At 47.0% G+C, this 57,671-nt stretch carries 44 protein-coding genes, 3 tRNA genes and 2 pseudogenes; 27 read left to right on the top strand and 22 right to left on the bottom strand.

All coding sequences use genetic code 11. The features are described 5' to 3' along the window. Positions 1–5 precede the first annotated feature (5 nt). Complete coding sequence (locus QZW82_RS17775) at positions 6–1,220, bottom strand: class I SAM-dependent methyltransferase (protein WP_293150486.1); 1,215 nt, start codon at positions 1,218–1,220, stop codon at positions 6–8. A gap of 247 nt (positions 1,221–1,467) precedes the next feature. Between QZW82_RS17775 and QZW82_RS17770 the strand changes: the two genes are divergently transcribed. Beyond that, positions 1,468–2,130 carry a hypothetical protein gene (locus tag QZW82_RS17770; protein ID WP_293150483.1) on the top strand — a complete coding sequence of 221 codons (663 nt, stop codon included), beginning with the start codon at positions 1,468–1,470 and terminating at the stop codon, positions 2,128–2,130. Between the two features lie 208 nt (positions 2,131–2,338). Here QZW82_RS17770 and QZW82_RS17765 read toward each other — a convergent pair whose 3' ends face one another. Next, a complete protein-coding gene (locus tag QZW82_RS17765; protein WP_293150480.1) occupies positions 2,339–3,523 on the bottom strand; it encodes an NAD(P)H-quinone oxidoreductase subunit H in 1,185 nt (394 codons plus the stop codon). Positions 3,524–3,581: 58 nt separating this feature from the next. Between QZW82_RS17765 and rsmH the strand changes: the two genes are divergently transcribed. The 4 genes from rsmH (at position 3,582) to QZW82_RS17745 (ending at position 7,708) form a co-directional block, all read left to right on the top strand. Continuing rightward, entirely contained in the window at positions 3,582–4,484 is a 903-nt protein-coding gene (gene rsmH, locus QZW82_RS17760; protein WP_293150477.1) for a 16S rRNA (cytosine(1402)-N(4))-methyltransferase RsmH, read from the top strand. 220 nt (positions 4,485–4,704) lie between these two features. Continuing rightward, entirely contained in the window at positions 4,705–6,378 is a 1,674-nt protein-coding gene (locus QZW82_RS17755) for a SpoIIE family protein phosphatase (protein WP_293150474.1), read from the top strand. Further along, on the top strand, positions 6,344–6,532 hold the full coding sequence (locus QZW82_RS17750) for a hypothetical protein (protein WP_293150471.1): 189 nt from the start codon (positions 6,344–6,346) through the stop codon (positions 6,530–6,532). The genes QZW82_RS17755 and QZW82_RS17750 overlap by 35 nt, the downstream gene beginning before the upstream one ends. Positions 6,533–7,285: 753 nt before the next feature. Further along, the gene (locus tag QZW82_RS17745; RefSeq protein WP_293150468.1) at positions 7,286–7,708 is read left to right on the top strand and encodes an anti-sigma regulatory factor; all 423 of its coding nucleotides are present in this window, start codon (positions 7,286–7,288) and stop codon (positions 7,706–7,708) included. A 731-nt stretch (positions 7,709–8,439) separates the two neighbouring features. Here the strand turns inward: QZW82_RS17745 and QZW82_RS17740 are convergent. Further along, positions 8,440–8,871 (bottom strand): nuclear transport factor 2 family protein, encoded by a 432-nt coding sequence (locus QZW82_RS17740; RefSeq protein WP_293150463.1) that lies wholly within the window; start codon positions 8,869–8,871, stop codon positions 8,440–8,442. A gap of 338 nt (positions 8,872–9,209) precedes the next feature. Then, positions 9,210–10,172: an orange carotenoid protein N-terminal domain-containing protein gene (locus QZW82_RS17735; RefSeq protein ID WP_293150460.1), complete on the bottom strand. Its 963-nt coding sequence runs from the start codon at positions 10,170–10,172 to the stop codon at positions 9,210–9,212. Between the two features lie 218 nt (positions 10,173–10,390). Between QZW82_RS17735 and queG the strand changes: the two genes are divergently transcribed. From queG to QZW82_RS32275, 7 genes and pseudogenes are all read left to right on the top strand, one after another. Then, complete coding sequence (gene queG, locus QZW82_RS17730) at positions 10,391–11,356, top strand: tRNA epoxyqueuosine(34) reductase QueG (protein WP_293150457.1); 966 nt, start codon at positions 10,391–10,393, stop codon at positions 11,354–11,356. A 186-nt stretch (positions 11,357–11,542) separates the two neighbouring features. Continuing rightward, positions 11,543–12,670 carry a pentapeptide repeat-containing protein gene (locus QZW82_RS17725; protein ID WP_293150454.1) on the top strand — a complete coding sequence of 376 codons (1,128 nt, stop codon included), beginning with the start codon at positions 11,543–11,545 and terminating at the stop codon, positions 12,668–12,670. A gap of 36 nt (positions 12,671–12,706) precedes the next feature. Next, entirely contained in the window at positions 12,707–13,882 is a 1,176-nt protein-coding gene (locus QZW82_RS17720; RefSeq protein ID WP_293150451.1) for an SDR family oxidoreductase, read from the top strand. A gap of 330 nt (positions 13,883–14,212) precedes the next feature. Beyond that, positions 14,213–14,288: transfer RNA gene (locus QZW82_RS17715), tRNA-Glu, on the top strand. Next, positions 14,288–14,359: transfer RNA gene (locus QZW82_RS17710), tRNA-OTHER, on the top strand. The genes QZW82_RS17715 and QZW82_RS17710 overlap by 1 nt, the downstream gene beginning before the upstream one ends. Before the next feature lie 76 nt (positions 14,360–14,435). Beyond that, entirely contained in the window at positions 14,436–15,074 is a 639-nt protein-coding gene (locus tag QZW82_RS17705) for an HAD-IA family hydrolase (protein ID WP_293150448.1), read from the top strand. Between the two features lie 270 nt (positions 15,075–15,344). Then, a pseudogene (locus QZW82_RS32275) lies at positions 15,345–15,483 on the top strand (RNA-guided endonuclease TnpB family protein); the annotation flags it as partial. A 250-nt stretch (positions 15,484–15,733) separates the two neighbouring features. On the opposite strand, the gene QZW82_RS17700 reads toward QZW82_RS32275, so the two are convergent. Together QZW82_RS17700 and QZW82_RS17695 are read right to left on the bottom strand one after the other, a co-directional pair. Continuing rightward, entirely contained in the window at positions 15,734–16,561 is an 828-nt protein-coding gene (locus QZW82_RS17700) for an SWIM zinc finger family protein (protein ID WP_293150445.1), read from the bottom strand. A 231-nt stretch (positions 16,562–16,792) separates the two neighbouring features. Next, a complete protein-coding gene (locus tag QZW82_RS17695; RefSeq protein WP_293150443.1) occupies positions 16,793–20,212 on the bottom strand; it encodes a DEAD/DEAH box helicase in 3,420 nt (1,139 codons plus the stop codon). A gap of 263 nt (positions 20,213–20,475) precedes the next feature. Here QZW82_RS17695 and QZW82_RS17690 point away from each other — a divergent pair, with 263 nt between their 5' ends. The 4 genes from QZW82_RS17690 to QZW82_RS17675 all read left to right on the top strand — a co-directional run bounded on the left by QZW82_RS17690 (position 20,476) and on the right by QZW82_RS17675 (position 23,815). Next, positions 20,476–20,643 carry a hypothetical protein gene (locus QZW82_RS17690; RefSeq protein ID WP_293150440.1) on the top strand — a complete coding sequence of 56 codons (168 nt, stop codon included), beginning with the start codon at positions 20,476–20,478 and terminating at the stop codon, positions 20,641–20,643. Further along, positions 20,612–22,765, top strand: a complete 2,154-nt coding sequence (locus tag QZW82_RS17685) for a polyribonucleotide nucleotidyltransferase (RefSeq protein ID WP_293150437.1) — start codon at positions 20,612–20,614, stop codon at positions 22,763–22,765. The genes QZW82_RS17690 and QZW82_RS17685 overlap by 32 nt, the downstream gene beginning before the upstream one ends. Before the next feature lie 452 nt (positions 22,766–23,217). Next, positions 23,218–23,433: a hypothetical protein gene (locus QZW82_RS17680; RefSeq protein WP_293150434.1), complete on the top strand. Its 216-nt coding sequence runs from the start codon at positions 23,218–23,220 to the stop codon at positions 23,431–23,433. A gap of 4 nt (positions 23,434–23,437) precedes the next feature. Next, positions 23,438–23,815, top strand: a complete 378-nt coding sequence (locus QZW82_RS17675) for a hypothetical protein (RefSeq protein WP_293150431.1) — start codon at positions 23,438–23,440, stop codon at positions 23,813–23,815. A 64-nt stretch (positions 23,816–23,879) separates the two neighbouring features. On the opposite strand, the gene QZW82_RS17670 is transcribed toward QZW82_RS17675, so the two are convergent. The 8 genes and pseudogenes from QZW82_RS17670 to QZW82_RS17635 all read right to left on the bottom strand — a co-directional run bounded on the left by QZW82_RS17670 (position 23,880) and on the right by QZW82_RS17635 (position 37,426). Then, the gene (locus QZW82_RS17670; protein ID WP_293150428.1) at positions 23,880–25,103 is read right to left on the bottom strand and encodes a Rid family detoxifying hydrolase; all 1,224 of its coding nucleotides are present in this window, start codon (positions 25,101–25,103) and stop codon (positions 23,880–23,882) included. A 396-nt stretch (positions 25,104–25,499) separates the two neighbouring features. Next, positions 25,500–25,994: a peptide-methionine (R)-S-oxide reductase MsrB gene (gene msrB / locus QZW82_RS17665; RefSeq protein ID WP_366665040.1), complete on the bottom strand. Its 495-nt coding sequence runs from the start codon at positions 25,992–25,994 to the stop codon at positions 25,500–25,502. 376 nt (positions 25,995–26,370) lie between these two features. Beyond that, positions 26,371–31,668, bottom strand: coding sequence for a response regulator (locus tag QZW82_RS17660; protein ID WP_293150425.1), 5,298 nt, complete (start codon positions 31,666–31,668; stop codon positions 26,371–26,373). 51 nt (positions 31,669–31,719) lie between these two features. Continuing rightward, a complete protein-coding gene (locus tag QZW82_RS17655; protein ID WP_293150422.1) occupies positions 31,720–32,538 on the bottom strand; it encodes an HNH endonuclease in 819 nt (272 codons plus the stop codon). 141 nt (positions 32,539–32,679) lie between these two features. After that, positions 32,680–35,760 carry a methyl-accepting chemotaxis protein gene (locus QZW82_RS17650; RefSeq protein ID WP_293150419.1) on the bottom strand — a complete coding sequence of 1,027 codons (3,081 nt, stop codon included), beginning with the start codon at positions 35,758–35,760 and terminating at the stop codon, positions 32,680–32,682. 145 nt (positions 35,761–35,905) lie between these two features. After that, positions 35,906–36,439: a chemotaxis protein CheW gene (locus QZW82_RS17645; RefSeq protein WP_293150599.1), complete on the bottom strand. Its 534-nt coding sequence runs from the start codon at positions 36,437–36,439 to the stop codon at positions 35,906–35,908. 221 nt (positions 36,440–36,660) lie between these two features. Then, positions 36,661–36,822 (bottom strand): annotated as a pseudogene (locus QZW82_RS17640) (transposase); the annotation flags it as partial. A gap of 331 nt (positions 36,823–37,153) precedes the next feature. Beyond that, a complete protein-coding gene (locus tag QZW82_RS17635) occupies positions 37,154–37,426 on the bottom strand; it encodes a hypothetical protein (RefSeq protein ID WP_293150413.1) in 273 nt (90 codons plus the stop codon). Between QZW82_RS17635 and QZW82_RS17630 the strand changes: the two genes are divergently transcribed. Next, on the top strand, positions 37,425–38,636 hold the full coding sequence (locus tag QZW82_RS17630) for a transposase (protein ID WP_293150410.1): 1,212 nt from the start codon (positions 37,425–37,427) through the stop codon (positions 38,634–38,636). The two genes, QZW82_RS17635 and QZW82_RS17630, sit on opposite strands and share 2 nt — an antisense overlap. A gap of 11 nt (positions 38,637–38,647) precedes the next feature. Here QZW82_RS17630 and QZW82_RS17625 read toward each other — a convergent pair whose 3' ends face one another. Together QZW82_RS17625 and iscB are read right to left on the bottom strand one after the other, a co-directional pair. Then, on the bottom strand, positions 38,648–39,874 hold the full coding sequence (locus QZW82_RS17625) for a response regulator (RefSeq protein WP_293150407.1): 1,227 nt from the start codon (positions 39,872–39,874) through the stop codon (positions 38,648–38,650). 150 nt (positions 39,875–40,024) lie between these two features. Then, complete coding sequence (gene iscB, locus QZW82_RS17620; RefSeq protein WP_293150597.1) at positions 40,025–41,296, bottom strand: RNA-guided endonuclease IscB; 1,272 nt, start codon at positions 41,294–41,296, stop codon at positions 40,025–40,027. A 773-nt stretch (positions 41,297–42,069) separates the two neighbouring features. Between iscB and hmpF the strand changes: the two genes are divergently transcribed. Next, positions 42,070–43,875, top strand: coding sequence for a pilus motility taxis protein HmpF (gene hmpF / locus QZW82_RS17615; protein ID WP_366665039.1), 1,806 nt, complete (start codon positions 42,070–42,072; stop codon positions 43,873–43,875). Positions 43,876–43,877: 2 nt separating this feature from the next. Here hmpF and tilS read toward each other — a convergent pair whose 3' ends face one another. The 3 genes from tilS to ccsB form a co-directional block, all read right to left on the bottom strand. Continuing rightward, a complete protein-coding gene (tilS, locus tag QZW82_RS17610) occupies positions 43,878–44,996 on the bottom strand; it encodes a tRNA lysidine(34) synthetase TilS (protein WP_293150404.1) in 1,119 nt (372 codons plus the stop codon). Between the two features lie 313 nt (positions 44,997–45,309). After that, complete coding sequence (locus tag QZW82_RS17605) at positions 45,310–45,741, bottom strand: KGK domain-containing protein (protein WP_293150402.1); 432 nt, start codon at positions 45,739–45,741, stop codon at positions 45,310–45,312. A gap of 358 nt (positions 45,742–46,099) precedes the next feature. After that, positions 46,100–47,170: a c-type cytochrome biogenesis protein CcsB gene (gene ccsB, locus QZW82_RS17600; RefSeq protein ID WP_293150400.1), complete on the bottom strand. Its 1,071-nt coding sequence runs from the start codon at positions 47,168–47,170 to the stop codon at positions 46,100–46,102. A gap of 211 nt (positions 47,171–47,381) precedes the next feature. Between ccsB and QZW82_RS17595 the strand changes: the two genes are divergently transcribed. The 4 genes from QZW82_RS17595 to QZW82_RS17580 all read left to right on the top strand — a co-directional run bounded on the left by QZW82_RS17595 (position 47,382) and on the right by QZW82_RS17580 (position 49,884). Continuing rightward, positions 47,382–47,463 (top strand) — tRNA-Leu (locus QZW82_RS17595). Between the two features lie 74 nt (positions 47,464–47,537). Beyond that, a complete protein-coding gene (locus QZW82_RS17590; RefSeq protein ID WP_293150398.1) occupies positions 47,538–48,314 on the top strand; it encodes an RNA methyltransferase in 777 nt (258 codons plus the stop codon). A 177-nt stretch (positions 48,315–48,491) separates the two neighbouring features. After that, positions 48,492–48,677, top strand: coding sequence for a hypothetical protein (locus tag QZW82_RS17585; RefSeq protein ID WP_293150396.1), 186 nt, complete (start codon positions 48,492–48,494; stop codon positions 48,675–48,677). Between the two features lie 247 nt (positions 48,678–48,924). After that, positions 48,925–49,884, top strand: coding sequence for an RNA polymerase sigma factor, RpoD/SigA family (locus QZW82_RS17580; protein ID WP_293150394.1), 960 nt, complete (start codon positions 48,925–48,927; stop codon positions 49,882–49,884). Positions 49,885–49,948: 64 nt separating this feature from the next. Here the strand turns inward: QZW82_RS17580 and QZW82_RS17575 are convergent, their stop codons facing one another. Next, the gene (locus tag QZW82_RS17575) at positions 49,949–50,191 is read right to left on the bottom strand and encodes a hypothetical protein (RefSeq protein WP_293150392.1); all 243 of its coding nucleotides are present in this window, start codon (positions 50,189–50,191) and stop codon (positions 49,949–49,951) included. Between the two features lie 36 nt (positions 50,192–50,227). On the opposite strand from QZW82_RS17575, the gene QZW82_RS17570 reads away from it, so the two are divergent. Together QZW82_RS17570 and mutT are read left to right on the top strand one after the other, a co-directional pair. Continuing rightward, positions 50,228–50,569 carry a DUF760 domain-containing protein gene (locus tag QZW82_RS17570; RefSeq protein WP_172187001.1) on the top strand — a complete coding sequence of 114 codons (342 nt, stop codon included), beginning with the start codon at positions 50,228–50,230 and terminating at the stop codon, positions 50,567–50,569. A 187-nt stretch (positions 50,570–50,756) separates the two neighbouring features. Then, a complete protein-coding gene (mutT, locus tag QZW82_RS17565) occupies positions 50,757–51,161 on the top strand; it encodes an 8-oxo-dGTP diphosphatase MutT (protein ID WP_293150390.1) in 405 nt (134 codons plus the stop codon). 204 nt (positions 51,162–51,365) lie between these two features. Here mutT and QZW82_RS17560 read toward each other — a convergent pair whose 3' ends face one another. Next, the gene (locus QZW82_RS17560) at positions 51,366–52,604 is read right to left on the bottom strand and encodes a histidine kinase (protein ID WP_293150388.1); all 1,239 of its coding nucleotides are present in this window, start codon (positions 52,602–52,604) and stop codon (positions 51,366–51,368) included. Between the two features lie 89 nt (positions 52,605–52,693). Here QZW82_RS17560 and QZW82_RS17555 point away from each other — a divergent pair, with 89 nt between their 5' ends. Continuing rightward, on the top strand, positions 52,694–54,382 hold the full coding sequence (locus QZW82_RS17555) for a DUF2079 domain-containing protein (protein ID WP_293150386.1): 1,689 nt from the start codon (positions 52,694–52,696) through the stop codon (positions 54,380–54,382). Positions 54,383–54,616: 234 nt separating this feature from the next. Continuing rightward, positions 54,617–55,804 carry a glycosyltransferase family 4 protein gene (locus tag QZW82_RS17550; RefSeq protein ID WP_293150384.1) on the top strand — a complete coding sequence of 396 codons (1,188 nt, stop codon included), beginning with the start codon at positions 54,617–54,619 and terminating at the stop codon, positions 55,802–55,804. On the opposite strand, the gene QZW82_RS17545 is transcribed toward QZW82_RS17550, so the two are convergent. Then, complete coding sequence (locus tag QZW82_RS17545; RefSeq protein ID WP_293150382.1) at positions 55,765–56,025, bottom strand: hypothetical protein; 261 nt, start codon at positions 56,023–56,025, stop codon at positions 55,765–55,767. The genes QZW82_RS17550 and QZW82_RS17545 overlap by 40 nt on opposite strands. A gap of 1 nt (position 56,026) precedes the next feature. On the opposite strand from QZW82_RS17545, the gene QZW82_RS17540 reads away from it, so the two are divergent. Further along, the gene (locus tag QZW82_RS17540; RefSeq protein ID WP_293150380.1) at positions 56,027–57,271 is read left to right on the top strand and encodes an MFS transporter; all 1,245 of its coding nucleotides are present in this window, start codon (positions 56,027–56,029) and stop codon (positions 57,269–57,271) included. Positions 57,272–57,671: the final 400 nt, after the last annotated feature.

Here is a 57,671-nt window from a genome sequence, read left to right as displayed (position 1 = left end):
AATAACTAATCTGGCACTTTCAAGCCTTTAATCTTTTCCCCTTTCTCCTCCTCACTCAGCCCCTTACACTGCACCAAAACCCCAAACCCCCCCAAACCCATCTGATCGATCAATTGATACAGCGCTTCCCGCCTGCGTAAAAATGTTGCCAAATCCAATACTTGTGCATCATTTGCAGATAGAGAAGCAATTCTATCGCCCACACCCAACACCATCAAAAACCAAGCCTGCTGAGTAAAACCCATCATCTCCAAGCCGCACAATTCACCTTGTTTTTCCAGCGCCGTAAAATCAGCATGGGCAGTTAAATCTTGCCACCCCACATTAATATAAGGATTGCTGTGATAGCGGTGGCGATAATAACATTGCAGCGTTCCCTCTGTGCGTCTCGGATTGTAATAGCGGTGCGCCGGATGACCGTAATCAATTGTTAACAAATAACCGCGCTGCAATTTTTCTGCAACTGTTTTTATCCACTCTAAAGCTGCTAAATTAACTTCACTGCGATAACCATCCGCATAGACACTCGCCGATAAATCAATTCCTACTAAATCAAAATATTCGGCAATCTTAGGATTTGAAAGTTCGCCTACTACTTCAATAAACTTAGTCCCAGATTGTTCGTTTTTTTCTTCGTTTGCGGTAACGTAAATTTCCCGAAGTTGCCCTTGTTCGACGATAAATTGATGAACTGGAAAAGCATCTACTAACTCGTTAGAAAAGAAGCAGCCGACAATCGAGTTATTAGCTATTTCATCCCACTTGCACCACTTTACTATTTTGAATTCAGCTAAGTTTTGCTGCTGCACCGCTTGCTGTACAGGAGATATTTCAACAATAATGTATTCTAAAATTTTAAATAAATCGGGATATTGTCGTTGTAGGTATTGCAGTAAATGTGTGGCAAAGGTTCCCCGCCCCGCACCCATTTCTACTATAGTAAAAGGATGAGGTTTGCCGAGAATTTGCCACATTTCCACAAATTGCTCGCCCAAAACTTCAGCAAAATCTGCACTCCAATGAGGGGAGGTGATAAAATCTCCTTGTTTGCCGATGTTCGGGCGATCGCCATTATAATAACCATACTGCGGGTGATATAGTGCCAAATCCATATATTCCGCAAAGGTAATGCGCTGCTGGGGACTTGCGGCAATTCTTTCGCTGATTAAAGCGCAGAGTTCCGGGTTGCTGTCGTTAATATCTAATTGCTGCACTGTCATAGTTTATAGTTGATGTTATTTTATTTATGAAATAAAGATTTTTTTACCGCAGAGGGCGCAGAGGGCGCAGAGGAAGAGAAAAGAGAGAAATTTTGATGTTCATAAATTTGGCATTCATTCTATAACATCTCTGTTTTTCAAAATTTATTATATCATTTTGCAGCCGATCGCAAAATTGAGATTTGAGATTGGCAATTTTCTATCGCTGTGATAAGCTAGCCTTAGCTTTTAAATATAAAACTTCTTTATGATACCACCCGAATCTTGTTTAGAAGAGTTTAAAAAATCGAGCCACTTATTATTGCCGCATTATCTAGGCATCTTTAATTTAGCAGATACAAAAAGACGTGGTATTTACTTAGGTCACAGAGGCGTAGACAAGGATATAATCGCTTTTGATAATTTGTTGAAAAATTGTATTTCTTCACAAAGATGCAAAAGAGTTGACTGGGATCTATGGATCGCTTGTCTTGCTGAACCACAACTCAATAACATTCCAGGTTTGATAGCGAATTACTCACAAGAAGTTCTTCTATTTGCAGGGTGGGAATGTAGGGCGATCGACCCCAACGGAAATCAAATATTTATTGAAGAAAAAAGAAATATTTTAATCAGTCGTGCTGTCCGCTGTGGCTACTTGTGGGTCGAAAATGTTAATGAATTAATTACAAAAGTCAATGAATTAGTCAATCAAGTACATCGTTTACCTGTCAATACATTTACTTCCCTAGAGTCAGAGGTAGCTGTTACTTTACCCAGATGGAAGTGCGTCCCCACTGAAATTTTATCTTTAACTAAGTATTGTCCGTACTGCAAAGGCACAAACTTTGACTGGTCAGGAGGATCTGATGATTGTTCTGAGGGTACTTGCACGCAGTGCGGAACCGAGGTAGATTTTCGTTACTGTTAATATATACAGTCCCAGACTCATGGGTAATCAGAAACCGGGTTTTTACGAAATCTTTCGTTGTAGCCGACAGTTGAAGTAAAAAACCCGGTTTCTTTGGTATTATGCGCCCAGGACTGTATATGATTCAAAAAAAGGGATCTCGCACTTTTTAGCAAATAGCCCAAAAATACGATCCTCTTCGAGGGCTTCGCTAACGCCCTTTTTTCATCTAGCGATCGACAGAACCCATGATAATATCAATACTGCCCAGAATCGCCACCAAGTCCGCAATCTTTACACCGCGCACGATGTGGGGCAAAATCTGCAAATTATTGAAATCCGCAGCGCGAATCTTCCAGCGCCAAGGAAACACGCTGTCATCGCCGATAATATAGATTCCCAACTCACCCTTGCCGCTTTCAACACGCACGTAATGTTCGCCCTTAGGAATCTTGAAAGTTGGCGCTACTTTTTTGCCAATAAACTGATAGTCGAAACTGTTCCACTCAGATTTTGGCCCGCTTTCTAAGCGCTTGGCTTCTAAGTTTTCGTAAGGGCCGCCGGGGAGTGCTTTCAAAGCTTGATAGAGGATTTTAACTGACTCGCGCATCTCACGAATTCGGACTAAGTAGCGGGCTAAACAATCGCCCGCAGCTTCGGTGCAAACTTCCCAGTCGAAGTCGTCGTAACATTCGTAATGGTCAACTTTCCGCAAATCCCAATTTACGCCGGAACCCCGCAACATCGGCCCGGATAGTCCCCAGTTAATCGCTTCGGCGCGGGAAATTGTACCCAGTCCTTCAATCCGGCGGCGGAAGATCGGATTGTTGGTGATTAAGCGTTCGTATTCGTCAATTTTAGGAACGAAGTAATCGCAGAAATCTTCGCACTTGTCTACCCAACCGTAGGGTAAATCTGCTGCGACTCCGCCGATGCGGAAGTAGTTGTTGTTTACCATGCGGTAGCCGGTGGCTGCTTCCCACAAGTCGAGAATTGGTTCGCGATCGCGCATAGTGTAGAAAAAGGGAGTTTGCGCGCCCACGTCTGCCAAAAATGGCCCTACCCACATCAAGTGGTTAGCAATCCGGTTCAACTCCAGCATGATTACCCGAATGTAACTCGCCCGTTTGGGGACAGCTATATTCGCTAACTTTTCCGGTGCATTGACTGTGACTGCTTCGTTAAACATCCCCGCAGCGTAGTCCCAGCGGCTCACGTAGGGGACGTACATCACGTTGGTGCGGTTTTCGGCAATTTTTTCCATGCCGCGGTGTAGATAGCCCAAAACAGGCTCGCAGTCTACTACGTCTTCGCCGTCTAGGGTGACAATTAACCTCAGTACGCCGTGCATGGATGGGTGGTGCGGGCCCATGTTGAGCACCATTGGTTCGGTTCTAGTCTCGATTCTTGACATAATTAAATGACTTAATGATTACTGACTATTGTTGATTTTTGTTTCACTTTTATTGATTATGAAGGATATCGAGCTCTCTGAGAAGGACACCCCTGGATCGGATGTCTGCGCTGACACCTATCACGTTCCAGTTTTAGGTAATGAATTAATTACGGGTTTAGCTGTGCGTGCCGGCGGGCGCTATTTGGATGCGACGCTTGGGGGCGGCGGACACACGAGTTTGATTTTGGCGGCCGCCCCTGATGTGACGGTGGTGGCGATCGATCGCGATGAAGAAGCCATCCGTTTTTGCGGGGCCCGGTTTGCTAACTCGCCCGTCGAGTTTTGGCACGGCAATTTTGCCCAATATCAGTCTTCTGATGCCAAATTTGATGGTATTATAGCAGACTTGGGCGTTAGCTCTGCTCAGTTCGATACACCGGAACGAGGCTTTAGTTTTCGCCACGCCGCTAAATTAGATATGCGTATGAACCAGCAGCAATCTTTGACCGCAGAAGAGATTATCAATCACTGGGAAGAAGTTAAACTAGCAGATATTATTTACAAGTACGGCGAGGAACGACTGTCTCGGCGCATCGCGAGACGGATTGTGCAATCGCGTCCTTTTGAAACGACTACAGAGCTCGCAGGCGCGATCGCGTCTACCTTCCCACCCAAGCAGCGCAACGGTAGAATCCATCCCGCCACCCGCACTTTCCAAGCTTTAAGGATAGCTGTCAACTCCGAACTTGCGTCTTTAGATACTTTCCTCAGCCAAGCGCCTAAATGGTTAAAACCCGGTGGGAGAATGGGAATTATTACTTTTCACAGTCTCGAAGACAGGCCGGTCAAGCACCAGTTGAGAGCAACAGAGTGTTTGCAGGTACTGACAAAAAAGCCGATCGTCCCCCAATCCGACGAACTAGCTAGAAATCCCCGCTCTCGTTCTGCTAAGCTCAGACTGGCAGAAAAATTAACTTGATTCGGCAGTAAGCGGAATAAAGGACGAGCTCTCAAAGGCGGCGAGGTCTGGCAAGGCCGCGACCGGATGCAAGTTCCGAACTTCCTTGTAGTATCACGCGTCATGGCACTGACCTATGAAACCCAAACCCCTCACGCAGATTCGGCTCCGCTGAATCCGCCAAGGGTACTTGACAAGCTAGTTTTAGACCTGATTAATTCGCCCAGGAGTAGGGAATAGCATGAGTCGGGGAGATGGAAGCAAACTGAAACTAATGGTAGTCGATGACGAACCCGACAACTTGGATTTGCTGTACCGGACGTTTCGACGCGATTTTCAGGTTTACAAAGCAGATAGCGCCCTCAGCGCCCTGGAAGTTCTAGACGAACAGGGCGAGATGGCGGTGATTATATCTGACCAGCGGATGCCAGAAATGAATGGTACCGAGTTCTTGGGGAAAACAGTCGAACGTTTTCCGGATACAATTCGGATTCTGCTGACGGGATATACCGATGTTGAAGACTTGGTAGAGGCAATTAATGCAGGTCAAGTTTTCAAATACATCACCAAACCGTGGAATCCTGAAGAACTGAAATCAGTTATCAATCAAGCGTCAGAAACTTACAAATACTACAAGCAGCGCAGCGTTGCACTGCGTCGCGCTTTACGTAAGGAATCTCTGTTTAATGAGGTGATGAGCGTGATTCGCGGGTCGCTAGATTACTCTAGTATGGTACAAACTATTGTTCAAACCGTAGGTCAAACTTTTGAGGCCAACTATTGTATGCTGCGGCCGGTAGAGGTCGATCGACTATTACCCAGTACCTTTCCCTACCAAGCCCAAAACGCCGAACCTAGCAGCTTTTCTTTTGATGAAAATTTGCTGGTTCAAGCCGTAGCCAGCCGCCAAACTCAAGTCAGCGCCAACAGTGGGGCTGACGGTAACTCGGTTGAGATTGCTGTGCCCCTAACTTATCAGCAAGACTTGCTGGCGGTACTAGCCCTGTGTCAGCAAGGTGGCACTAACCCTTGGTCGGGAGAAGAGATAGAGTTAATAGAAGGTGTAGCAGCTCAAGCTGCTCTCGCCCTGTCTCAAGCTAAGCTCTATCAGCGCACTCTGGATTTAGCCAATCAGATGCAAAACGAGTTGGAGGTGGCCCGCCAAATCCAAACAAACTTGTTGCGCCAAAGTTGGCCGGATTTTGAAACTGTCAGGGTGCAAGCTTGTTGCTATCCCGCGCGGGAAGTTGGCGGTGACTTTTTTGAGGTCTACGTCCACTCTCAAGGGGATATTTGGATAGCTGTGGGAGATGTTTCCGGTAAGGGTGTTCCGGCTGCTCTATTTATGGCTAGCGCGATTTCGGTGATGCGGCGCGAACTTTCTCAAGAAGTTTCTCCCGAACCCGAGAGAGTGATGCAGAATATGAACAGCAGTATGGCTGACGATCTGATCGGCAACAACCATTTTATTACCATGGTTGTAGCTCGTTACACTCCGTCAACGGGACACCTGGCTTTTGCTAATGCCGGTCACATTTATCCCATCGTTTGGTCTAACTCAGAGGTGAAAGCTCAAGCAGCTAGCGGTGGAACACCAGCAGAGCCGAATTTCCTCAAAGCTCGCGGTATTCCCTTGGGGATATTGCCAGTCTGGAAAGGTAAAGCTGGTGCGATCGAATTAAAGTCAGGAGATGTATTTCTGCTGACAAGTGACGGGATTACTGAAGCTAGCGTGACCACTAAGGCGGTCGCAGGGGGCGAAGAAACCCGTTCTATGCTACAACAAGAAGGGCTTTGGCAACTTTTGATTCAAGAGCCTGGTTCCTTCAACTTGGACAATTTGTTGGCTTACATCCGAGCTGACAATCCCGTTCAGGAAGATGACCAAACCATACTCTCTCTGGAGGTTCTCTGAATCTGTCAGTCATGCCGACGAAGAGTCGGGGGCTTTGGGTCTCAAAAACTCCAGCCGTCAGTTGAGGGCCTACAGATTAATACAGAGAACGCGGGCGATCGTCTTCGTTGGCGTAGCCCCCGTAGGGGCGGGCTTCGCTAACGGCAAAAGTTAGAGAACTAGCACGTCAGTCGATTTTAGATTTTAGATTTTAGATTTTAGATTTTAGATTTGACTCTCGCATTGAATCTGGGAGCTTGAACTTTCCTCTAAAATTTGGATCTCTCCACGACTGAAGTAGGTGGCACGGTATCCGTTTTTGGGCGGGTCAATGCCTAACTTTTAACTGATGCTTTGCGATCGACGCTTTCAAAAAAGTCTATTGCATCGATCGCCCGCTATTGAGTATCCTCTATGTAGTGGCAAATATTAACGCCAGATAAATTTGGTGCGTCATGTTTCATAAAACTAATACGGGATGCGGGAAACTCAGAGACTTTAGTCCTTCCTAGGAAAGCGACGCGGAGGACTTTAGTCCCCGTGTTCTTCGTAGTATGATACAATTTAGATTGTGAGTAAGAACAAAAACATCTACGTGTTGAAACATCCTAGTATCGGAGAAATCCCTGCAACTTAGTACGCAAGAGTGAGAGGCAACACAAAAAGAGCTAATAATGGCAGGATGTCGAGCGTACCGCGTCTTGGCAAGCGTGATGGATTCTGAAAGCATTAGAAACAACAATCATTAGCTAGTAACTATCGCTTGACGATGAGTGACTAAGTAGACGGCGCTTGACGGTCGTAACGAGATTAGATTTAGGTCACACCCTTTGTCTAATTCTGTCAGTAGAATCTCAGCGGCTTTAGCCCGCTTGAGTGTCAAACCTGGTCTGAAGACACAGGGTTTTCAAACTTACGGGATTTTTTTATGAATACTGAGCTTCATGTGCCAAGCGACTTGCGGTTTTTAACAATAGTTGAAAATTGGTTGCTGAGCAGTTTGGAAGTTGAGCTAGGAGAGCACGTCGATTGGCCGCGTCAGTCGAATCGTTTGCGCTTGGTGTTAGCAGAAGCCTATTCTAACGTGATCCGCCATGCTCACAAAGATCAACCCAATCTGCCAGTTTTAATTCGCTTGAATTTAAAAAATCGGGATATTGGTTTAGAAATTTGGGATTACGGTAAAGGTTACGAAATGGATACTTACAGTCCCCCGAGGCCGGAAGCTAAACAAGAAAGTGGCTATGGCTGGCTGATTATGAGCCGACTTATGGATCGGGTGGACTACACTTTGCAATTAGACGGTCGTAACTGTCTGAAGTTGGAAGCGAGTTTGCCGGAAAAATCTTAATTAGTCATTAGTCATTAGTCATTAGTCATTAGTGATTGACAATGTTTTTGATTCTAGTGGTTGTCTGTCGCACCGTTTAGTCATTAGTCATTAGTCATTAGTCATTAGTGATTGACAATGTTTTTGATTCTAGTGGTTGTCTGTCGCACCGTGCGGTGACAGCCACTTTTTCTTGCAATCTCGTCCCTCTCTAACCAGACTCTAAGATTGTAGAGCCGAAGGAAGAAGAAAGAATTAAGAAGAAACAAGCAACAGTAGCTGTAGGGTGCGTCGCTATTAAAAATCCGTAAAGAAAAGCGACTTTTCGAGTAGCGACGCACCTCTATCGCGAGTTAAGCAAACAACTCCTCGTTTTACTCATCCCCAACAATTATGTACCAATACTTTTTATAAATCGTATAACATAACAACGTTTTAGCTGTCGGCTGCGGTTGCTCTAGGTACTGTTGCGGGCTGATAAATACTGAAAAAATCGGCTTTCTATAGCGTTGGCTATGCTTAGATAGATGGGAGCCTCTCAGTTTGGATTTTATAGTGCTGTCCCCGAAGAGCGATATATTCAACACTCGCTTTTCGGGGATAGCACTGTAAAAAAATTGCTTTTTTGCATTCATTGGGATGCTCCCTCTGGAGATGAGGTTATTCCTCACTATAAAACAATTTCATTGCGGTCGCTTTCTTGGCAATTACCAATTACCAATTTGTGCCTCACTCCCTGGATAATTCCTATATTAAGAACCGAATTTCTTAGGTCGCAGAGTCAGCAATTCTTGGGGAGATGCTAAGAGTTTGACGGTAACAGAAACAATTTCTTGCTGAAAATTGAGCAAAAAAAACCATCCGACATTAATACCAAATGCGGGAGTTTGCACCCGGCCGCTGACCTGAATTTCAACTGTCCCATCTTCTAAAATTTTGCTTACACTTTGCTGGGGTTCGAGATTCATTCCTGGCGCTTCTGTTTTTAGATAACTGGCGATCGAGCTTTTGCCGATAATTGGCTCTTCAAAGGGCGCGTGCAGAACTCCGTCCTCAGCAAACAGATTAACGGTGGATTCAAAATCACCGGCGTTAAAAGTTTCAAAATATCGCTGTACCGCAAGCTTTGTGAGACCGACGATATTTATAGAGCGAGTTAAAATAGGTCTAGTTGTGGCGGTCATATAAGAAGTGATTTGAGATGAATAAATCTAATGTAATCATTCTCTCGGTCACAGGAAATCCATCAAAAGATATAACTAGGGTCATAAATTTTATCTAAAAAATCAATAATGTTATGGGCCTGCTGGAGCTTTGAGGCCGATCGACCGAAATTGTACCAGTTACCAAAAATAATGCAACTGTAGGCAAGTCGCAAACCCTTATGCCATCAGCCATTACCAATCCTTGAATCCTTCAAATCTCAAATCAAAAATCGAAAAATCTCAAATCTCAAATCAACTAAACCCAGACACCTCGTGGGATCTGGGTTGCTGTAGAGTCTTTGTTAAACAAGAAGATGCTATTTCCGCATCAAATTCATCAATTCCTTAGGAGAAGCCAACAAGTCGATCGCCACAAAGAAAATTTGACCTTGAGGATCGAGCATAAACCGCCACGCGATGTTCATACCCACATTGGCGCCGAACCAAGGAGTTTCGACTTTACCCGTGACTTTGACTTGGCGGTAGCCATCTTCAGCCGGCTCCGACACACCTCGCTCGGGCAGCATTTTCAGGCCGATGCACTCTTCCCGCATATAGTTGAGGATAGCTTCGCGACCGACGATCGGCTTTTGGAAAGGCGGTTGGAGAGCACCGTCTTCAGCAAATAAACCGACGGCTGGGGTGAAGTCGAAGGCGTTCATGTTGTCGATGTAGCTGAGCACAGTTTTCTCGCTGATACCCTCAATCTGGGTTTTCACCCGCTCTGCTACAGCGGTAGGAGTGCTGCGAGGAGCAGAGCGTTTGCCGTATTCTTGGCTGAAATCGGGATCGTAGCCCATGTGAACTACGGTGTTGCGAAGTACAGTAATTTGTTGACCCGGATCGAGCTTCTTGATGTTTTCAAGGACTTGGGTTGCTTCGGGAGACATTTGATAGCCAGCAGGGATGGGAGCGACAACGCCCTGTTTCATCAACTGTCCCAATTCGTACCAGAAACCGAGTTTAGTGTTGACGCGCAAGGAAGTGTAAATCCGGCCGATGGTGGTGTCGGCATTGCTTGCTAGGTCAAACATGGTTTTGCTTTGAGCAGCCGGCGACATCTGTTTGATTTCGCCCAGCACGCCTTCGACAAGCGCCATGCTCGCTACTCCGGGGGCTGCTGCGGTGATAGAAATGCCCATTTCGGTGTAAGCATACCAGAGCAGTGCTAGTTGGTCTTCGACGGTGAGTTTGTAGAAAGCGTCGGTAGTAGCCGGAACAGCACTAGCAATCTCGGTGTTGGAGAAAATAGATTGAGCGGATTGAATACTAACTGCCATGTGTATATTCTGCGATTCGCTGTGGGTTTTACTTGCGTACTTGAATAGGCGAATCGAATTCTCCCTTCATTACATTATGTAACGTTGTGTGAAATCTTTAACATTTTAGAGTTCAAATTTATAAATATAAAGGTTGCAAAAGTATTATCAATGCTGTCCCAAATTAAGCTCAAGATTGCTAGACTTGTGACGCATTTTGTGCATTTGATTATAATCCTATGAAAATATCAATTAATAGCGATCGCATTAAGCAAAAAGGCCTAGAGTTAGGATTTCACAAGATTGGGATCGCCTCAGCACAAACCCAAACGCAGGTAGATGCACAAAGATTGCAGGCTTGGCTGGACAACGGTTATCAGGCGGATATGGCATGGATGACCAACCCGAAACGGCTGGATATTCGATCGCTCGTGCCAGACGTGCAGTCATTAATATGTGTCGCCCTCAATTACTACACGCCTCACCAACGCCCCGAGAATCCCTCGTTGGAGGGAGACGATGCAGTCAGAGAGTATGCTAAAATCTCTCGCTACGGTTGGGGGCGGGATTACCACAAAATTCTGCACAAAAAACTCAAGCTGTTAGCAAATTGGGTGCGATCGCAAGGCGAAGGAATTGAAGCACGGTATTATGCTGATACCGGGCCGGTTCAGGATAAAATGTGGGCCCAGCGGGCGGGGATTGGCTGGATTGCTAAAAATGGTAATGTAATTTCGCGAGAATACGGTTCTTGGGTGTTTTTGGGCGAAATTTTGACTAATATCGAGTTAGAGCCGGATGCGCCACACACTCAACATTGCGGTACCTGCACTCGCTGCATCGAGGCGTGTCCGACGGCAGCTATTACTGAGCCTTTTGTCGTGAATGCCGATCGGTGCATAGCTTATCATACGATCGAGAATCGGGCCGAAAAACTGCCCGACGAAATAGCATCTAATTTACAAGGTTGGGTAGCAGGTTGCGATATTTGTCAAGATGTTTGTCCTTGGAATCAGCGATTTGCCAAACCAACGGATGTTGCAGAATTTGAGCCTTATCCTGAAAACATAGCACCAACGCTTGCAGAATTAGCCACAATTTCCGATGAAGAATGGAACCGCCGATTTACAGCTTCGGCACTGCGGCGAATTAAACCCGAAATGCTACGCAGAAATGCCAAAGCAAATCAAATAAAAGGTTCGTAGTGAGGACTTTAGTCCGCATAAACGAAAGAACTAAAGTCAAAAGGTTCGTAGTGAGGACTTTAGTCCGCATCCAAGAAAGGACTAAAGTCCTCACTACGACGAACCAATATTATTATAGGAATTCTCGAAGGACATACTATCATTAGTAGTTACCGTATTTTTTTCTTATTCCTGCTTCTCAAATTTATGTCGGCCCATGAACCCACACAATACGATGCAATTTTGGGCGGTAAAAATCCACCTCCAATTAATGCTGCTGTCTTGGGCGGCATAGCAGGAGTCAAGCAACGCTTAGCCAGCCCCCTAGCTGAAGCAAGGTTAGCAGCACTTTCGGATGCTTTCAACTACCCAGAAGCAGGTTTAGAAGCAGCAATTACAGTTTTTGACGATGCTGACGAGCGGGTGCGAGCTGCCGCCGCTGCGATGTTTTGTCGGGAAGAACAAATTAGCTTGCTTGAAAAAGGTACAACAATCTGGAATAAATGGAGAGTGCAAAATTTACTTTTATTGGGCGGATTTTTAGATTTGAGTTGGACAAATTTGAGCGGATATAATTTGAGTGGAGCTAACTTGAGGGAGTCTAATTTAGCAGGAGCAAGTTTTGAAGGTTGTAATTTACAAACAGCCAAAATTTTTCAGAGTAACTTGGAAGTAAGTAATCTTAAAAATGCCGATTTGAGTGGAGCTAACCTGAGTCGCTCGAATCTCAGCGGGGCTGATTTGCAGGGAGCAAATCTGAGTCAAGCAAACCTCCGTTTAGTTAATTTGCGCCAAGCTAATTTATGTCAAACTATCCTGAAAAAAGCTAAACTTGGTGGGGCTGATTTGAGCGGTGCGGATTTGACTGGTGCTGATTTGACTGGTGCTGATTTGAGTCTGGCAAATCTGGAGGGAGCAAAATTGACAGGAGCAAATCTGGCGGGGATTAAATTAATTCGATCGAATTTGAATGGCTCAAATTTTAATAGGTTTGTTTTTGCAGGAGCTAATCTGCGGTGGAGTACCTTCGCAGGTGCTTGTTTTGCGGGAGCTAATTTGCGCGGTGCTAATTTGGAGAAAACTGATTTGACAAATGCTGATTTTTCTCAAGCAGATTTTACGGGAGCTAACCTGTGCGATGCAGATTTTAATAAGGCTAATTTAGCTGGTGCTAATCTCAGTGGTGCTATTACCAAAAGAGCAAATTTCCTGAAAGCAAATCTCAGCGGGGCTAATTTCACACAGGCTAATTTGAGCAGTGCCGTTTTGAAAAAAGCTAATATTGATGGGGTGATTTTTAATGAAGCTAATCTTTCGCGATGTGCTTGGAGATGATAATTAGTCTTGTTTGATTTCTATGAGGGATTGAATATGGATAAACGGCAACGCTGTTTTGTCTGCAAGAATAGTTTTCAACAGCCGCATTTTTTTTATAGCGGTTTGTGTTGTGATTGTGGCGAAGTGAATTATGCAAAACGCAACGAAACGGCTAATTTGCAGGGACTGTTTGCTTTGGTGACGGGAGCGAGGGTAAAAATTGGCTATGCTGTAACTCTGAGGTTGCTGAGGGCTGGTGCTTCGGTAATTGTTACCACTCGTTTTCCTCGCGATGCTGCTAAAAGGTATGCTGGAGAACCGGATTTTGGCGATTGGGGCGATCGCCTGCACGTTTACGAGTTAGACTTGCGGTATATTGCGAAGGTTGAGCGTTTTGCAGAACACCTCACATCTTGCTATCCCCGACTCGATATTATTGTCAACAATGCGGCTCAAACCGTTCGTCGTCCTCCGGAATTTTACCAGCATTTGAGGGATTTAGAGGCTCTGCCTTTCGAGGTTTTGCCTGCGGAAATTAAGCGGCTGGTAGCGCGAACGCACTTTTTGGCTGATAATATTGGTGGCGATATGTCAAAAAAGTCGATCGCACCCGAAGATTCAGACAGTAAAACTCTCAGCACTTTAGCTGTCTCTTTGGATGGAGAAAACTTGATATCAGAGGAAGATAACCCTAGTTGGTTTCCGGTGGGGATGTACGATAGCGACGGACAGCAAATAGATTTGCGCCCTTTCAACAGTTGGCTGATGAAAGACGATGAGGTGAGCATTTTGGAGTTGTTAGAAGTTCATGTAATCAATGCAATCGCTCCTTTTGCAATCAACAGCAGGCTCAAGCGACTAATGAACAATCTTCCAGACAACTGCAAATATATTATCAATATTTCTTCAAAAGAAGGGCAATTTGACGGTGACAAATCTTGGCGTCACCCGCATACTAACATGGCAAAAGCCTCACTGAACATGATGACTCGCACCTGCGCCAAAGAGTACGCCAAACACAAGATTTTTATGAATGCAGTCGATCCGGGATGGGTGAGTTTTCTACACCCTCATCCTCAAGTTTTAACGATGCAAGCACGGGGCGTTCAACCTCCTTTTGATGCGATAGATGCGGCGGCACGAATTTGCGCCCCGATTTATGCGGGCATAAATGAGAAACGCTATGTTTATGGTAAATTATTTAAAGATTATGCTGATTCGCCCTGGTGATAAGTAGAAGGAAGAAGGAAGTTCGGCAACGGATTATGTAGCGGATGTAGCGGATGTCACGAATTCTGTTTGATGAAAGTCGCAAGAAGGAAAAAGGAAGAAGTTGTGATTTATGATTTATTTGTGGGGTGCGTCAGCTAGAAAAAATTTGAGATAAATGAAATATTTCAAAACTGACGCATCGGGAAAAATTGGTGCGTCAGTTTTGAGAGTGTTAGCAGGAAATAACAATTATCGCAACTGACGCACCCTACTTTATAGTTATTTATGTCTAGGTGCATCAGTTTTACGATTCTCAAATTGTGGCATTTAAAATGTATAATGCAATGTGGCAGTGTAGCTTAGTGGTAGAGCGATCGCCTCTTCAAGGCGAGAGACAACCGTTTGATTCGGTTCGCTGCCACCAGCAACGTAGTTTAAATGGTAGAATTCCCTGGAGTATACCGGGAGATGCGGGTGCGATTCCCGCCGTTGCTATCTTTTTTTGCGTTAACAATCAAAAGGCAATGAGTAATATAGAAGAGATTTACCCTTCGTGATGTAATCTTCCCCAATGACGAAAGTAATTATTTTTGATTTTGACGGTACTTTAGCAGATACAATCGATATTCTCCTGAATATCACCAACCGTTTGTCAGTAGAATTCGGCTTTAAGTCTGCGACAAAAGATGAACTGGCTCAATTGAGCAACTTAACTTCTTGGCAAATCCTCCGGTATTCTGGAATTTCTCTCTTCAAATTCCCGCTGCTGATTAGAAAATTGAAAGCAGAGTTGCACAGCGAAATTCCTAATATTGAATTATTTGCGGGAATTAAAGAAGTTTTGCTGGAGTTAAAGAACCTTGGCTTTCAACTAGGCATTATCACCTCTAATTCCCAAGAGAATGTCTTAGCCTTGCTAGAAATCAACGGGTTGCAAAACACTTTCAGCTTTATTTACTCGGGTTCAACTTTTGGCAAACATAAAGTTATTAATAAATGGCTGAAAAAAGAGCATATAAATCCTGAAGAAGTCGTGTATGTAGGAGATGAAATCCGAGATATAGATGCTGCTAGAAAAACTGGTATTAAGGTAATTTCGGTAAGTTGGGGTTTTAATTCTCAGGAAGTTTTGGCTGCACACAATCCCGATTTTTTGATTGAACGGCCTCAGGAATTGCTCGATATTATGAGTAATCTGGGAAGACTGTAACTTTTTGTAAAGAAATATTTTACATTGTAAAGTAGTAAATACTTTATGTCCGGACAGGTTGAAGAAATTGATTGAGGCTGATATAAAGAAAAAGGAAAAGATTTACTCGATCGCTCAAAATAAAGAGGAACAGTATTATGTCAGCCTTTGAAACTTTCTTGACGTTCGGCTTTGCTTCAGTTTTCGCCGTAGCTACTTTAGCAACTTGGTTGCGTTTCACCAACCCGCCTTCTGCCAAGCGCAATTAGTTCTCTTATTTTTTGAATTTGGTATAATATTTTGAGAAAAGCAATCCCAAATGCTTTTAGCGATGGGATAGGTCGTGGGCGTAGCTCAGCCGAGGCGGGTCAATCCGCTCGAAGTGAAAGCGAAAGGGGAGGGACTTGATGCCTCCCACGTCATGTCATAGATGACTATACTTTTACCAGCTATTAGAGTCGGGTTTCTTAACCTGATGGATAATTCGCCGAAACCCTGTTTCTATGGAAATGTTTTGCCATCCATATAGATATTTTCTCAGAAACCAGGTTTCTTAGACTTTGCATAATTCCCAGAAACCCGGTTTCTCTCGAAATGTTTTGCTACCCAGCAGATATTTTCTCAGAAACCGGGTTTCTTAGACTTTGCGTAATTCCCAGAAACAAAGAAAGAATAATCTTTTAGTCTGCTTCACTTCGTTTCAGTGCGGCTAAAACTGCTTGCTGGCTAACTGTTTGGTAGATTTTGCTCAAATGCTGTTTGATGGCGTCTGATGCGGGGGAGGATTTGGTAGTTGTGAGTTTGCCGTCGGTTGCGAGGGGAATGGGGCCTAAAATATCTAATACTGTTTCGCTGCTGGGCGGTGGCACAATCACGACTAGAGATGATTCTAGCTGCTGGTTGTATTCCCAAAAGCGATCGACCTTTGGCACTTTAGCATTCGCGGCGGGGGAATTGTCATCGGTGCTTGGCTGGGAATTTTCCTCTGCTTGGGTACCCCGTCTCTGACGGAGTGCGGTTAAAATTTGTTCTTTGGTTCTACCGCGCAGTTGAAACAGTACAAAGGGGTCTTCGCCGAAGCGATCGCCCAATAAGTAGTATACTGCACTGATGTGTTTGCAAGGATTTTTCGGGTCAGGACAGCTACAGCGCGATCGAATATCTGACAAACTTAACGGAAATAGGGTTTTTCCGGCCGCGGCAAATACATCTTCAATATTGTGAGGCATTTCTCCTGCTAATAGTTTAGCTGAAAAAACCGCTCTTTGCGACATATTTTCAATCACGTATTCCCAATCTTCATCGCTCAAGGTATCGAGTCCCAAAGAAACTTGATAGGGTTTTGGTTCGCTACCTTGAACTATAGCTATTACTTCTTGATTGGGAAATTTAATACTGAGAACTTTACCTTCGCGAGCATATTGCCACCCACGTTCTAATCGCTTTTTGAAGCGGTAGGTATTGATTAAATCGAGCCATTGTTGCGTCCACCATTCTCTGTCAATCATAAGCCGAAGGAAGAAGGAAGAAGGAAGAAGGAAGAAGGAAGAAGGAAGAAGGAAGAAGAAGAAGGTTTGTAGTGAGGACTTTAGTCCGCAAAAATAAGGAAGAAGGAAGAAGGAAGAAGGTTTGTAGTGAGGACTTTAGTCCGCAAAAATAAGAAAAAAATAATAAGGTTTGTAGTGAGGACTTTAGTCCGCGTTTAAGAAGGACTGAAGTCCTCACTACGAACCTAAAAATTATTCTTCTTCTGTTTCTATGATAGCATTGCGATCGAGAATTAGTAAATTGCGAAGTTGGTCAGTATCGAGTTCAGTCAGCCAGTTTTCGCCCGCGCTGACTACTTGTTCGGCTAGAGCTTTCTTACTTTCGATCATATCGTGAATTTTCTCCTCTAAGGTGCCAGTACAGACAAATTTGTGAACTTGCACATTTCTCGTTTGACCGATCCGAAATACGCGGTCAGTTGCCTGATTTTCTACTGCGGGATTCCACCATCTATCGTAGTGGAAAACGTGAGTAGCTCTAGTTAAATTTAAGCCTGTACCGCCAGCTTTCAACGATAATATCATAATCGGCGGGCCTTGCGGATCGTGCTGGAAGCGATCGATCATTTCTTCCCGCTGCTGCTGCTTAATGCTGCCGTACAAAAACAAAACTTCTCGCCCCAAATGCTGTTCTAGATGCGGTTTCAGGAGTTTTCCCCATTCAGCAAATTGAGTGAAAATCAAAGCCCTATCGCCCTCAGCGACCACCTCTTCCAACATTTCCACCAACCGCTGCAATTTTCCCGATTCTTGGCTGTTAATGCTCAATTCTTTGGGCTTACCTTCTGCTTTTACAAGGGCAGGATGGTTGCAAAGTTGCTTCAGTTTGACCAGCAAAGCCAGAATCATGCCCCGGCGCTGAATGCCTTCGGCTGATTCTAAATTAGCGATTGACTCTTCAACTACTTTCTGATATAGTGCCGCCTGTCCTGACGCGAGCCCGCAAAATACAGTCATTTCCTGTTTTTCCGGCAAATCTTGGATGATTGACTTGTCGGTTTTGAGGCGGCGGAGGATGAAAGGCTGCACGAGCGATCGCAAAGTATGCAATGATTCTCTATCTCCATATTTCTCGATCGGAATTGCAAACCGGCGCTGAAAGAAATTGCGCGGGCCCAAATATCCGGGATTGAGAAACTCTAAAATTGACCACAATTCTTGCAATCTATTTTCCACCGGAGTTCCCGTCAGCGCAATTCTAAAAGATGCTTCGATTTGCCGCACTGCTTGCGACTGTTTCGCCTCAGAATTCTTAATGTTTTGCGCTTCATCTAAAACCAATCCCTGCCATTTAGTGCTTTGAATTTCTTTAGCATCGCGAAACACCAGGGAGTAACTGGTAACTATTAAATCTTTTCCCTTAATTGCGGCCGCAAATGCTTTGCCTTTAGCGCGTTGGTCTCCATAATGTAGTAATACTTTCAACGTCGGGCCAAACTTCTTGACTTCGCGTTCCCAATTCCCCAAGACTGATGTCGGACAAACCAGTAATGTGGGATTTTTCAGAGCTTGATTTTCTTGTAAATGTAATAATAATGCAATTAGTTGAGGGGTCTTACCACAACCCATATCGTCCGCGAGACAAGCACCCAAACCCCAGCGTTCTAAGAAGGCAAGCCAGCCAACTCCCAACGCTTGATAAGGCCGCAATTCTCCTCGGAAACTAGCTGGCGCGATCGCACTTACGGCCTCATTATTATTTAAAGTATTCAACAATTCCTGAAGTTGACCAGTTGCTTCAAAATTCACCACAGGCAACTTTTCAATCATCTGAGAATCGCCCGAAGCCAACCGCAAAGCATCTTCCAAAGAAAGAGTCATTTGCTCTTTGCGACTAGCAAAGAAACTTTGAGCCGCCCTGACATCGGTGGCGCGCAACTCCACCCACTCGCCGTTAATTTCCACCAAAGGCGAATTCAACGCGATCAATCGGTCAAATTCTGCCTTAGAAATGCGCTGTCCGCCGATCGTCAATTCCCACTTAAAACTTAACAGACTTTGCAAGCCCAGCCCGCCGCCACTTTCTCCTGCTCCCCCCCTTAGCAAGGGGGGGTTGGGGGGGGTTGTTTCCGCTTGAATACTCAAACCCAAACGACTCGCCCAACCATCAGCCTTTGTCAAACTCGGCGGCAAAACTACGCCCAACCCGCTATCAGCAAACCGCCAAGCCACAGACTTAATAAACTCGTAAGCTTGCAGCGGATTTAGTTGACAAGATTGCGGTCGTTGTGCTTGCAAACTCGGTTCAATTAACGGATAAAGTTTCGAGGCTAAACCCAAGCCGCTGAGCAAAGTTTCTTGAGGCAATTCAATTGTCCGCCCCGCATAATTTAAACGCTCGACTGAGTTGTTCCAAACAGTTGTCGCATCTACCAAAAAATCAGTTTCATCTACTGCTTGCAAGCAATAATTCAAACTCCAGTTAACTTTGCCGGGCGACGGCGGTATTAGTTGAAAACAAGTGTGAAATTGATTTTGCTGAGATAGTTGATTTTGCAGCGGTGCAGCCCAAGCAGTCAGCTTGGTTGCCAACTTTTCCAAAGCTGCTGATTCTGCTTGTACAATCCCAGATTCCTGCTGCAAAGCTTGCAACCATTCGCGGGTTGGAGAAACTGTTTTGATATCTAAAGTTGAGCCAGCAGCCGTTAGCGCAGCCCTCGAAGCCGATCGCACTTCACAATCTACCACACTGCTCAAAAACCCCAACACCAAATCCTCCGCCCCCACCGGCAAATCCACCGCCAAAGCCAATTCCCCGATTTCTGCTTCGCTTTTCCTTTCTTCCTTCTCCCCTCTTCCTTCTTTCTTCTCCCCTCTTCCTTCTTCCTTCTTCCCTCTTCCTTCTTCCTTCTTCCCTCTTCCTTCTTCCTTCTTCCCTCTTCCTTCTTCCTGCTTCTGATACATTCGACAACCTGTCGGCATTTGCTTGGCAAAAGTAGCGAGGCGGAGTGTATCTGTAGAACTATCTAACAAAGGTTGCCATTTAGCAATAGCAGAACCGTCGGATTGTGTTTCCAATGCTGGCAAAAATTTGCACCTCGCCAACAAATCCAAACTCCACCTAGCAATATGAGACCAAAAACGCAAATCCGATCCGACAAAAGAGTCTGGTTCTGTGCTATTGAGTGGCAGTGATTGCAAAAAAACAAAAGCTGCTTGAGGGTTGAGAAAATAACCTTCGACTTGCCAGGGATAAAGATAAATTTCCTCAGTTTTAGCTGGTTCATCCAGTGCTGCCGCTGCTGAGTGCTGCGGGATTAGGGCTGCATTGTCTGCCGAAATTTGGGTGGGAAGTGCGATCGCCCGAACTTGCCTCTGAATCGATAAATCCCCGGTGGGAGGGGCTGCGGTGGTCGTTTTGGGCGATCGTCTAGTCTTCTTGCTTTTCTCCTGAATATCTGCGTTTTCGGGTAATTGCCAGTTGAGTTTGCCCGACTGCTGCAAGGAAGTTAGAAAAGTCTTCAGTTCAGATTCCGTCATTGCCAAAGGATGCTGTAGACTCATCCCCGATTTAACGGTATCTATCGCCCCAATTTTACGCCAAGTTTCTCCCCAAATAAATAAGCCACTTTTTTCGTTTTCCAGTAGCCAACTGCCGTGTAAAATTGCCATTTTTAAATCCTAATATTTTTATTTAATTGCGAGACTTGCTACAGAAGTCCTGTTTGATTTGTGAATAATATAACTCTTGCAAAAAATCCGAAATATCTTGAAATTATCTGCGTTAATCTGTGTTTATCTGCCTGACATTTGCGGTTGACCTAATCGATCCAAATTTCCCAATCGAAAATTCATAGTACCATCTATGGAATGTGTTTGGCGGGCGATCGACCGGAGAATCGACTGGAGAACATGAAAAAAATTAAAGAGTATAAATGCTTACAATCAAGACACTGACAGTCGATCGCCCGCCGATTATCTCTCTCTTTTGGCTGGTTCCTCTCAAACATCCTGTGGTAATGTTACGATCCCGACAGAGAAAGAATGTGGTAGATAAGGAAGCAGTGCTACATGGTAGAGATAGACAAGTCAATATCTTTTGATGGACGGGATATTAGACTGAAGATTGGTTTACTGGCGCCTCAAGCAGGCGGTGCAGTGTTGATTCAGTCAGGTGACACGGCGGTTTTAGTGACAGCGACTCGATCGCAGGGGAGAGAGGGAATAGATTTCCTGCCCCTGTTGGTGGATTACGAAGAGAGACTCTACGCTGGCGGTAAAATTCCCGGTGGATTTTTGCGCCGGGAAGGGCGTCCCCCAGAAAAAGTGACTTTGACTGGGCGTTTGATCGATCGACCGCTGCGTCCGCTATTCCCTAGCTGGTTGCGAGATGACATCCAAGTTGTAGCCACAACGCTGTCGATGGACGAACAAGTGCCCCCAGATGTGTTGGCCGTGACGGGCGCTTCCGTAGCGATTCTGCTAGGAAAAATGCCGTTTTACGGGCCGATGGCGGCCGTGCGAGTTGGTTTGGTAGGGGACGATTTCATTATCAATCCCACCTACAGCGAAATCAAAGAAGGTGAGTTGGATCTCGTGGTAGCCGGTTCTCCAGACGGAGTAATCATGGTGGAAGCCAGCGCCAACCAATTGCCGGAACAGGATATCATCGAGGCGATCGACTTCGGCTACGAAGCAACCTGTGACTTGATTCAAGCCCAGCGCGAAATCATGGCCGAATTGGGCATTGATTTAGTGGTAGAGGAACGGCCATCCCAAGATTCCATCCTCGAAAACTTTATTCGCGATCGCGCCCAAGAACCCATCCGCATCATTTTGTCAAGATTTGAAAAAGACAAAACAATACGGAATGCAGCTTTGGACGAAGTTAAGGCAAATGAAGTCGAAGCTGCGATCGCCGAATTGGCCGAAGACGATCCGGTAAAACTAGCAGCCACCGCCAACAGCAAGACAATTGGCAACGTTTTCAAAGACGTTACCAAGAAAATGATGCGGAAGCAAATCATCGAAGATGGCGTCCGTGTAGACGGCCGCAAGCTAGACGAGGTGCGACACGTTTCTTGTCGTGTAGGGGTGCTGCCGTCGCGAGTACACGGCTGTGCGCTGTTCAATCGCGGCTTAACCCAAGTCTTGTCCGCAGCAACTCTGGGAACCCCAGGAGACGCCCAAGATTTAGCCGATGACTTGCACCCGCAGCAAGACAAACGCTACCTGCATCATTACAATTTCCCCCCATTTTCCGTGGGAGAAACCAAGCCGATGCGATCGCCCGGACGCCGAGAAATCGGTCATGGAGCCCTTGCAGAACGCGCTTTGCTGCCAGTTTTGCCATCCAAAGAAGATTTCCCCTACGTCATTCGCGTAGTTTCCGAAATCCTCTCCTCCGACGGTTCAACCTCAATGGGTTCAGTTTGCGCCTCAACGCTAGCGTTAATGGATGCAGGCGTTCCCCTTTCGCAACCCGTCAGCGGCGCGGCAATGGGATTAATCAAAGAAGGCGATGAAGTCCGAATCTTGACTGACATTCAAGCAATTGAAGACTTCTTAGGCGACATGGACTTCAAAGTAGCCGGTACCGACACCGGAATTACTGCTTTGCAAATGGACATGAAAATCAAAGGTTTGCCCTTAGATGTAATCGCAAATGCCATCCGTCAAGCCAAACCTGCGAGACTGCACATTTTAGAAAGAATGCTAGCAACCATCGACACTCCCCGCAAGGAAATGTCGCCGTTTGCACCGCGTTTGCTAACGCTGAAAATCGATCCCGAATTTATTGGTTTGGTCATTGGGCCAGGTGGCAAAACAATCAAAGCCATCACCGAAGAAACCGGTGTCAAGATTGACATCGAAGATGACGGAACCGTGACAATTGCTGGTAACGACAGCGAAAAAGCTCAGCGGGCTTACAACATTGTCCAAGGCATGACGCGCAAGTTGAATGCTGGAGACGTGTATGTCGGCCGCGTAACTCGAATTATTCCGATCGGCGCTTTTGTCGAAATTCTCCCTGGCAAAGAAGGAATGATTCACATTTCCCAGTTAGCGGACTACCGTGTTGGGAAAGTGGAAGACGAGTTAGCTGTGAATGATGAAGTGATTGTCAAAGTGCGAGAAATTGACAATAAAGGTCGAATTAATTTGACCCGTTTGAACATTCATCCCGACGAAGCGGTAGCCGCCCGCGAAGCGTTGAATAAATAGTTGACAGTTGGTAATTGGTAATTGCTTTTGGAGTAATTGCTAATTGCTGATTGGTAACTGGTAATTAGTAATTAGTAATTGCTAATTGAGATTAAATCTGATTGTTTCAGATTGATTTGGGAGTAGGTGCGCGACAGCGACAGATCGACAAAAGTGCGATCGGCTGTGGAAGTTCATACAGTCGCGCACTTTCCCCTCAGTATCATTCGGCGGTTGAAACCGCTACTATACAAACGAAGTCCGCCTCCGCGGACTGAATAAAATATAAAGTATGCTTAGCTGTAGGGTGTGTCGCCATTAAAAATCCCTCAAAAAAATCGACAATCGAGCGATCGACGCACCTTGCAAACAGTCTTTCTGGAAACAAGCTTAACACTCAGGATTGTTGCAAGATGAGGCGATAATTGGTATAAATACTAATGACCAATGACCAATGACCAATGACTATCGAGATGACATCAAAACCTCGCTACGATCCCGACGAGAATATTAGCCGTCATAGTGCAACCGATCCAGAGAAATGCCAGCAAATGGCAAAGCGTCAGGGATGGGAATTAATTCGATGGGAAAAAACAAGTGATTCGATACTGAAGGTTGATTGTGTCTTTGAAGGGTTGACAGAGTTTCCACCGAGTCCATATGAACCCCAACACGAGAGAGAGGAATAAATCAATGCCAAAACGGTTGATAATTTTCAAAACAGAATCGCTTTCTTCCCCTGGATGGGAGGATAGATTGCTTTCCCATACAGGTGCTCTCACGAGTATCCTAGCAGAACACTATGACTACTCAGACAAACCTCTGCCTAAAACGGGCGATCGCCTGCGAAACTTTGCCCAATTTAAGGAGAGTGCAGATCCCAAATTCCCTTCTACCAGCACTCACGTTCGTTGGGGAGATTGGGAAGTTTCCCGTTTAGAGGAGTACACGCCTGAAATTCCGAATGCTGAATATGACTGTTTAGCGGTATGCTACTGTTGCTATTCACCCATTGAACCCGAATGGAAAGAACTGCCTAAAATTCAAGTTTCTGAACTGCAAAAACATTAAACAAACAAAATATTGAAATCCCCGACTTTGCAGAAGTTGTCGGGGATCTCAAACGAAGCTCGAATCAAATCACAGCAATACAATCAATCTCTACCAAAACATCTTTCGGCAAACGAGCAACTTCCACACAAGCGCGCGCCGGTGCAGTTTTCTCATCAAAATATTTCCCATAAACCGCATTCACAGCGGCAAAATCATTCATGTTTTTGAGAAAAACCGTAGTTTTTACGACATCCAACCAAGTAGCGCCGGCTTCTGTGAGAATCGCTTCGAGATTGGCCATCACTTGTTCGGTTTGCTTGGCCACGTCGTCGGTGTAGACGATATCGTTTAGTCTAGTGTCGATCGCAATTTGACCGGCTACAAACAGCATAGTGCCCGTTGCGGCGATCGCTTGATTGTAAGGGCCCACAGGTGCCGGTGCTTTGTCAGTACGAATAATTTTGCGCGTCATAGATGTCACTTTTTGGGATTCTTGTTGACTGGTTTCCGGTATGTAAAATTCTCCATCAGGCATAATCGCACCAGTGAAGTCTGCATCCTTGATGTTCATACCATAAGTTTGTGCTTCAGTCAAATCGGCTTTTTTAAGCTTGGCTTTCTCCAGATTTGCTCGCATCAAATTAGCTCTTTGAAGACCTGTTCTCTCTAAATTTGCACCCCGCAAACAAGCGTTTCTTAGATTTACTTGTATCAATTCGGCTCCAGCTAAATCCGCATTTGCTAGATTCATGCCCGACAAGTCATGCTGAGACAAATTCACACCGCGCAGCTTTGCTCCCTGAAGATTGGTATCTTTGATTTTTATGCTAGTTATATCTGCCCGACTTAAGTCTGCTTCAGTCAAGTTTGCCTGAGTCAGGTTTGCACTATGGAGTTTTGCTCTACTCAAACACACTTCAATCAAGGATGCTTCAGTGAAGTTTGCAGCAGTTAGTTGGGCATCACTTAAGTTTGCTTCATTCAAGTTGGCATTTATAAACTTAGCATGATTTAAATTGGATTTACTCAAATCAGCACCGCACAAATCTGCATCAGTGAAGTTTGCACCAGAAGCTTCTAATAAACCCCTCAAATTTGTACCTTTCAGAGATGCCTTGGTGAGGTTTGTACTATTAAGCCTTGCTCCGGTTAAGTTAGCCTCATTCAACTCTGCTGCTGTCAAGTTTGCAGATGTTAAGTCTATCCCACTTAAGTCTGCACCTTTGAGGTCTACTCCTCTGAGCATAGCCGACTGAAAGCTCCGTTCGCCTTTTGCGTATCTTTCTAAAAGTTCTTCAGCGTCCATTCATAACCTCGATCGCCCTTTCGTCCTTTCGCCCCAAAAATCGGGAGCATCTCATTTTTGCGAAAAGCATTTTTTTTATTTTATAGTGCGAGCGTCCCCGCTCGCGTATTTTACAACTCGCGAGCGGGGACGCTCGCACTATAAATTCCAAACGCACTATAAATCAATACCGTTTACTTAAGAGTACCCTGGAGGTAAAATCTTATGAGACATAGACACGGAGATTGCTTCGTTCCTCGCAATGACCATCTTAAGTAAACCGTATTGCACTATAAATTCCAAACTGAGATGCTCTCCAAAAATCACTATACCATCCGCACGAATCGGCCTGCACCTGGGATTTGGCGCGCGGAGGATTATCGGATTTCACACCACAGAATTACCCGTGAAACAATATCAGCCAGCAATAAATTTCATCGCAACACCATTCATGCAGTAGCGTTTCCCAGTAGGTGCAGGGCCGTCATCAAATACGTGACCCAAATGCCCGCCGCAGCGACGGCAATGCACCTCAATTCTAGTCCCAAACAGCGAATTATCGATCGATGTGGCGATCGCCCCTTTGATGGGTTCGTAAAAACTTGGCCAACCAGTACCGCTATCAAATTTAGTTTTGGATGTAAAAAGTGGCAAATCACACCCAGCACACGCATAAATTCCCTTGCCGTATTGCTTGTCGAGAATGCTAGTATGAGAGCGTTCAGTAGCGTGTTTTCGCAACACATCAAACTGTGCCGGAGTCAAAAGTTTGCGCCACTCTTCCTCAGTTTTAGTAACTTCAAAAACACCATTGCTAGCAGCCATAACATCTAAATTTTCAGGCAAACAAGACGACAACCATGCCATGCTGACTGTTGCTACAGCAGCTTTCAAAAATAATCGTTTCTTCATAATCCATCCAGTTGCTAATTAATCTAAACCACCAGCAGTCAAGTTCAAAACTTTTTGCTTGATTTGTACCTTTTTCAATCGCCTGTTTTTGGACATGATATCATATCACGTCCGACTGATTACCATAACAAAAATCGTTCGTAGTGTGGACTTTAGTCCGCAAAATACTGCGGACTAAAGTCCACACTACGAACCTTACTTATTGCATCATAAATTATTCATCTTTATCTTCTCTCTCTGTGCCCTCTGCGCTCTCTGTGGTTAAAAAAATCCGATATTACTCTACAAGTATGACAGTTAATTAACCCGATCGCACAAAAGTCCTGCGAGGACTTTAGCCCTCACAGAACTCATACCCATTCACACGTTACCCAACCTAGACAACAGCCGGAGCACCAACAACTTCACCCTTCAGCATCCGAGCAGCAGCATCCATCAACTGTTCCTCCAAATAAGGCTTAGTGAAATAACCCTTCGCGCCCAAACTGTAAGCCATTTGGCGGTGTCTGTCAGCACCGCGAGAAGTTAGCATCGCGATCGGCAATTCGCACAAAACCGCATCCTTCTGCATCCGAGAAAGCAGTTCTAAACCATCCATTCTCGGCATCTCAATATCGCAGAACACGATATCGCAAGGCAGGCCAGATTTCATCTTTTCCCAAGCTTCCTTACCGTCGCGAGCTTCCTCAACTCGGTAGCCAGCTTTCTCAAAAGTAATCGACAAGAGCGATCGCACTGTAATCGAATCGTCCACAATCAGCACAGTAGGCTCAGTCTTCTCCTCAGCAGCCTCCGCAGCAGCCCGATCGCCACTTTCATCCCAAAGCGTACCGCCAGCTTCCTTCCGCAGCCTGCCAGTAGCCAAATCAATCAATTCCAGAACGTCGGCGATCGCCACAATTTTGCCGTCCCCGAGCACCGTAGCACCCGCAATCCCGATCGGCTTCGGCACAGGCCCCTCCAACTGCTTGATCACAATTTCCTGTTCCGTCGAAACCTGATCCACCTGCACCGCCAAGAAATTCCCAGCAGACCGCAGCACGATCACCGAAATCATGTCATCGTCAGTATTAAACCCGTAAACACTGCCCCGGCCCAAATGGCGGTTGTAACCCAGCAAATCCCGCAGCGGGCGGAACGGCAAAATCGAACCCCGCCACTCAATGCAAGGCAAACCGTCTGCCCCAGTCGTTACCTGATCGCGAGGTACATCGATCATGTCCTCCACTCCGTCCATCGGGAAAGCAATCCGAGCTCGATCGCTAATGCAAGTCAGAGCCTTAGAAATACTCAGCACCAGAGGCAAACGGATGGTAAATACCGTGCCTTTGCCGATCGTCGAATCAATCCCCACAGTCCCCCGAATTTCGTGCAAGGAGGTCTCCACAACGTTCATGCCGACCCCCCGACCGGCGTACTCCGTCGCCTGTTCCTGAGTGCTGAAACCGGGCATAAACAGCAAATTGTAAACTTCCGAGCGAGACATCCTCTGAGCCTGAGCCGCCGTCAACAAATTCTGCTTGATCGCCTTCGCCTTCACCTTTTGCGGGTCAATTCCAGCCCCATCGTCAGAAACCGAAACCACCGTTTGATTCCCTTGGTGGAAAGCCCGAATCGTAATCCTGCCCATCGCAGGCTTCCCGGCCGCCAAACGCACCTCCGGCGCTTCGATTCCGTGGGTAATCGCATTGTTCACCAAGTGAGTCATCGGGTCATAAAGTTGATCCACAATCATCTTGTCGATCAAAATATCCTTACCCTCAACCTGCAACTGAGCCTGCTTCCCGCACTTAATCCCAATTTCCCGCACCGCCCGGAACAGCCTGTCCGTTGTCTCCGCAAACGGCTTCATCCGGGCGCGAGTCAAACCTTCTTGCAGTTGAGTCGTGACTTGGCGCAGTTGGCGAGTCACCTGATCCGCCTCATCCACCAAAAACTCAATGTCCGCCGCCGACTCCCGCACCCGCACGATCAGCTCGATAATCTCCTGAGCCAAACTGTGGAAAGGAGTAAACCTGTCCATTTCCTCTGGTCTCCAAGCGCTTTCGCGTTGGTGGGACGACTCCTCTGAGCGCCATGCCGATCGATGTCCCTGGCGGTTTGCCAGCAAAGCAATCTCCAAAAGACTCCGCTCGTAGAAATCCTGAGTCCGTTGGCTGACATCGCTCAGCAGCGTCACTTGGTGCAGCAAATTGTCCAAAAACTGCCGCATCCGTTCTTGGTCTTGCTCCAAACTGTTGCGGTTGACTACCAGTTCCCCCATCAAGTTGCTGAGGTTGTCCAGTTGCTTGACCGGTACGCGCATGGTTTGGTCGCCGAACCCGCCCGCGCGGGCATTCCGCCTGGGTCTGTTGTTGACCGACGACTGTCCGATATTGGTTTCGCCTTGACGGCCGCTGTCCTTGGGATCTTCCAGCAGTTTTTCTAAGTCACCAAATTCGTCGTCGCTCTCGGCAGCAGGAGCGGGTGGTGCTTTGCGGGCAGTTTTCGCCGGTGCTGGAATTTCCGGCATAGTTGCGCTCTCGCTCAGCAGATCTTCGAGATCGGAGAAAACTTCCGTCGTTACTGGACTTGGATTTGCTCCCCCAGAGGCTGCCATTGCCACCCCTGCACCGCCTGCGAGTAACAGTGCTTCTAAATCGTCAAAATTGCCTTCGGAATCCTCAGTGCCTGATTGAATGTCGCTAAAAAAGTCCGCCAGCGACTCATCTTCCAACTCTGCTGCACCGGCTGCGCTCAATTCTTCTTCATCGTCGCCAAAGCCCGTCAGTTCCGAAGTCACCAGAGGCCCAGCATCTAGCGAATCCAACAAATCATCAAAAGCATCCAACTCTTCGGTGTTGAGAGTCGCCCCGGTTTCGAGAGCTGCCAGCAAATCAGCATCGCCCTCAAACATCCCATCGAGAGATTCTGACGACATCACCTCTAAATCGCCAGCCGCAAAATCCGTTTCCAGCGCGCCAAACAAATCATCTTCCTCCTCGTCGGATTCACTAGCCGCATCTGTTTGAGCTCGATCGAACAAATCCGCACCTTCAGAGTCGAACAAACTCTCAGGAACTTCGGCCGACAACTCCTGCAAATCAAAACCAGCTTCGGCATCCACCGACGGTGGAGGCGCTTCGCCAAACATATCCTCCAACAAATCGAAAGTGCCCTCATCAGACTCGACACTGGCAATTTCCGCATCAGGACGATCGGACAATAGCCCCAATTCAGCCGCTGCCAAATCTGTCAAGCCTGCCTCCGAAACAGTAGCCTCCGAGTCCGAGAACAAACTCGCCAAGTCCCCCTCATCCGCTGCCGTACCAGCACTGGGCAATTGAGAATCCCCATTTAAATTCAACCAATCCCCATCGACTTCTTCCGAAGCTTCCCCGTCATACTCAGTACCCGTAGGTACAGAACCGAACAGATCTGCCAAATTCGCCGCTTCTTGGGAATGAACCGCCTGCCGATCGCGCCCAGTCTCCTCATCCTCAGAAATCGAGTCCGACGTAATCTCCCCAAACAGCGCATCTAAATCGGTATCCTCCAGATCCAGGTTGGTCGATTGTGCAGACTCGTCTTCCAGGCCAAAAGCATCTTCTAGCCAATCTCCATCCGCAGAAATATCTAAATCAGAATCAGAATCAGAATTTGATGTCATATTAAAAACGCTGCCACTTTCCTCATTTGGTGTGCTGCCAGTAGCTAAAGATCGATCGCCCCTGCTCTCCCCATCTTCACCTTCAGAAGAAAGGAAATCAGAAGTAATGCTCAACAGCTCGCTGAAATCCGAGTCTTCCTCCACCCCAGAGAGCAACTCGAAATCATCTATTTCGGCTACAGTCAGTTTTTCTACATCCCCTGAATCATTGCCACCACCTGCTAGTAGATTCGAGAATTCTGCGTCGAAAGCATCCGGGTTGAGAGCATACTCCTCGGAAACTGCCGGTACAGTCGCTTCCTCAGATGAGCCTAAATTGCCGAACAAGTTATCCAAATCAGCATCTGCCGTCACAACAGAAGTTTGGGCTGCCACTTCGTCCAAAAGCGTACCGAGAGCATCTTCATCAGCTTGCCTCCTGGTAATGCCGACCCTGCCCTCTCCCCGATCCAAACCCTGCCTGTTTGTTTCAAGCTGTTTGCGAGTTGGCGGCTGCTTTAAACCCGCATTTTCGCGATCGGCTGCCACCGCCGAACCATCAGCCTCACCTCCAAACAGCAAATCGTCCCCAAACAAACTCGTGAGATCCTCTAAAGGAGTCCTCGCATTCGTTTCCGAATTTTCCTCACCGTATTCGTCAAACAACAAATCAGTAAAATCGCCGGAATTGTCATCATCATCTAATTCCATGATTCCCCCCGTCGGCATCCTAGAAGCAGATTGTACGTAGTCCAGATCTTCTTCTTCTTCCCAAGCGCCGTCGAGATCCGGAGATTCGCCTTCAAACAAGTCTGCTAAGGTGTTGAGTTCGGCCGCGCCCACTTCCGGGCCCGTGCGCGTCGAGATTCTAAAAGAACCAGTCTCTACATCTGATTCTCCGAACCCTGGGGCATTGTCCAACGGCGATCGACCTCCGGCGCAATCGTCACTTTCGTCGCCGTCGAGTTGCTCGAACAGCTCGTCTATGCTGAGCCCAGAAATTGTTGGCAGCAACTTGTTCGATCCATCCGGGGAATCGCCGCCCAAAGCCAGATCCCAGGCCGCATCTTCAACAGAGACCGCATTTGAACCCAACCTACCCGGTTGAGCGAATGCCAGCAAGTCTTCAAAATCTGTTTCCGGAACCACAACCGCCGGCACCAGCGCCAGAAGTTTGGCGCTGGGTGCGATCGACCCAGATTGACCCAAAAGTACCTGTTCTTGCGCTTGTTTGATGTCTTTGATGACCGTTGGGGCTAAGGTGCGGTAGGTATTTTCTGAGTTGGCGATCGCCTTTTCTACCACAGCGATCAATTCTATCCACTGGGGCAGTTCAAATTCCTCCCCCGCCAGTTTCAAGTTCCGACAAATATTCCTAAGTTGTCGCCTGCTGTCAGAGCCCTCAGGCTGTTTGAACTCTTGCAGCATTTCCCGCATCCTCGCCGGCACATCCGAGTCAAATACCAGATGCAGCGCGGTTTCTTCCGTTTCTGTGAGATCGGATGCGTAAGCTGAATCCGAGTCCGCAAAACTCATCGATGAGTTAAACGTCCCGGCTCCCATTCGGGCCATAACTGTTTGTGGTATTGGCAGCGGGCTGCTTTCGTCTGAATCGTTAGCGCAGTGTCCGACGAGTCCCCCCAAGTGCCCGTTGAGTTCTTCAAATACAGGTTCTAATTCTCGAACCATCTGCTCTCCCAATTCCTCTGTCAGCCCAAAAGGCCCCGACAATTGCTCTAACAGCCCTTGTAACGTGTCAAAAATTCGCAAAAACAGCGACTCTAGCTGTTGGTCTACTTTAACGCTGCACTCTTTTAAAATTTTAAAACTATCTTCTAGTCGGTGAGAGGTTTGCTGAATGCTAGTCAGACCTAGCATTGCGGCTCCTCCTTTGACAGAGTGAGCCGCCCTAAATACTTCGTTAACCAGTTCTGGGTCTTCGATCGTCGCTTGTAGGTTGAGCAAGCCTTGTTCGATCGTATTGAGGTGGTCTTTTGCCTCCTCAATAAAGTAGCCCATGATCCTCTGTTGTTGCTCCGGCAGCATAGTTTTATTCCTGATTTTAAGCGTTCTTGTATTGGGTCTATGTTAGTAGTTTTAGAGAATGTCTCTGTATATCTCGCCCCTTGACAACAGAATGATCTGACTGCGAGATATGGCAAATGTCCTGGCTATTTCTGCTTTCGACATCCCTTCGCTTAAAAGATAGCGAATCTGCTGTACCTGTTCGGCTTTTAGTTTCCGGGTAGGGCATATATTGCCGGGCACGAAAGGAAAGCGGTTTTTTTCTATGGCATCGCGGGAGTTATCGGCGGGAGTTCCTTCCCACAAATGGTCTGGATTGACACAACCGCGATCGTCGCAACTGTGACACGCAAAATAACCGGGTTTGACAGGCCGTCCCAGTTTGTGTTCGAGTACCAATCTGTGAGCGTAGAAACTTTGAGTTTTGCCCTTAACTTTAGTACCCTTAATTGCGTAACCATCACTTCTTTTTGCCAAGGTGCAAATCATGCAGCCGTTTGGCTGTATTTCAGCCCGAATTCCAGGAATTATTTCTACGCCTCGCAGTAGTTTTTGAGGTTGAGGCGCCGATGTGCTTCCTACATCTTTAATCCGTCCTTTTCTAAACCTATCTTGAGAATTATCTAGTCGAGAACCTTCCCATAAATGATTAGGATTAATGCAGTTACGAACATCGCAACTATGGCAACAAAAGTATTCTGGTCTAATCGGACGACCCAAGCTATTTTCCAATACTAAACGGTGAACTGTAAGCGTCTTCCATTCACCGTCAATCTTAAGTCTTTTGTTGGCATAGCCCCTGCTGTTTTTTGAGAGAGTACAGATAATACACCCCGTCGGCTGAATTTCGCCAAAGATGCCAGAAATTACCTCTACTATGTTATCGTTCATCCGTACAACTCCTAGTTTGTTTAGGTGCTGGATTGGCATCCCCGCAGTCGGTTCAAGACTGCGAGGTTGCTTTTTATTTGCCATCATTGCCACACTAATGTGCTTGTAAATCAGGAAGTAAAAAAAGCATTAAACAATCAATTATTGTCTTTCTGCTGTTTCTACTCGGAACCTTTCTACTGATGTCAAAAGGTCGCGAGCAACACCTACCAAATTTTGCAAAGCACCCGAAACTCGCTGCGCTTCTTGGGACGTTTCCTGAGCAGTTAATTCGACAGCTTGCATCACACTGGCGACCGAGCGAGCTGTTTCGTTCTGCTCCACAGTGTCCGCTGTAATCGATCGCACCAGCACGTCAATTCGATTAGTAACTTGAATGATATCTTCAAGCGATCGCTTCGCCTGTTCTGCCAATCTTGTACCCTCAATAACCTGCTGCGTACCTTCTTCCATCGCCGTCATTACCGCGCCGGTTTCACTTTGAATTTGCATCACGATCTGCTCGATTTCTTTCAAAGATTTCGCCGATCGATCTGCCAACTGCCGCACCTCATCCGCCACGATCGCAAAACCCCTACCCGATTCCCCAGCCCTCGCCGCCTCAATACTAGCGTTGAGAGCCAACAAATTCGTCCGAGAGGCGATCGCCGCAATCAAACCCACAATCTTAGAAATTTCTTGAGAAGCTTCCGCCAACCGCTTGACTTTTCTCGTGGTTTCTGCTACCGTTTCTCGAATTTCCAAAATCCCGGCCACCGTCCGCTCCACAGCCTCACCGCCTTTCAGAGCCGTTGCCGCCGCGCCCCGGGCCACTTCTTCCGCCTCTCTAGCACTCTCTGCGACCCGCTGAATCGCATCGGTGAGGACTTGCACCGAATTCAGCGTCGCCGCCAGTTCCTCAGCCTGCCGCAGCGCATCAGAAGACAAATCGCCCGCAAACTTCGCACTATCCGTAGCGCCTTTGCTAACTTCCCGAGCCGCCTGCTTCACCTGATGGACGATTTCGCGCAGGTTTTGAATTGTCAAGTTAAACGAGTCAGCAACAGCACCCAAAACGTCTGCCGTCACTTCCGCCGTCACCGTCAAGTCACCCCGAGCCGCTCCTTCCACGTCATCTAGCAAGCGAATCACTTGGCGCTGCAAGTCTTCTTTTGCCTGTTCCTGCTCGTCAGACTTGCGTCTGGTATCGCTAATCGTAGTTTGGATCACCTTCGCCATGTGGTTGAATTTAGCAGCCATTTTGCCAAATTCATCTTCCGAGTAAATTGTAGCCCGAGCGTCCAAAGTTCCTTGAGATACAGCATCGAACTGAGCTTGCAAATTGTCCGAGGACTTGCGTACCTGCTTGGCGATCAACTGGCCGATGCCCCAAGAAGTCAAAAAGCTCGTAAAGCCTGCGGCAGCCGTCATTACCCAGCCTGTTTGGCGCAGGTAAACGATCGCCTCCGGCTTGTCTTGCTTCAGAGCTTGATAGGAAGCAATGTTAGTCACGAAAGCCACAGCTACCAGAGAAACCAATCCAGCCCCGATCGCCGTGTACAACTGTTTGGTAAACAGAGGGGCATTTTCCAAGAAAGCCAGCCCGCCCTGTTCTACAGTCACCGAAGAATCGATCGCCTCACTTTCAGTCGGAGCAAAAGTCGGCACCGAAGCATCAGCAGGGCCCGAAATGCTAAAAATCTCATCGTCTCGAATTGCCGAGCCGTCGCTGTTGTCAAAGTCCAGACCGCTGCCGCTCGTACCCATCATGCCGCTGGTCGAGTTGCCGAAATTGGTGTTACCTCTAGTCAGGATCGAACTGTTGGCATCTTCTGAGATATCAAAATCCGGCAAATTGCCCAAATCGTCAAAATCGTCAAATTCGTCTAAAAAGCCGCTGTGTTCTTGAGTGCTCCCTGTTCTTGACGACCAGTCGCTGCTGTTCTTGGTGGCAGCCCCGAAAGCAGTCGCTTGCTCGTTTTCGTCGAGAGAAAAAGAATCGCTGAAAGCGTCGTCATCAAAAGCATCTAGCTCAAAGCTGTCCATGGAGCCAAAGGCCGGTGGTTCCGAGTCGCCGTAACCGTTGCTGTTAGAGTTTGAGCGATCGGCAGAATTAAATTGTCCCCGGCTCGACCTTTGACTCTGAGAATTGGGGACAGCACCTCCCATCAACAGCGTTTCGTCTTCCGCCAGCGAATAATTTGACGAGTATTCCGAGTCATTATTGGGCTGCTTGCTTTGCGATCGAGAAGACCCAAAACCCGAGGACATCGGCTGAGCAAAAGGGTCTGCCTCTTCTGACAGGGGTGGCTTCTGACCTTGATTTTGCCCGGTCACGGGCGGGGATTGATAGTCGTAGTCGTCATCATTCAAGTCAAGTTCGTCTGGCAAATCGAGCGGTGCAAAAGGTTCGCCAAAATTGTCAGACGGCCCAGTGGGGGAGTCTAATTGCTCCGAGTCGAAGGCATTCCCGCTTTCGGAGCCAGCAAAACTTTGACCGTTGAGTACCTGAGTAGGAGCTTCTGAAAACAACTCTCCTGAATAAGGCGCCCTCGAACCAGAAACTTTGCTATCAGACAAGTCACCAGCATCAAACCCTGGGTCATCTAAGCCAAAAGGATCTCCCAAGTCCGAGCCGAATTCGTCCATGTCTAGCGGCTCGGACGCATCAGCATAAGCGGCCATTCCGCCGCTGTCGCCAGCAAAGGGGTTGGTTGAATCTTCGATAGAAGTTGCAGCACTGCTGTCTTGTGGTTCCCACTCCAACCCGCTCATGCCCAAATCTGCCAAGTCCTCGTTTTCCATGTCCTGTGGCGATTGACTCCCATAGGACATGGATGGAGAATTCCCTTGGAAAAGTGCTAAATCCGGGTCTTCCAACCCTTCCTCCATAGACAAGTCTGGGTAGAATTCCAATTCAGTTTCCGCAGACAAAGCCTCGAAACTTTCCGTGTGCAGTTCTCCGGATAAAAATTGGTCTGTGTGGCTAATACCGCCGTGAGCGTGTTCGACCAAACTCGGGTCGTCACTCAGGCTCAGCACCACCATGTACTGTTCCCGTGCCACCTCATACTGTTGCAGTCCGTAGCAGTAGATGTGCCCGCATAGCAAGCGAGCGCTGGGGTCTTCGGGAAAATCTTCTACTAATTGATAAACTAGGGCCGCAGCTTCTGAATAGTTGCCATCCATGTAGGCCGCTTCTGCCCGTTGGTAGTCCTGCTGAAAGTTGGTACTTGTTGCCATTTGCCGCCCTCTTTTGATTTTAGATTTTAGATTTGAGATTTTAGATTTTTATCTTGCTTGAATGTTTAGATGCGTGCCTCAAGTCCTGTGACTGTTGATATTAGACCCCAATCGAAAATCGCAAATCGCAAATCTAAAATCGATTTCACGCTGCCCACCGCGCAGAGCGCAGAATTTTCACTTGATCTAGCAGTCGGAGCACTTTCTGAGCTGGTGCACCTAACATCCATTCTCCCCTCAGAAATGGAATCATGCCGTCTGGTGCATTGTTCTGAGAGTGCAGTTGGTCTACGTCGAGCCAGTCCATCCCCACAATTCGATCGACTGCCAGCCCCAAAATCGTATCTTGGTCTTCCACAGCCACGATCGGGATTTCGGGTCGATCGGTGTTCAGAGGTGTTTGGTCCCCCAGAAATTGGCCCAGATCTGCCACCCAAATCACTCGTCCTCTCATGTTTAGCGTACCTAAAAGCAATGAGGAAACGTTGGGAATGGGTGTCATCCGGTCTGGGGAGGGGGATAGCACCTCTCTAATCCCTGTCGCCGGCAGTGCGAACTCGTTCCCCGAAGGAACGTAGAACCGCAGGTGCAGCTCGCCTTCGGGAGTTTCTAGTTCTTGGAATTCCGGAGCCTGATCTATGCCTTGTCCTGGTAATATAAAGTCTGGGCTGCCACTAATCATAATTCTTCTCTCTGGGAAACCCACATCGTACCCGTACTCAAGTCGGTGTTGGGAGGAATATTGGAGCTCGGTCTATGAAACATAACTATAACCGTCCTTTTTTTAAGATGCTCCGGGGGCGTAAACGCGCGGCGATTCTAAGATCGAACAGCAATTGCAGGTTTTGGCCTGTCTCACATCGCCTAGCTTAGCGGTCGATGCCAAGAAAAACCAGCAAGTTAGTTATTTTTAGCTGCGTTTTCATCTCGTCCATTTACTGACTGACAAGATGGACAACGCCATTCTCTTATCGACAAATCTAATTCTGTTAGGACATGACCACAATTTGAACAAGTCTTACTGGATGGATACCATCGATCAATAAAAATCACCTGCTTATCTTTTTTCTGAGCAACCTATTTCACAATTTTCAGAAACTCCCCACAAGCTAAATCAGAGATTTTGCGTTCCCAAAGGCGTTGCATTCCTTTAAGATTTAACGTCTCAAAACAAAGCACATCAAAAAATGCAAAACTGAGATGCTCCCATGATTTGTACTTGAGAACCTTCTTGAAGTTCGGCGGTCTAACTGCCCATCTGTTTTGGCGATCGGCTGCAAGTGGAGAACAAGTCTATTATATTTGCACTTTGAGCGACTTCGGCCCGACAGAGATCGAGAAATTGAACTGAGTTTTACAGACGCCGGACGGCCAGCGCGCGAATTTATATATTCTAGTTTATGGCGCGATCGCCCGCAGAGAGAAAGCTTTCTCTCTGTGACTGTCCCGACAGCGAGCGGGTTGCTTCTGTACAAAAAAGCTCCAATCGTGCCATCAGTGCGGAATTTATTGGCTTATCCCGAACTTGGGCTTTAAACCCCGTCCTTCTAGGACGGCTTTCTCCTAATTTAGGCCACAGCACATACTTGTCAAGTTTTGTGAATAAAGTCGATCGTATTAAGCTGGCGCTGCTAGCATAAGAATATCGTGATGACCTCGAAGTCATGCTAGTTTTTGAATTCAAAGCATACGGCAAAAAGCAGCAATTTGACGCTGTAGATGAAGCAATTAGAACAGTGCAGTTCATCCGTAACAAAGCATTGCGCTTTTGGATGGATAACTCAAAAGTTAATAAATATGACTTGAATAAGTACAGTGCTGTTTTAGCAAAAGAATTTCCGTTTTGCGATGAGTTGAACAGCATGGCTCGGCAATCTAGCGCAGAAAGAGCGTGGTCGGCAATCGCCCGATTCTACGACAACTGTAAAAAGAAAACTCCTGGGAAAAAGGGATTTCCGCAATTCCAGAAAGACAACCGCTCAGTCGAATACAAAACGACCGGGTGGCGTCTGACAACAGACCGAAAATCCATCACTTTTACCGACAAGAAGGGAATCGGGAAACTCAAATTAAAAGGAACGCGCGACTTACATTTATATCAGGTTACTCAAATCAAGCGAGTACGCTTAATGAGGCGAGCAGACGGGCATTACGTCCAGTTTTGCATTCAAATTGACCGAAATGAAAGGATTGAAGTCACAGGCAATTCCATTGGATTAGACGTAGGACTAAAAGAGTTCTATACAGACTCTAATGGTGTTACAGTCGAAAATCCGCGTTTTCTCCACAAGGGAGAGCGCAGACTAAAAAAAGCCCAAAGACGAGTTTCAAAACGAGTCAAGGATTCACAGAACAGAAAAAAAGCTAGAGTGACTCTATCCAAGCGCCACCTCAAAATAAGTAGACAGCGCAAAGATTTTGCTGTGAAATTGGCAAGATGCGTTATCCAGTCTAACGACTGTGTAGCCTACGAAGATTTGAGGATTAAAAATATGGTGAAGAATCACTGTCTAGCTAAATCCATTAACGACGCATCTTGGTATATGTTCCGAACATGGATAGAGTATTTCGGTAAAGTATTCGGAAGAATTACAGTTGCCGTGCCAGCCAATGGAACAAGTCAAGAATGCTCTAGCTGTGGGACAATTGTTAAGAAGAGTCTATCAACGCGAACGCACGTTTGTCAGTGTGGATGCGTGCTAGACCGTGACTATAACGCAGCTAGAAACATCCTGAGTCGGGGATTAAGTACGACGGGGCACGTCGGAACTTGGATCTTAGATCCGAACGCTTGTGGAGAATTGACCGCTACTGATGTTGAAGTAATTCTGCATCGGCAAGTTGAGTCTATGAATCAAGAATCCCCTCGGCTTTAGCCAGGGGAATGTCAAAATTCGTGTTCTAGCGATCGGCTTAATAATTTTTCCGAGAGATTCGCCGGAGGATAGCCCGGGCCTACATATTTTTCTACCAGCATTAATAACTCGCTTTCGCCAAAAGGTTTGGTGAAGTAGTCAGTCGCCCCTGCCATGCGGGCTTGAACGCGATCGATAAATCCGTCGATCCCTGTCAACATGACAATGGGCGTGTGCCGGAAAGCACTAGAACTTCGCAGCATCGCGCAAATTTCGTAGCCGTCGAGTTCGGGCATGGCGATGTCGCACAAAATTAAATCGGGTTTGAGTTTAAAAACCAAACTCAGGGCTTCGAGGGGATTGCTGATACCAGTAGCTTCGTAACCCTGTTCGTTTAAAATTGACTCAACTGTTTTGCGAATCACATTGTCATCGTCTATACAGACAACTCTCTTGACCTTGGTTTCCGGAGAAGACCATTCTATTTTGTTGTTGACCGGGGCAACAGAAGGCTGGAAAAATACTTGCACCAATCCCTGCTGCACGAAAGGGTAAATCGCCTTAGCCACAGTCAGCACGTCTCGGTTGAGGTAGCGCGCCATTTGGCGGATCGAAGTGTGACCGTCAGCCCAGCGTCTGAGAGTATTAAAGGTATTGGCAGGCAGCGCGACTCGGAGCTGGGCGGGATCTGAAATTATCGGGCATTGGTTGGGCGACTGAATGTGAGGGTGAAACTGCTTCCACTGCTGCACCTGTTGGACAATCTTCGCCAGCAGCGAGCTAATGTCTAAGCTGGTGAGTTGAGGAGCCAATGCCGCTCCCATTTCAAAAGTGAAGGAACCCTGGTGGAGGCTGAGCAAGTCAAACAGGGTTTCGTGGATCATGCTGTGGATGATGTTGCGCCCTTGAGCTGGGGTGAGAATGTGGTTTTCTAGCAAAGCCCACAGGTACGCGTATTCTGGGGCATTGGTAGATGCCATATAGGGAACTTGGATTTTGTCGAGGGCGGTGTCTGCTTTGTAGCGGCGCAGGTAGTCGCGCAAGCGAAACAAACTGCCCGCACTCTGGGTAGCATAAATAATCTGACCGTTGAAGCAGAAAACATACCAGGATTGTCCCGCAGGGGAGCGCTGGGTAGGTAGATTACCCGAGTTGCCGATGAAGCTGTAGGCCTCTACGAACAGTTCTCCGGTGCGCTGACCTAACTCAATTAATTGCAGGATGCTGCGGATGTCAATTTCACTCAAATTTCCCTGCATGCAGCTAAAGTATCCTCCTTAAAACCGTTGGCGTTTGAAATCGGAAAGACTGTGCGATCGCGCTCATAAAAATTAATACGGGATGCGGGAAACTCAATGGCTTTAGCCTTGAGAGGGAAGCTATAAGGGGGACTTCAGTCCCCGTCAATCCTAATATGCGTAACTGTAGCCATCTTTTCTGTGAACTATTTTGCAGTATTTATGGCTAATTCCTTGCACCAATTCTGATGCTGAGATGTTGAACGAACCTGTCGTTCTAACTGCAACCAGACCAACATATTCACCTATTTTATTGCCACTGATGACGATTGCTTTTACGATGTCACCAGTTTGAAAGCCTTTAACAAACTTGTTTCGAGGAATGTACCGAGATGGAAAGCCAAATTTGTCTGTGCGACACATTTGACGGGTTCCGTGTCCAGTTGCCTTGATTAGCAGTGGCTTATTTGTTAATAATTCTAGCGCTTCAACTTGACCGACACAAGCAGCATCAAGCCAATGAGTTTTAGGTAGTTGCAGCCGACTACGATTGAACTTGGTCAGTCCACCTGAGCCAGTTAAAACAGGCAACCCCGTTTCTTTTAAGTGATCAAATAACGTCCATCGAGTCGAATTTACCGCAGCAGCATCCTTTAGGGGGCGCTTGGATTGTGTAAGAATTCGACTCAGAATGTCAGGTTTCTTTGCTAAGAATTGTTCAATCTTCTGAGTACCTTTCTTCTGGTTGCATTTCTGACAAGCAAGGCAAAGATTAGAAATTCGATTGCTTCCGCCTTGAGATTTGGGATGAATATGCTCAACTTGCAATGGTACATTTTCGGCGTCGCAGTAAGCACATTTTCGGTTCCATTTGTTAAGCAAATATTGCCTAACTTCGTAACCCTGTAGTTCGCCTTGGTGGTATTCAATGGCTGAAATTTCAGGATTTTCTAATTGTTGCAAGTCAAATCTGACCAGCTCTTGAACAATTAAACCGATAGGTGCAAGCCTGCGTAATTTTTCAACCCAAGTCAGGGTGGTTTCTACCCGGTGCTGCAAGGATGGTGCCAACCAACCTTTTTTGCGGGTACGGTTTAAAAACCTTGCTTGGCGGTAACGAGTATTACGGTTTCGCCTTCCTCGACGCAGTGAACGACGGGACTCAAGACTTGCTTTGATAGTTTGACCGCGATGAGTTAATTCAGCACCAAAAATTACTTTTTCACCTTGCAATAATGCAATGCCAGTAGTTTTGGAACCTGGATCTAATTTGAGAGTAATTGATTCAATGGTTGCTGTTACTGCCTTTTTGAGGATAATGGTACACGGGAATCTTCTGAAGATAGCCGCTTTACCAGCCGTCAGCAACTTACGAGCCATTGACGACTTGCAAGGTGTGAGTGGTTTTTTGTTGGTGTCAACTACGAAAATAAAATTGGACATTGTTGTGTCCCTCCACTTGCGTGTAATGTTCGCTTCGACCTGGTTATAAAGGCTTGTTAAGTTTGCAGCACTAACGAGAGTGACTTTAAGTTTGTTTGACTGCAAACGATAGAGCGGAAAACTAGCGTCGCATTCTCCGGTATCGTGACCTAAATAACGTCTCCTTGTAACAGGGGTCTGGTCAGCACAGCTTGCAATTTCTTACAAGCTCAGTCTATGAGAGAGCTGAGTTACTGACATTGACTTTAGTTTCTGCCAATAATTGACGGGCTTGATGCCACTGGCACAATTAGGAATTGACGAAAGGGCGATTTTCTGTTTTTGACGTACTGCAACGCTGGCAGGGACGACTGGTTCAAGTCTTCGATCGCCAAAATTTTGACGTTTATCGTGCGCTGCTACTCTTGGTTGTTGAGTTTTGTTTTAAACCATTGACCTTTTTGCTTGCCTGTGGCTCAGTCACAGGCTCGCGTGATTCCACTATTCTAAGGTAGCGCGGTTCAAATCCCTAGTCCGCCTGCGGAGGAGAACGACTTTGGGTAATTAAACGACCAGATCGCGATCGACCCGCACCGAAAGCCTGATACAATCAATGAAAGTTTTTGACTGACTGATCTTTTTCGGCTTTGGGCTATGGCAGTCCCCCCAGTTTTGCTAGTCTTGAATCAAGCGGCATTGATACTGCTCTCCCATTGGTTCAGAAAGCAGGCGGCGGCAGTGCTTTCTAGACGCAGTGCCAGAGAAGCAGTGCTGTGCGCGAGTGCTGAAGACAGTTGGAAAACGATGCTATTCCCGATCGGGCAAACGACACCAAAGAGAGGACTATTAGTGTGCTGTATCTAGCAGAAGTACAAAAACAGAGAAGCGGCTTTGGTCTCGGTGGCGGTAAGGCTGAACTGAAACTGCTAGCTTGTCAGCGGGGCGAACACAACTGGAGCGCCGTACCGGGCGATGACGCGATCCCAGTTGAGGAAGCTAATAAGTTTAACGACGGCACGCTGGTGCTGGTGGAGTTGAGCGCTAGCAAGCAAGTGCAGCGGATTCAGGAGGCTGCCCGCCAGTTGGTGAGCATTCTGCAAAATTTCTCCCGCTTGCAGGACAAGTTTAAGGATAAGGAAGAGGAAATTGAGCAGTGGAAGGCTTCTCTGACGTTTTCGAGTCAGGAACTCAATCGCCGGGAAATGGAAATGCAAGCCCGCGAAGAGCAGTTGGCTCAAATGGAGGAGGAGTTGGAGCGTCTGGAGGCTCAACGCTCGGAAATTGAAAATACTCGAGATGAAGCTAACCGACTGCGAGAAGAGGTCGATCGCAGCCGCACGGAGATGGAGACGGCTTGGGAACAGTTGCGGGGCGAACAGCAGCAGGTGACCCAGCAGCAGTCTCAGGCTCCTCAGGGGGCAGTTGTTGACGAGCAACAGGCACGGAGGATTCAGGAGTTGATGAACAAGCTGGGAGGAGCAATTTCTGCGACCCAAGGAGTTCGGGAGCAACTGAATCAGTCTTTTGGTGTTGTGGGCGCTCAGCAGGCAATTCTGGATTTGCACTGGCAGCAGTTGGAGCAAAAACGGGCAAACGCTCAGCAACAGCAGGAAGAGGTCGATCGACAAAATCAGAGCCTCCAAAGCCGCTGGCAGGAGTGGTATCAATCCCAAGATGCTTTGGCGCAAGCTCGGGCCCAACTCAAAGGGCAGCAGTGTACCCTCAGCGCTAAGCAAGAGCAGGCTCAGTCTATGTCTGTGCAGGTGAAGGCTGTTGAGGCTATGTACCAGCAAATCTCCGGGTTGGCGTCTGGTTCGGGTGCTGGGGCTGTGGAGCAGGTAGTAGATGTGTCTGCTCTGGAGCAGATGCCGGTTGAGGAATTACAGGGGCTGGTGCAACACCTGCAAGAGGATTTGGAAAAGGTGTTCCGGTTTGTTAACGATCAAGAGGAGGAGTTGACTCTCCAGCGGGAAACAATCGAGGAGTTGCAAGCCAAAATTCAAGCGGCTTCCGAGTACGATCGCATGGCTTTGGAAAATGAAATGGCCGATGAACTCGAAAGTTATCAGATGTTGAATGAAACTTTGGTGGGACAGCGCCTCCGCTTGCAGGAACGGGAAAATGTTTTGAAGCAGCATCAGGCAGTGCTTTGGCGTCGCTTGGGTACTGCTAATCCTCAAAAAACAGCACCCGGTGAGATTGATTTGGGGCCGATCGTCACACAGCTCAATACTCAACGCCAGCAGCAAAGCCAAGAATTGCAACGGCTGGAAACCGAAATTCAGCAGGTACGGGAAGGAATATCTCAAATTGAGGGAAATTTCAACCGCCTTCAGGGGGAAAGTGAAGCGAAACGCAATGAACTTAAGCAGTTAGAGCAGAATTTGTTCAACCAGAAAGGTGCTATGGCGGAACTCTGGGGCCGGGTGAATGTTTATCAAGAAATGTTGCAACCGGTGCAGGACAATTTGAGCGGGCTGCGCCAAAAGCTGGAAGCGGTGGGGGGAGAACTCGATCGCGTACAGCAAACTGGAGAGCAGCAAGATCGGGTTGTTTCGGATCTGCGGCAAGCTGTTTCGAGTTTTCTGCCAAGCGCCTAAAATTAAATATCGATCGCGATCCAAGAATTTTCAACTCTGGCGATTGCTCCTCCAGGAAATGGATCGGTTTGCGATCGGTTGGGCGCTGCGATTAAGCTGGTGAGTTTTTCTACGCTGTCAAAACTGGGTGCACAGGGCAATATTTGTAGCAATACCTGTCGCATTGCTCGCCGCTGCAATGACAGTGGTGCTGTTTGTAAAATTGGGCGATTTAACTTGACGGGGAGTTGAATTTGCAACTGCGGGTTATCTGTAATTGGAGAGATGGCTCGCTGTAGTAATTCACTGGCTGCTATTTCGAGATATTCGACATCGGCGCGCAGCAGCTCGGCTGTTTGGGCGAGGGCTTGTTGGGCTTTTGGGTTGAAATGAGTTTCTAAATAAGGCAATAATTGCGATCGAATTCGGTTGCGCGCATATTGCAAATCTTGATTGGTGGAATCTTCCCAAATTGGTAGTTTTTGCTCTTGACAAAATTGACCGGTTTGCGATCGAGTTATTTCCAGCAAAGGACGAACCAAGTAGATTTTAGACTTGGGATTTTCGATTTTTGATTTGGGAGTTGTATCTAGATTGTGCGATCGCAAATCGGCAGATATTTGGGAGTTATGATTTTCCTCAGAATCCCCCAATCGAAAATCGGCAAGGGGGCGCGTCCAAGTCAGGGCAGAAAGTCCGTCGGCGCCGCTGCCGCGAATTAGGTTGTAGAGGAGTGTTTCCGCGCGATCGCTGGCTGTGTGGCCTGTGACAATGTAGGGGTAGTTGTGGGCGATCGCAACTTCGGTTAAAGCTTGATACCGCCACTGTCTGGCGGCTGCTTCGGTTTTAGGAATGTCCGATGCCGTTTGCAAATAGTAGGATATTCCGAAATTTTTAGCTAAATTTTCTACATGATTTGCATTAGATTGGGAATCAGAACGCCAGCAATGATCGCAGTGAGCAATGGCTAGATTCCACCCCCATTTGGGCTGTAAATCCAGCAGTAATTTGAGCGTACACAGAGAATCTTGCCCGCCGGATACTGCTACTAACAATCCCTGATTTGAGGGCAAGATTTGTCGTTTCAGCAGTGTCCGGTGCAGTTGAGCGTGGAGGTGCGTCCAATTGGAAGATTCAGGCATTACAGTTGACAGTTGACAGTTGACAGTTGACAGCTTGTCAGTCAGCGTTGTCGAATGGTTGACAGTTGACAGTAGTCGTAGGGTGTGGATCGATCAATCGTACCCAACAAAATACAGAAAATAGATCGAGCGACGCACCACCGACAATATTTGAGTAGACAAACTCAACTAAGAGTGTTGTACCAAGGATTTTTTAACTTGGTATTAGTTGTCATCTGTCAGTATGAAAGATGCAATCAGAAGCTCCTCAACTCAAAACTCTGAACTTGAAATTTAAAAATCTTCCTCCTTTCCCTCTCGCGTAAGTAGCAGCTTAGCTCCACATTCCTCGACTCTGGGGGTTGCTGTCTGGATACCTAGAAATAGGAAAATCATTACTTATTTCTGTTGAGTCGGTGACATCTAATGGCTCATTTGTATCAATTTGCTCTGAGTCTGAGCTATCTTCGGCGTTATTTTGGGCGATGTTAGATTCTTCCGGGGCGGCGGGAAGGGCTTTTTGTTCTTTCACCTCAGGTTCGATGGGAATGAACTCCAGGCGCAATCTAACTTTTCCTTGTGTCCAGCCTTTTCCTGAACTTAACAGCTCGCAATCCATGCCGTCTGACAATAATCTTTCTTCTAGCAATCTTGAATTCAGAATGGTCATATATTCGTTGACTTTGAACGTACATTGATACATCAAAGCGCTGGTAGGAGCCGACAAAACATCGTCTTCTTTGAGAAATATTTGTGAATCGTCCATATCAATTGTCATTTTAATGAAGGAAGAGGGAAGAGGGAGTAAAATTTTACAGTCTCAGTAGTTTAACAAAGTGGGCATTGCCTTTGTGTCAACTTAATATCAAACGTAGTAACGGTCTAAGGTACGTAGTTGGGCTTTAGCCCTCTTTCTTTATACGAATAAAGAGGGCTAAAGCCCAACTACGTACCTATCTGTAACCTTGCCTAGCCATTAAGAAGGAGGGAGAGGAATAGATACAAAGGATTTTAGGCTTAAGTTGACATACTTTGGTGAAAATAGCTGCCTACAACTGGAGATTATATTAATCCCTATTCGGTAATTTATTCCGTTTCTCTGGGACTGATTTGTCGTTCAGAAATTAGAAAAACCAACCGTAGGAATGTAAACCTTTACCTAACAGATTGACGCCTAGATAGCAAATCCAAACTACTACAAAACCTGTGGCGGCTAAAATTGCTGGGCGTCTTCCCTGCCAGCCGCGAGTGATGCGGGCGTGCAGGTAGGCTGCAAATACTAACCAAGTAATCAGCGCCCAAGTTTCTTTCGGATCCCAACTCCAGTAAGATCCCCAAGCTTCGTTAGCCCAAACGGCACCGGCAATAATCCCAACTGTGAGTAAGGGAAATCCTAAACCGATGATGCGATAGCTAATATTATCAAGAGTTTCTGCTAGATTCAAGCGCTGGGGCGAGAGAAGTTCTGAGGTTTGAGTTGCGGCGGTTGATGCGGTTTGAACTGTTGCTGATTCTAGGACTGCGGTGGCGCCAAAACCGTTATTGTTGGAGTTGAAAGAGGGTTCGCTGAAAGCTAAGGCGCTGTCGCCTACGGTTTCGAGGGTTTGAGGTTCGGGATTTTGTGGGCGTTGCAGGCGGTAGTTGCCGTTGCGGTTGCCGTTGGTGCCGAAGGAACTACCTGTGAGTTCGATTTTTTGGCCGCGGGTGACGATTAAAAATGCGATCGCCAGCAATGCTCCTACCATTAAAGTTGAGTAACTGATCATCATGACGCTAACGTGCATCATCAGCCAGTTGGATTTGAGGGCGGGTACTAGGGGCTCTGCCGATTGCATGGTGTCGGGCAGAGTCAGGGCTGCAAAGGCGGATATTGCCATTGCTACGGGGGATGTGGCTGCTCCAACTAGGCGGGAACGGCTCATGTTTTCCGCGACTAGGTGGATGGCGGTGATTCCCCAAACTAAGAAAAATAGGGATTCGTAAAGGTTGCTGAGTGGGAAGTAGCCGGCTTCTATCCACCTAGAACCGAGTAAAGCGGCGATGGAGAGGTTGGCGACAGCCATCCCTGCGGTGCCCAAGGCCCAGAGGTAGGGAATGCCGGGGAATGCTGTTCCCACCCAGTAAATGAGCATTGTTGCGAACAAGATGGCAAAGGAGATGTTGTCCAGCCAGTTCTGGAGTACGACCAGATCCATATAATTTACTCCGGTAGTGTTTTTACTTATTTTTTGCTAACTAGATCGATCGTACTGGGGTTAGGCAGTTTTGGGTTTGAGATTTTGAATTTTTGTGGCAATTCTGAGTTTTTGGCGGTGGTTGAGGTGGCGGGCCCTGAATTAAAATTTAATTGCAAAAAACACTTGACAGACGCACAAACATAGTGCACAGTAGTAATTCGTGACCAATGCGGAACTGGCGGAATTGGTAGACGCGCATGATTCAGGTTCATGTGGTGCAAGCCTTCCGGGTTCAAGTCCCGGGTTCCGCATTCCCAAGGCAGAAAAAAGTTTGGGGTTAATCCCGATACAGGTAATAACCCCATTCGCTCTGCTGAATTAAACAATGCTGACAAGTATTCAAAACCCCTTAGTCAAAGAAATCCGCAAGCTGCACAGCTCTAAGGGACGCAGGGAACAACAATTATTTCTACTCGAAGGTACGCATTTGCTAGAAGAAGCTTGTGCTGCCAAATATCCGTTAGCAACGGTTTGCTGCACTCCCGAATGGCTCGATCGCCACGCCGAAGTGTGGGAGCAAATTGTTAGTTTAGCCGATCGCACAGAATTAGTCAGTGCAAAAGTCTTAGAGTCGATCGCCACTACAGTCCAACCCGACGGTATTATCGCCACCGCACCCCGTACCGCAACACAACCCGCAGAAATCTCAACTTTAGGAATAGCCTTAGAAACCATCCAAGATCCTGGCAACTTGGGGGCGATCGTCCGCACCGCCGCTGCTGCTAATGCCGACGGCTTGCTGCTGAGTTCAGACAGCGCCGATTTAGACCATCCCAAGGTGCTGCGAGCCTCAGCAGGAGCTTGGTTTAAGCTGCCAGTAGCAGTCACTCCCGATCTAACCACCGAAGTCTCCGGGTATAAAAATCGGGGAATGCAAATTTTAGCAACCGTTGCCGGCGCCAGTTTAACTTATTGGGAAGTTGATTTGCGAGTGCCGACTCTGATCGTTTTGGGCAACGAAGGTTCTGGATTGTCCCCAGAATTGAGAAGTTTAGCCGATCGACAAATCCAAATCCCCCTGAGTCGCGGCGTAGAATCTCTCAATGTGTCGATCGCCGGAGCCCTCATCTTGTACGAAGCTCAACGGCAAAGAAGTCATTAGTGATTAGTCATTGGTCATTAGTCATTGGTCATTAATCATTGGTTATTGGTCGGTGTTGCTGCTGCAACGGTATGAACGACTCAATGTAAAAAATGAAATCAGCCAGTCAGTCAATGTTCTGAATTTTCAAGCGATCCATTTTCATACCCCAATTAAGCAACGCCCATCAGTCAACCCTTGTCTTTTGCCACCTGTTGGCTGTCAACTGTCAACTGTCAACTGTCAACTGTCAACTGTCAACTGTCAACTGTCAACTGTCAACTCTCCCTCTCTGAGATTTGCCCGATTTTGTTTACCATGATGCAACTACAAAGCTTGTTTCCGGGTACTCTCGTAGCAAGAGTGCAGGCTTCCCTGAAATAAATGTAAAGAAATGTAGTCAACTGCTCTCAGAAATGTTAAGATTCTTAACATAAGTAGCATTGTGTACCTCCAACCAAAACCTAACCTGAGACGGTTCTGACTGGGAGTAACAGCTAGCTACCATAAAATTAAGCCTCTTTAAATGGAAGGAAAGCGCAAGTCCCCGCCCGCTTTCCTTCCCAGCTAAAGCTAGGGGTTTGCTACGCCGCAAACCTTTAGAGGCACAGATCCTCAGCGGGAAAAGCTCATGAAAACTCTTAAGTCCTCAGATACAGATTCTGTTCGCGCTTACTTGCGGGAAATCGGTCGCGTTCCGCTGTTGACCCATGAGCAAGAAATACTCTACGGGAAACAGGTACAGCGCTCAGCCGCACTGCATCAGGAAAAAAATATTTTAGCCGAAGAGTTAGGCCGCGACCCGACGGCGGCTGAATGGGCACAGACAGTCGGGCTGTCTGAGGCACAGTTGCAGCGGACGATCGAGAACGGGGAAAGGGCCAAGCGCCAAATGGTGGAAGCCAATCTCCGCCTGGTAGTGTCTGTTGCCAAGAAATACATCAAGCGCAACGTAGATTTGCTCGATCTCATTCAGGAAGGTACGATCGGGATGCAGCGGGGAGTAGAAAAATTTGACCCGACTAAGGGCTACAGATTTTCAACTTATGCTTATTGGTGGATTCGTCAAGCAATTACTCGGGCGATCGCCGAAAAAGGTCGCACCATCCGCTTGCCGATCCACATTACCGAAAAGCTCAACAAAATAAAAAAGGCTCAGCGCCTGCTAGCTCAACAGCTCGGCCGCGCGGCTACTGCTGCTGAATTGGCGTCAGAGTTAGATTTGACTCCCAAGCAAATTCGCGAATATCTCGATCGCGCGCGCCTGCCACTTTCACTGGACTTGCGCGTGGGAGACAATCAAGATACTGAGTTGGGCGATTTGTTGGAAGATACGGGTACTACTCCAGAAGATTTTGCCCTGCAAGCTTCCCTGCGGACTGACTTAGACCACCTAATGGCGGAACTGACTCAGCAACAGCGAGAAGTCCTGGCATTGCGGTTCGGTTTAGAAGACGGGCAAACTTTAACTTTGGCAAAAATAGGCGATCGTCTGAATATCAGTCGGGAACGGGTGCGTCAAATTGAACGGGAAGCTTTAACCAAACTCCGCAAGCGCAAGCAAGATATCAACGATTATCTTGCCAGCTAGGTCAACAGTTGACAGTTGACAGTTGACAGTTGACAGTTGAGGGCGAAGTGATAAGAACGGAGATTTAAACTTTGTTCTTATCACAATCTGCTTTCATGAGTAAGGGTTTCAAACCCCTGCTATTCGGGGAAGGGCGATCGGGCATTTGGTCGCGATCGCCATTCTCCAATCTAAAATCGTAAAAACCGCCGCCTTTAATTCGGTTGTACCCACTTGGTTGCTGCGACTGTCCTGCTACATTAGTAATTACTTGGTAATAAATAGCAGCAGCGATCGAATAACGGTTATTTAATTTAACCGCCCGCATCTAAAATAACAAGCTGTCTCTGAAACGGAGGTACTCGTGAGCAACTCATCTAATAAATCCCCTGAATTCTTTGAAGAAGACGGAGAAAATGCTAATTTATTATGGCAATACGTGCAGTCAATGGCTCCCGACACTGTTTCTCAGTTGTCCAAGCCGACTTCTCACGAAGTGTTTCAAGTAATGGAGCGAAATATTGTCGGGCTTTTGGGGAATTTACCTTCGGAACATTTCGGGGTGACAGTGACTACCAGTCGCGAACATTTGGGTAGATTGCTCGCCTCGGCTATGATTAGCGGCTATTTTCTCAAAAATGCCGAACAGCGAATGACTTTTGAAAAGTCGATTCAAGCTAGCGAAAGACACGGTTCGGATGATTAGTTGATTATTAACATTTAAGTTGTACAAGTGTCAAGCCCCCTTCGGAAGATGGGGGCTTAAAATTTTAGATTTTAGATTTTAGATTATGGAATTGTTGACTTTAGATGAAATAATAAAATAATTATTGATATTATTTTCCAATTCCCAATTCCCAATTCCCAATTCCCCATTCCCATTCCTAATTAATATGTCTCTTACTCCTTTGGCCCACAAAGTTATCGGCGTTGCTGCGATCTGGAACGATCGACAACAAATTTTGATTGACAAGCGCCGACAACACGGACTGCATGGCGGTTTTTGGGAGTTTCCGGGCGGTAAAATAGAGCCGGGAGAAACGATCGAAGCTTGCATACAAAGGGAAATTATGGAGGAGTTGGGGATTGTCGTGGAAGTGGGCGATCGCTTGATTACAATTGACCACGACTATACTAAATTTACAGTGAGGCTCTACGTCCACCACTGCCGCTACATCAGCGGGGAACCGCAAACGATCGAATGCGATGAAATTCGCTGGGTGACACTCGACGAAATTGACCAGTTTACTTTTCCCAAGGCAAACGAACAGATTATCGCTGCACTGCGATCGAGTTAAACTTTAGGGAATGGGGCATAGGGCATAGGGAATGGGGCATAGGGCATAGGGCATAGGGCATAGGGCATAGGGCATGAATCACAACTAACAACTAAGGAATGAAAAATAAATAAGGTGACTAATTGAGGAATACTCTATCTCGCATCAAGGCTTCTGGGCTTTAATTGTGCAAGTTATATATTTTTCATTCCTAACAACTAATTATTACTTTTGAATGGGCAAGGTAAAGTGAAAACAACTGCCTCGATCGGGTACTGAGTCTACCCAAATTTGACCGTAGTGGGCGCGGATGATGCCTTGACACAAAGACAGCCCAATGCCGTAACCGTCTGTTGATTTATCTCGCTGCAAGCGATAGCTGTCTTCAAAAATGCTCGCACAATCTTTTTCGGGAATTCCCGGGCCGCTGTTGCAAATGCTGACTTGAACTTTGTAAGCGGTGCGGTGAAGAATAGAAAGATTAACAGTTCCTTGTTCTGGGGTGTACTTGCTGGCGTTGTCCAGCAGGTTGACTATGACTTGTTTGATGCGATCGGGATCGGCATAAACCAAGGGCAAATCTGCGGGAATGTCTGTTTCTAAGTTCAGACTTTTAGCCTGAAATTTGTCTTGAAATTGCAGGATTGCATCTTGACAAATCGCCCTCAGTTCGATTTTTTTGGGTTCAATGTGGAGTTGAGCGTTAGTACCCCGTGCTGCTTCCAGGATATCTGTAATCATACGATCGACAATTCGGATTTGGCGGCGGGCTTGTTTCATCAAATGAGCCGCCAGAGTCGGTGTCAAACGGGACTTTTGCCCTTCCTTCACCTTCTGATTTGACTCCAAAGTCTCCAAAGCCAAAGATGCTGCTGTCAAGGGATTTCGCAAGTCGTGAGCCAGCATCGCAATAATCCTGTCTTTCAACTGCAACTGCTCTTGCAGGTGTTCTTTTTCCTGTTTGAGCCGAAAAACTTCATCCGCAAGCTGTACGAGTTCGGTGGCGCAAGCAACGGAATAGATGGGTTTTGGATCTACCAGATTGGCAGCCAGAGCCGAGGCAGACTGCTGCTGAGCTGCACATTCTTCTACAGAACGCTTCCAGCGGGGCCACCAGTGTTCGAGTTGGGCGATCAAATTGCTGCCGGCGAGAGTTTGTCGGGGCTCAGGATGAATTTTGAGCAGCGAGGGAGTGGCTACGAGTTTAAAGTGTTCGGCTAAATCGGGCTGTTCTCCTACGTCGATGACTTGAAGCTCAAAGTCGCACTCTGCCTTCAAATCCTGTAGGGACTTGCGGATGTGTCTGGTCTGTTCCCTGGAAGAGGGACGCTTGTCTACGAACAGCAAAAGCTGTAAAAGCGGTGCAGGATTGGTCGGCTGTTCGGGAGAACAGTCGGTGTCGTCGGTGCCGGATGTTGGATTGACGCTGTTGACTTTTTCGATCGGGTGAAAATAATTGACCATTACGGAGCCGAGTTATTTCACTATCTACTTTAATTTAATACTTACTTTAGATTTATGCTATTGTCCGATGATTTCATTACGGCGGGCCAATGACATTTTTGAGATGGAAGAAAAATGAGTCGCTGCGGGTAGTGGTTCAAGTGGCGGCCGCCTTTTTTGTGCTGTGCCTGCTGCTGACGCTGCACCGCTACTACAGCTTTTACGCTACATACGACCAAGGCATTTTCAATCAACTTTTTTGGAACGGCACTCGGGGTCACTTGTTTGAGAGTTCCCTGTCTTCGGCTTTGTCCACTAACGTGGTTCACCAAAATCAGCTCCCGTCTGTATCTTACTATCGGTTGGGGCAGCATTTCACCCCAGCGCTGATGCTGTGGCTGCCAATTTACTCGCTGTTCCCCTCTCCTGTTACTTTGACGGTGTTGCAGGTGACTTTAATTACGGCGGCTGGTTTAGTTTTGTACGCTCTCGCCAGACACTATCTAGAACCGCGACTGTCGGCGACAATTGTCGTGAGCTATTACGCAGCTAACGCCGTTATCGGCCCGACTTTGGGCAATTTTCACGATGTTTGTCAAATTCCGCTTTATGTCTTCGGCTTGCTGCTGGCGATGGAGAAGCGCTGGTGGCCGATGTTTGGGATGCTCGCCACTGTAATTTTGGCCGTGCGAGAAGATTCGGGAATTGTTTTGTTTGGGGTGGGGGCTTACATGATTTTGAGCCGGCGCTACCCTCGGACTGGTTTGGCTGTCTGCATTCTCAGTTTTGGTTACACGATCGCCCTAACCAATCTGATTATGCCTTTGTTTTCTGCCGATATCTCCCAGCGGTTTATGATGGAACGCTTCGGTCAATATGCCGATGGAGATGAAGCTTCGACGCTGGAAATTCTTTGGGGAATGGTTAGCAATCCCGGGCGGTTGGTGACTGAGCTATTTACGCCACTTTTTGGTAAGATTAGATACCTACTGGGTCAGTGGTTGCCGTTAGCGTTGGTTCCTGCCGTAGCGCCCGCATCTTGGACGATCGCAGGCTTCCCGCTGCTGAAGCTATTTTTAGCTAAAGGAGAATCGGTACTGGCGATTAATATTCGCTATGCGATGACTGTGGTTCCGGGGCTGTTTTACGGGGCAATCCTGTGGTGGGCTGGCCGTCAACAGGAAGAAGATAGAATTAGGAGGGGAGAACAAACAATCTTACGTTTTCCGAATGCGGTCTTTCCTTTCCCTTCGTCTTCACAGTTTCGCCGCTTTTGGGGATTGTGCATCTGCTTGTCGCTATTTTTTACCTTCACGTCTAATCCTAATCGGACTTTTTCGTTTATTTTGCCCGATGCGATCGATCCTTGGGTGCAGGTTCCTCTCATCAGACAGTGGCAGCACGTGTCTCAAGTGCGCCCGCTGTTGGCTAAAATTCCTGCTAATGCTAGCGTGGCTGCAACGAATACTATTGTGCCGATTTTGTCAAGCCGCCGGGAAATTCTCCGGTTTCCAATGTTTGAACTGCGGAATGATGCGGGAGAGGCAGTGAAGATGGAATATGTAATTGCCGATATGTGGCAGTTGCAGCGGTATCAAGCTGCGTTTCGCCGGGAACGCGGACAGTTGCAGCAAATCGTACCGGCGATCGATCGAATGACCAAATCTGGAGACTACGGAATTGTTGGCTTTGAAGACGGCGCGATTTTAATGCGTCAGGGTGCTGCTTCTAATTCTGCATCGGTGGCTGCTTGGACTCGTTTTCGCCAGGAGTTGGCACCGATTTTGAAGCAAGGGTAATCGGGTATGCGCGATCGCCCGAAACTGTCGGTTTAGGCCAAATATTCCAGAAACCGGGCCAGAGAGCAATTGCTACAAACACCCGGTTTCTGCATAATTTTCCGTCCTTGTTGCTGCCAAAAGTCAGCCCTCGGGCATAGATTTGCGATCGATCAACATTTAAGGCTGTGCATTATACAATAAAGTAGTAAACAATAAACATTAAGATATATAAATTCTTAGGAGGGAAGAAAGATGAAAATTTTGGTATTGGCATGGGAGTTTCCTCCCAGAATAGTCGGCGGTATCGCCCGCCACGTATCGGAACTGTATCCAGAATTGGTGAAGCTAGGCCACTCGATTCATTTAATTACAGTAGAGTTCGGCCACGCGCCGATGTACGAAGTGGTTGAAGGAATAGAGGTGCATCGTGTAGTAGTCGGGCACGCCAAGGACTTTTTTCACTGGGTGGCGAACCTCAACCAAAGCATGGGGCACCAAGGCGGCAAACTAATGCTAGAAGAAGGCCCCTTTGATTTGATTCACGCTCACGATTGGCTGGTGGGAGATGCGGCGATCGCCCTCAAGCATACCTTTAAAGTACCGCTAATTGCCACCATCCACGCCACCGAATACGGGCGCTTCAGCGGCCTCCACAATGACGGGCAGCGCTACATTAACGCCAAGGAAAACGACCTCGCTTATAACGCTTGGCGCGTCATTGTTTGCAGTGACTATATGCGACGCGAAGCCGAACTTGTACTATCGACTCCGTGGAACAAAATAGAGGTAATTTATAACGGAATTAGACCGGAAAAAAAGCCGCGCCGTGACGAATTTGACGCGATGGATTTCCGCCGTCAGTTTGCAGCAGATCACGAAAAAATAGTTTATTATGTAGGCAGAATTAGCTACGAAAAAGGCATTGCTGTATTTCTCAATGCGGCACCTCAAGTAATTAGGGAAATGGGGGGTAACGCAAAAATTGTTATTGTTGGTGGCGGCAATACAGACCATCTCAAAGTTATGGCTTGGAATTTAGGAATTTGGAATAAGTGTTATTTTACGGGTTTCATGTTTGAGGAACATCTCGACAAATTCCAGACGGTGGCTGACTGCGCCGTTTTCCCCAGTCTTTACGAACCTTTTGGGATTGTAGCATTAGAAAGCTTTGCTGCAAGAGTACCTGTGGTGGTGTCGAATGCGGGCGGCTTGCCGGAGGTAGTGCAGCATACAAAAACTGGTGTTGTTACTGAGGCTAACAATCGCGATTCTTTGGCCTGGGGGATTTTGGAGGTACTGAGAAATCCTGGTTATGGGCGATGGCTGGTTGACAATGCTTATGAGGATTTGGAACGTCGATTTAGTTGGCCGAAGTTGGCAATGGAAACCGAGTGGGTTTATCAGCGGGTAGTGGAGGAAAGGGCCGAGGTTGATTGGTAAAATAAACAGTTGACAGTTGACAGTTGACAGTTGACAGTTGGGAGTTGACAGTTGGGAGTTGGCAGTTGACAGTTGACAGTTCCGAGTTGACAGTTGACAGTGAGTTTGTCGAAGGGTTGATCGTTTGCAGAAATAAATGTGGCAATTCTCAAATTAGTGAATTGGTAATGAGAATTGGGAATTGGGAATTGGTAATCAGAAAATTTAAAGGGAAGTTGCATCTTGAATATTTTTAGGGACATCGAACCCCAACCAAAACGCAGCTTGATAACTTTATTCACAGCAGGCTTGCTATTCTGGTGTAGCTTGGCTTCGCTGCTGCCAACTTTGCCGCTGTACGTTCAATCTGTGGGCGGTAGCAAGCAGCAAATTGGCTTTGTGATGGGTGCATTTGCGATCGGGCTTTTGCTATCGAGGCCGCAGTTGGGTAAAATAGCCGACAGCCGGGGCCGAAAACAAGTTTTGCTGCTAGGCGTGTCTGTGGCCGCACTTGCCCCTATCGGCTACCTGTTAGCTCAATCTGTCCCATTACTGTTAGTTCTGCGTGCTTTTCACGGCATTAGCATCGCTGCTTTTACTACAGCTTACAGTGCTTTGGTCACAGATTTGTCGCCGCCAGGAAAGCGGGGCGAATTAATTGGTTATATGAGTTTGGCCGCCCCTATCGGTTTGGCATTTGGCCCGGCGATGGGCGGATTTGTCCAAGCTGCGGTTGGTTATCCTGCTTTGTTTGCGATGTCGGCGGCTTTCGCCACAACAGCTTTATTTATTACCACCAAAGTTGTGGAACCGAATTTCGCTGAGTTAACAAAGTCTGACTCGCTATCTGAGGACAAAAACAGCCAAAAATACTGGCAAATGCTGTGGAATCCCCGGGTGCGGATTCCGGCTTTGGTGCTATTGCTGGTTGGTTTGGTATTCGGAACTTTGAGCACTTTTATGCCTTTGTTTATCCAAGAAACTAGGGTGAATTTGAATCCGGGATTATTTTATTCTACGGCGGCTATCGCCAGTTTCAGTTTGCGGTTGGTGACGGGGCGGGCTTCGGACAAATACGGCCGCGGCTTGTTTATTTCTGGCGGCTTAATCTGTTATGCCGTGTCTATGTTATTGTTGTATTTTGCTAACAGCAGCGGTGCTTTTTTAATCGCGGCTTTGGTTGAAGGTACGGCTGGCGGTACTGTTATGCCAATGATGGTGACGCTGATGTCGGATAGGTGCGAACCTCAAGAAAGAGGTCGTTTATTTTCGATTTGTATTGGCGGGTTTGATTTGGGGATTGCGCTTGCTGGCCCGACTTTGGGCTTTGTTGCTGAACAAGTTGGCTACAGAAATATGTTTGGTTTGGCGGCTGGACTCGCTGCTTTGGCTTTGTTGATTTTTGTTACTTTGTCTAGCAAGGATTTGTCTCATTCGCTGAAATTTGCGATCGGGCGCGGCAAAGATGTTTATGCTTTGAATAGGTGATACCATTTCTCTAAAATCATGCAACACTCTTTGAGTCCCTTTTACCCCCCCTAACCCCCCCTTGCAAAGGGGGGGGACAAGAATACTATTAGATTATTTTTTAAAATGGGTATTACTGTATCGGGACGGGCTCTCCGGCCCATCCCACAAGAAGATTAGCAACTTTAAACAACAACGCACCCGTTAGTGTCATGAATTATTCGCGGGGGGTTCCACGGTCATGTTTGGCATGATCTCGCTCTACGACGAGGCAAAAAACTGTGAGACAACTGGTGGGAGCATCCCGGTTTTGAAAAAGCCTCAAATAGCCAAGAGATCGTTCAGGTAAGCACAACGAAGTTTTAGCATTTGATTGACATTTTTTTTCAACCATTGAGCTCCGGAGATTTTCAACCTTCTA

The organism is Microcoleus sp. bin48.metabat.b7b8b9.023 (genome assembly GCF_013299185.1).
In the GTDB taxonomy this organism is placed as follows: domain Bacteria; phylum Cyanobacteriota; class Cyanobacteriia; order Cyanobacteriales; family Microcoleaceae; genus Microcoleus.
The sequence above is the reverse complement of the archived record's forward strand: the minus strand, read 5'-3'. Positions and strand labels throughout refer to the sequence as shown.

Excerpts from the sequence above, each read along its gene's own strand:
- QZW82_RS17775 (WP_293150486.1), bottom strand. The coding sequence starts at position 1,220 with ATGACAGTGCAGCAATTAGATATTAACGACAGCAACCCGGAACTCTGC.
- QZW82_RS17770 (WP_293150483.1), top strand. The coding sequence starts at position 1,468 with ATGATACCACCCGAATCTTGTTTAGAAGAGTTTAAAAAATCGAGCCAC.
- QZW82_RS17765 (WP_293150480.1), bottom strand. The coding sequence starts at position 3,523 with ATGTCAAGAATCGAGACTAGAACCGAACCAATGGTGCTCAACATGGGC.
- rsmH (WP_293150477.1), top strand. The coding sequence starts at position 3,582 with ATGAAGGATATCGAGCTCTCTGAGAAGGACACCCCTGGATCGGATGTC.
- QZW82_RS17755 (WP_293150474.1), top strand. The coding sequence starts at position 4,705 with ATGAGTCGGGGAGATGGAAGCAAACTGAAACTAATGGTAGTCGATGAC.
- QZW82_RS17750 (WP_293150471.1), top strand. The coding sequence starts at position 6,344 with ATGACCAAACCATACTCTCTCTGGAGGTTCTCTGAATCTGTCAGTCAT.
- QZW82_RS17745 (WP_293150468.1), top strand. The coding sequence starts at position 7,286 with ATGAATACTGAGCTTCATGTGCCAAGCGACTTGCGGTTTTTAACAATA.
- QZW82_RS17740 (WP_293150463.1), bottom strand. The coding sequence starts at position 8,871 with ATGACCGCCACAACTAGACCTATTTTAACTCGCTCTATAAATATCGTC.
- QZW82_RS17735 (WP_293150460.1), bottom strand. The coding sequence starts at position 10,172 with ATGGCAGTTAGTATTCAATCCGCTCAATCTATTTTCTCCAACACCGAG.
- queG (WP_293150457.1), top strand. The coding sequence starts at position 10,391 with ATGAAAATATCAATTAATAGCGATCGCATTAAGCAAAAAGGCCTAGAG.
- QZW82_RS17725 (WP_293150454.1), top strand. The coding sequence starts at position 11,543 with ATGTCGGCCCATGAACCCACACAATACGATGCAATTTTGGGCGGTAAA.
- QZW82_RS17720 (WP_293150451.1), top strand. The coding sequence starts at position 12,707 with ATGGATAAACGGCAACGCTGTTTTGTCTGCAAGAATAGTTTTCAACAG.
- QZW82_RS17705 (WP_293150448.1), top strand. The coding sequence starts at position 14,436 with ATGACGAAAGTAATTATTTTTGATTTTGACGGTACTTTAGCAGATACA.
- QZW82_RS17700 (WP_293150445.1), bottom strand. The coding sequence starts at position 16,561 with ATGATTGACAGAGAATGGTGGACGCAACAATGGCTCGATTTAATCAAT.
- QZW82_RS17695 (WP_293150443.1), bottom strand. The coding sequence starts at position 20,212 with ATGGCAATTTTACACGGCAGTTGGCTACTGGAAAACGAAAAAAGTGGC.
- QZW82_RS17690 (WP_293150440.1), top strand. The coding sequence starts at position 20,476 with ATGCTTACAATCAAGACACTGACAGTCGATCGCCCGCCGATTATCTCT.
- QZW82_RS17685 (WP_293150437.1), top strand. The coding sequence starts at position 20,612 with ATGGTAGAGATAGACAAGTCAATATCTTTTGATGGACGGGATATTAGA.
- QZW82_RS17680 (WP_293150434.1), top strand. The coding sequence starts at position 23,218 with ATGACATCAAAACCTCGCTACGATCCCGACGAGAATATTAGCCGTCAT.
- QZW82_RS17675 (WP_293150431.1), top strand. The coding sequence starts at position 23,438 with ATGCCAAAACGGTTGATAATTTTCAAAACAGAATCGCTTTCTTCCCCT.
- QZW82_RS17670 (WP_293150428.1), bottom strand. The coding sequence starts at position 25,103 with ATGGACGCTGAAGAACTTTTAGAAAGATACGCAAAAGGCGAACGGAGC.
- msrB (WP_366665040.1), bottom strand. The coding sequence starts at position 25,994 with ATGAAGAAACGATTATTTTTGAAAGCTGCTGTAGCAACAGTCAGCATG.
- QZW82_RS17660 (WP_293150425.1), bottom strand. The coding sequence starts at position 31,668 with ATGCTGCCGGAGCAACAACAGAGGATCATGGGCTACTTTATTGAGGAG.
- QZW82_RS17655 (WP_293150422.1), bottom strand. The coding sequence starts at position 32,538 with ATGAACGATAACATAGTAGAGGTAATTTCTGGCATCTTTGGCGAAATT.
- QZW82_RS17650 (WP_293150419.1), bottom strand. The coding sequence starts at position 35,760 with ATGGCAACAAGTACCAACTTTCAGCAGGACTACCAACGGGCAGAAGCG.
- QZW82_RS17630 (WP_293150410.1), top strand. The coding sequence starts at position 37,425 with ATGCTAGTTTTTGAATTCAAAGCATACGGCAAAAAGCAGCAATTTGAC.
- QZW82_RS17635 (WP_293150413.1), bottom strand. The coding sequence starts at position 37,426 with ATGACTTCGAGGTCATCACGATATTCTTATGCTAGCAGCGCCAGCTTA.
- QZW82_RS17625 (WP_293150407.1), bottom strand. The coding sequence starts at position 39,874 with ATGCAGGGAAATTTGAGTGAAATTGACATCCGCAGCATCCTGCAATTA.
- iscB (WP_293150597.1), bottom strand. The coding sequence starts at position 41,296 with ATGTCCAATTTTATTTTCGTAGTTGACACCAACAAAAAACCACTCACA.
- tilS (WP_293150404.1), bottom strand. The coding sequence starts at position 44,996 with ATGCCTGAATCTTCCAATTGGACGCACCTCCACGCTCAACTGCACCGG.
- QZW82_RS17605 (WP_293150402.1), bottom strand. The coding sequence starts at position 45,741 with ATGGACGATTCACAAATATTTCTCAAAGAAGACGATGTTTTGTCGGCT.
- ccsB (WP_293150400.1), bottom strand. The coding sequence starts at position 47,170 with ATGGATCTGGTCGTACTCCAGAACTGGCTGGACAACATCTCCTTTGCC.
- QZW82_RS17590 (WP_293150398.1), top strand. The coding sequence starts at position 47,538 with ATGCTGACAAGTATTCAAAACCCCTTAGTCAAAGAAATCCGCAAGCTG.
- QZW82_RS17580 (WP_293150394.1), top strand. The coding sequence starts at position 48,925 with ATGAAAACTCTTAAGTCCTCAGATACAGATTCTGTTCGCGCTTACTTG.
- QZW82_RS17575 (WP_293150392.1), bottom strand. The coding sequence starts at position 50,191 with ATGCGGGCGGTTAAATTAAATAACCGTTATTCGATCGCTGCTGCTATT.
- mutT (WP_293150390.1), top strand. The coding sequence starts at position 50,757 with ATGTCTCTTACTCCTTTGGCCCACAAAGTTATCGGCGTTGCTGCGATC.
- QZW82_RS17560 (WP_293150388.1), bottom strand. The coding sequence starts at position 52,604 with ATGGTCAATTATTTTCACCCGATCGAAAAAGTCAACAGCGTCAATCCA.
- QZW82_RS17555 (WP_293150386.1), top strand. The coding sequence starts at position 52,694 with ATGACATTTTTGAGATGGAAGAAAAATGAGTCGCTGCGGGTAGTGGTT.
- QZW82_RS17550 (WP_293150384.1), top strand. The coding sequence starts at position 54,617 with ATGAAAATTTTGGTATTGGCATGGGAGTTTCCTCCCAGAATAGTCGGC.
- QZW82_RS17545 (WP_293150382.1), bottom strand. The coding sequence starts at position 56,025 with ATGCAACTTCCCTTTAAATTTTCTGATTACCAATTCCCAATTCCCAAT.